Source organism: Sphingomonas yabuuchiae (genome assembly GCF_001477495.1).
Taxonomy (GTDB): Bacteria; Pseudomonadota; Alphaproteobacteria; order Sphingomonadales; family Sphingomonadaceae; genus Sphingomonas; species Sphingomonas yabuuchiae_A.
This window is the reverse complement of the sequence record NZ_LDTF01000029.1, coordinates 56931-112869: the sequence shown is the minus strand read 5'-3', so window position 1 is coordinate 112869 and position 55939 is coordinate 56931. Positions and strand designations below refer to the sequence as shown.

Below are 55939 nucleotides of genomic sequence, written 5' to 3'. Positions count from 1 at the left end.
GGCCCGACGCGGATCGGGCGCTGCTGTTCGGCGGAGAGGCGGGGGGCGCGGACATCGGCGCGGACCGGCAGCAGCCATTGCCGGGCGAGCAGCGTCTGCCCGGTGCGCGACAGCAGGAAGTCGAGGAACAACCGCGCCGCCGCCGGGTGACGGGCATCGCGGGCGATGAAGGCGACGCGCGAAGCGATGATCGTATAGTCGCGCGGGAAGACCACCCGGATATTCGGGTCGCGCATCGCGCGGGTCAGCGCATAGGGGCCGACGACATTATACGCGATGGCGACCCGCCCCGCCGACACCGCGTCGAGCATCGGCTCGGTGGTGCGCGACAGCATCGGCCGGGTCGCCGCGATCGCCTGCACCAGCGAGCGGGTGTCGCGGGTGATCGCATGATCCTCGGTCAGATAGAGATAGCCGACATTGGACCGGGCGGGGTCGTAGGTGGCGACCTTGCCCATCAGCTGGGCGCGACGGGCGCGGAGCAATCGCTCGAACGCTTCGTGCGTGCGCGGGACCTGTGCCGCGGGGATCAGGCGGCGATTGACGACGAAGGCGACCGGCTCGGCGGTGACGCCGTATCCCATGTTCTTCCACACCGCCGTATCGGGAAGCGCGGGCTTTTCGGGGCTGAGATAGGCTTGCGCATAGCCGTCGTTGATGAGCTTGGCCTGCAGGTCCATCGCCGAGGACCAGACCAGATCGGCCCCCGATGTCCTGCCCCGTGCCTCGGCCACGACGCGGTCGTAGATGGTGCTCGATTCCAGATCGTCATAGCGAACCTGGACGCCGGGATAGGTGCGGCGAAAGGCGGCGATCAACGGCTGCATCGCGGCGGTGTCGGCATTGCCATAGACCCGCACCATGCGCTCGCCGCGCGCATTGGCGACCAGCGCGTCGTAGGAGCGGGGATAGCCGGCCGGGCGCTGCGCATCGGCGCGAGCGGGTGCGACGGCACCCAGCATCAGCATCGATAGAATTACCATTCGCATCGTTCAGGTCCTCTCGCTTCCCGCCTCTGAGTTCGGGTAAGCTCAATGCCATGGATTATCCCGCCAAGCTGTCATCCGCCTTTCACGGAAAGCCTGCGTCATGCGGATTCTGATCGTCGAGGATGATGCGGCGCTGGCACGCGGGATCGTCGCGCTGCTCCGCGCGGCGGGTCATGCGGTCGATCATGTCGCGACCGGCCAGGACGCGCTGATGGTCGCGGCGGACGAGGCCTATGCGCTGGTCGTCCTCGACGTCGGGCTGCCGGACATCGACGGCTTCTCGGTGCTCCAGACGCTCAGGCGGCAGGGCAACCGGGTGCCGGTGATGATGCTGACTGCGCGCGATGCGCTGGACGACCGGGTGCGCGGGCTGGACCTGGGCGCGGACGATTATCTGCGCAAGCCCTTCGCGCCCGAGGAACTGGAGGCGCGCATCCGGGCGCTGGGGCGGCGGCGCGGCGGCGATCCCACGCCCGAACTGGTGGTGGGCGCGCTGGTTCTCGACCGTTCGCGCGCGGCGGCGCGGGTGGGGGAGCGGATGCTCGACCTGCGTCGCCGCGAATGGGCGGTGCTCGACGCGCTGGCCACCCGCGCCGGGCAGATCGTGCCTCGCGAGACGCTGCAGTCCGAGGTGTTCGGCTATGACGAGCCGGTCGGCCCCAACGCGATCGAGGTGAACATCACGCGGCTGCGTGGCAAGCTGGCCCCGGACGGCCCGACGATCCGCACCGTGCGCGGGGTCGGCTATATGCTTGATGCCCATTAACACGCCGCGCGGGCGTGCCGTCGCGCTGCGTACCCGGCTGCTTGCGGCGATGCTGGCGCCGATGCTGGCGATCGCGGTGCTGCTGGGACTGGCGGGCGCGACGCTGATCGCCGATGTGGTCCGCCGCACCAACGACCGGGTGCTCGGCGGCGCGCTGGGCGCGGTGGCCGAGACGGTGCAGGTCGAGCGCGGCGAGGTGACGCTAGACCTGCCCGCCGCCGCCTTCGGGATGCTGGAGAATAGCGAGCGCGACAATGTTTATTACCGGATCGCGGTGGGCGGGCGTCTGCTGACCGGCTATGCCGATCTGTCCGCGCCGAACATCGCCGAACTGGCGCTCGATACGCCGCGTTTCCGCTTCGCGCGCTACCGCGACCAGGATATCCGCATCGCCGAGGTGCGCCGCGCGCTGCCGCGGATCGATGCGCCGGTGATCGTGCAGGTGGCCGAGACGCTCGATGGTCGCCGCGCGCTGCAACGGCGGTTGGTGATCGCGCTGGTGCTGGGCGAGTTGCTGCTGGTGGGCGTCGCCATGCTGCTGATCCGCCCGGCGCTGGCCTGGAGCCTGCGGCCGCTGGCGGGCCTGCGCGGGGCGGTGGCGGCGCGGGATACGCGGGCAACGCCCGACCTGTCGCCACTCGACACCGGGCCGCTGCCGGTCGAGCTTCGCCCGCTGGCCGATGCATTCAACCATCTGCTCGCGCGGTTGGACAGCGCGACGGCGGGCATGCGGCGTTTTACCGCCGATGCCTCGCACCAGATGCGCACGCCGCTGGCCGTGTTGAAGGTGCAGGTGGCGTTGGCGCGGCGCGGCAGCCCGGCGGCGCTGGGCGAGATCGCCGATGCCGCCGACCGGCTGGAGCATCTGGTGAAGCAGTTGCTGGCGCTGGCGCGCGCCGAGGAGGCGGGCGTCGCGCCGCCGCGCGAGCGGGTCGAGCTGCGCGAGGTGGCGGTCGCGGTCATCAACCGGCGTATCGCGCAGGCGATCGAAGCGGGGGTGGACATCCATCTCGACGCGCCCGCCGACATCGCGATCGCCAGCCACCGCACCCTGTTGTTCGAAATCCTGTCCAACCTGCTCGACAATGCGATCCGCTATAATCGTCGCGGCGGTCAGGTGACGCTGACGGTGTCGGACGAAGCGGGGGAGGGGATCAGGATCGACGTGGCCGATGACGGCCCCGGCCTGCCCGATGCGGAACTGGCCCGACTGGGCGAGCGCTTCACCCGCCTGTCGACCGCCCGCGACAGCGAGGGCAGCGGGCTGGGCCTCGCCATCGTCCGCTCGGCCGCGTCACGCCTCGATGCGGCGGTTGAGATCGTGAATACCCGACCGGGCCTGCGCGTCACCTTGCGCTTCGATCCGCGTTCATGACCTTCGTCCAGGAGGCGACGAAGTCGTTCACGAACTTCTCCTTGGCGTCGGCGGCGGCATAAACTTGCGCGACGGCGCGCAGCTCGGAGTGCGATCCGAAGGTCAGGTCGACCGGCGCCTCGGGCACGCTGAACGCCATGCCCCCGGTGCACGCCGCCTGCTCGACCGCCGCATTCCCGCCCAGTACGATCAGGTCAGAGCCTCGGGCTGAGCCTCCTTCACCATATGGCTTGCAAACTCCGACAAATATGAATTACGATCGCGCTTATGACATAACGTTTTCACAGAAGAGAGTGAAAAGGGTGGCGCCAGCCCGAGCAGACAGTCTTGGGAAGCGCCGATGCGAACGACCGTATCGATGGCAGGAGAGCGATGGATGAAGGCGAATAGACGCGAAATGATCGGCGGGGCGATCGCGGCGGCGGCACTGGCGCCCGCAGCGGCCTCGGCGGTGCCGACGGTGCCACAGGCCATGGGGGCGGGGCGTGCGTTGAAAGTGCCGCCGCCCTCGCGCTTTACGCCGGACTGGGCGTCGTTGACCGCCGGGTATAGCGTGCCCGACTGGTTCCGCGATGCCAAGTTCGGCATGTGGGCGCATTGGACCGCGCAGTGCGTGCCCGAACAGGGCGACTGGTATGCCCGCGAGATGTATCTGCCCGGCAGCCGCGCCTATAACCATCACCTGAAGACCTATGGCCATCCGGCCGATGTCGGCTTCATGCAGATTCAGAACAAGTGGAAGGCGGATCGCTGGGACCCCGGCCGCTTGCTCGATCTCTATAAGAAGGCCGGCGCGAAATACTTCATGGCGCTGGCCAACCACCACGACAATTTCGACACATATGATTCCAAATACCATCCCTGGAATACGACGCGGGTGGGGCCGCGCCGGGATATCGTCGGCGAATGGGCAAAGGCCGCGCGCGCGCGGGGCCTGCGCTTCGCCGTGTCGAACCACTCGGCCCACGCCTGGCACTGGAACCAGCCCGCCTATGGCTATGACCCGACCGGCCCGCGCGCGGGCGAACGCTATGACGCCTATAAGCTGACCGCCGCTCAGGGACGCGGGCAATGGTGGGAAGGGCTCGATCCGCAGCAGCTTTATGCTGGCCGCCACATGCCGATGCCCGACGGCATCCGTACCGAGGCGGAGGCGTATGCGTGGCACGAAGCGACCGACCGTCTGTGGAACGAGGGGGTTCCGGCGAACTCGAACTTCGCGGCCAACTGGCTGCTCCGCACCAAGGACCTGGTCCAGAAATACCGGCCGGACATGGTCTATTTCGACAATTTTGACCTGCCGCTCGAGCAATATGGCCTGGATTTCACGTCCTGGTTCTACAACCAGTCGATGCAGTGGAACGGCGGCCGTCTGGAAGCCGTCGTCACCAGCAAGATGACGCCGCCGCAGCGGCGCACCGGCATCGTCGACGATGTCGAGCGTGGCGGCAAAAGCTATATCGAGCGCTTCCCGTGGCAGACCGACACCTGCATTGGCAGCTGGCACTACGATATCGATACCTATCGGAACGACGGTTACAAATCGGCGGCGACCGTGATCCACACCTTGTGTGACGTGGTGTCCAAGAACGGCAATCTGATGCTGTCGGTGCCGATGCGCGGGGACGGGACGATCGACGACAAGGAAGAGAAGATCGTCAACGATATCGCCGAATGGATGGGCCGCTATGGCGAAGCGATCTATGCCAGCCGCCCGTGGAAGCTGAACGGCGAAGGCCCGACGCGCGGCAATTCGGGCAACTTCTCCGAAGGCGGACCCAAGTCCGCCTATACCGCGCGCGACGTGCGGTATGTGACGCGCAACGGCAACCTCCATGCCCTGGTGCTGGGCTGGCCCGAGGACAATATCGCGCGCATGACCCTGCTGGCGCAGGGCAACCCGACCATGCCGGGCCAGATTCAGCGGGTGACGTTGCAGGGCGACAACACCCCGCTGCCGTTCAAGCGTACTGCCCAGGCGCTGGAGGTCACGCTGCCCCTGGGAGCACGGCACGAGATCGGCGTCCCGCTGATCATTTCGGGCAACGGCGTCACCGCATGAGGACGGGAGGGGTCGTTTGGGACGGCCCCTTTCCATGGCCCCTAAACGGCCCCTAATTGGTCAGGCAAATGACCTTTACAGCTTGAGCCGCCCGGTTAGACTGGTCCGATAACCATGGGGGTGGGCGGATGAAGCGGGCGGGGATCACGGTCATGGGCGTAGGCCTGGCATCGTTGCTGGGCCTCGCCGCTCCCGTCCAGGCCGCCCGGTTCGACCTGACACGAGCGACCCTGCTGGCGGCCCCGGACGGCGAGGGGACCACCCGTGTCGCGGCCGAGCTTCTCGCCCGCGATCTGACCGGGCTGGGCGGGCGGCCGGGCGCGATCGTCGAGGATGCGGCGAATTGCGCCACGATGTGCGTCGTGATCGGAACGACGGCTTCGCCGATCGTCCAGCGACTGGCGGCGCAGGGCGGTGTCGATCTGTCCCCGATTACGGGCGGCTGGGAACGCTATGTCCGGGCCGGGGTGCGGGTGGCGGGGCGACGCTATCTGCTGATCGTCGGATCGGACGCGCGCGGTGCCGCTTATGGCGTGACCGACCTGTCCCGTGCGCTGGGCGTATCGCCCTGGGAATGGTGGGCGGACGTCGCCCCGCGTCGTCGCGACCGGATTGCCATCGATGACACCCCCTTCGTCTCGCGCGAGCCGTCGGTGAAATATCGCGGCATCTTCTTGAACGATGAGGATTGGGGGCTGGAGCCCTGGGCGGCCAAGACCTTCGATCCGGAAAAGGGCAATATCGGCCCCAAGACCTATCAGCGTGTCTTCGAGCTGATGTGGCGGTTGAAGGCCAACACGCTGTGGCCTGCGATGCACTCGGTCTCGACACCGTTCTTCGGCGATCCGGGCAACGCGCCGCTCGCGAAACGCTATGCGATCGTCATCGGCAGTTCCCATGCCGAGCCGATGCTCCGCAACAATTTGCGCGAGTGGGACGAGGGTAAACGCGGCGGGTTCGATTTCACCCGGCGGCCTCAGGCGATCCTGGATTACTGGCGCGAGCGGGTGGGCGAGACCAAGGGGCAGGAGGCGTTCTATACGGTCGGCCTGCGCGGCCTGCATGACGGGCCGATGCAGGGGGTGACGACCACGGCGGCGCGGCGCAGCATCCTGGAGGATGTGGTCGGGCGACAGCGTGGGCTTCTGGCCGACACGCTGGGCAAACCGGCGGCGCAGGTGCCGCAGCTCTATGTCGCCTATCATGAATTGCAGGAGGCCTATGACGCCGGGCTGACCCTGCCCGGCGACGTCACGCTGATGTGGACCGACGACAATTACGGCTATCTGCGCCGCCTCAGCACGCCCGAGGAGCAGAAGCGGCCGGGCGGGGCGGGGGTCTATTATCATCTGTCCTATTGGGGGCGGCCGCACGACTATCTGTGGCTGGGGACGACGCACCCGGCGCTGATCCGCGAGGAGATGGGGCGCGCCTGGGCCACCGATGCGCGGCGCATCTGGATGGTCAATGTCGGCGACATCAAGCCGATCGAATATCTCTCGCAATATTTCCTCGACCTGGCATTCGACGCTAGGCTGCTGGACCAATCCCCGCGCGAGCATTTGCGCCGCTTCATGGAAGAGCAGTTCGGCGAGGCGGAGGCGGGCGCGATCGCCGATCTGATGATGCGCTTCTATGACCTGGCGTGGCCGCGAAAGCCGGAGTTCATGGGGTTCGGCCAGACCGAATGGGTCACGCCCAACCGGCCGAGCGCCTATGTCCAGTCGGACGGCGAGGAAGCGCAGGCCCGGCTGGCGGCGTACAGCGCGCTGATGGACCAGGGATCGGCGATACAGGCGCGGATGCCGAAGGACCGGCAGGACGCCTTTTACGAACTGGTGCTCTATCCCATACAGGGCGCGACGCTGCTCAACTGGCGTATCCTGTCGCTCGATCTCGGCGAACTCTACGCGCGCGATCACCGGGCAAGCGCGGAGACCTATGTCTTTGCCGCACGCACGGCCTATATGAGGCTCGCCGAGGCGACCGCCCAGTATAACGCGACCGCCGGGGGCAAGTGGCGCGAGATGATGGATGCCGCGCCCCGCCGCCTGCCGGTCTTCGACGAGCCTCTGTGGCCGAGTACGGGATGGGGGCTGCAAAGCGGTTGCGGCCTCGGCCTTTGGGGCTCCTGGATCGGGGACGAGAATGTCCTGACCTTCACCAAGGGGGTGCCCGCGACAAGACGGGTGACGCTCTATACCCGTCAGCCGAAATTTGCCGGTTGGGCCGTCACGAAGCGGCCGGACGGACTGACCCTGTCGGGGGAGCGGGGGCGGCTGAACGTCGACAATGGGTATGAGCAGCGGCTGACCCTGTCCTATGACGGCAAGGGCGAGGTCGCGCCGGTGACGCTTCGCTGCAACGACCAAGCGATGACGATCCACGCGACCGCCTTGACCCCGCCCAAGCTAAATCCCGGCGAGGCGCTGGAGGATGAGCGGCGCGTGACCATGCCAGCGCTGGCGGCGACGTTCGGCGCGGACTGGGAAGCGATACCCGACCTTGGCAGCCAGCGCGGCGCGCTCCGATCCACGCTGACCCTGCCGACCCGCCAAACGGCCGAGCGGGGCACACCCGCCACCTGGCACTTCGCCACCATGACCGAGGCGGGGGCCAATCTGCGCGTCGTCGCCTTGCCGACCCATCCGCGCGACCCGGCACACGGCTTGCGCGCGGCGGTGAAGCTGGATGACGGCGACTGGCAGACGGTCGATTTTGCAACCGCGGGGCGTAGCGACCAGTGGCGGCAGAATGTCCTGACCAACACCGCCGTCGCGACCCTGCCGCTGAAGAGCTTTGCCGTCGGGCATCACCGGGTGGCGATCGTGCCGCTCGATCCCGGCCTGATCCTGGATCGTGTCGAACTGGTGCTCGACGGTGCCCGTCCGCTTTACGCGCCGCTCCCCTCTGATTCTTCGCCGGAGACTGCCCGATGACCCTGACCCGCCGCACCTTGCTCGCCAGCGGGCTGGCCGCTCCGGCGCTGGGGACGCCCGTTCTGGCGGCGAACCGCCCCGTGATGCTCGACAGCGGCGATGCGCCCGCGCCTTTCGACGCGATGCCCGAACCGCCCTTCGTCTCCGACCCGAGTCTGCTCAGGCTCGATAGCGGCTGGCTGTTCCACAAGGGCGACATCGCCGTGCCGCCGATCCTCGGCCATGAGGAAAGCTACCAGAATGCCAAGGCCGGGATCGCGCAGGGGGCGGCGGCGGTCAGCTATGACGACAGCGACTGGCGTAGCGTCGAGCTGCCGCACGACTGGGCGATGGAGGAGGTGGTCGATCCCAAGGCCAATGTCGCGCAAGGATATCGGCGGCGTGGGATCGGCTGGTATCGCCGCACGCTGAAGCTGCCGGGTGAATGGCGTGGCCGCTATCTGGAGGTGCAGCTGGGCGCGGCGGCGACCAACGCGACGGTCTGGTTCAACGGTGTCCTCGTCGCGCACAGCTTCAGCGGCTATACCGCGATCCTGATCGACATCACCCCCTATGCCCGGTTCGGCGAGGAGGTGAACACGCTGGCCGTCCGCGTCGATGCCGAGACGATGGAGGGCTGGTGGTATGAGGGCGCGGGGCTGTACCGCCACAACTGGCTGGCGGTGCGCGACGGGGTGAGTATCGCCACCGATGGCCTCCACGCCGATCCGCGCCGTGAGGGGGCGGGATGGACCGTGCCGGTCGCGCTGACCGTCTCGAACATCCAGAAGACGGCGGCGACCATTCGCGCCGAGGCGGTGCTGATCGACCCGGCGGGCCGCACCATCGGCCGGGCGGAGACGGACGTGACCGTCGATCCGCTCAAGACCGCCGAAGCCCGGATGACCATCCCGGTCGCCGCGCCGCAGCTTTGGTCGGTCGACCAGCCGACCCTCTACCGGGTGGAGACGCGGCTGCTGCGCGACGGCAAGGCGATCGATGCCCGCGCCACCCGGATCGGTTTTCGCGAGATCCGCTTCGATGCAGGCACCGGCTTCTATCTCAACGGCGTGGCGACCAAGATCAAGGGTGTCTGTGTCCATCAGGACCATGCCGGGGTCGGCGTCGCCATGCCCGATGCGATGTGGGACTGGCGTATCCGGCGGCTGAAGGCGATGGGCTGCAACGCGCTGCGCTGCTCCCACCATGCGCCCGCGCCCGAACTGCTGGATGCGTGCGACCGGCTGGGAATGCTGGTCATGGACGAGAACCGCAACTTCAACCCCAGCCCGGATTATCTGCGGCAACTGGAGTGGTTGGTCCGCCGCGACCGCAATCACCCATCCGTCTTTCTCTGGTCGGTCTTCAACGAGGAACCGATGCAGGGCACCGAGCAGGGTTATGAGATGGTCCGCCGCATGGCCGAGGCGGTCAAGGAACTCGACACCTCGCGCCCCGTGACGGCGGCGATGAACGACGGGATGTTCTCGCCGCTCAACGTCTCGGATGCGGTCGATGTGATGGGGTTCAATTACCAGCATCGCCGTTATGACAGCTTCCACGCCGCCCACCCGACCAAGCCGATGACCAGCTCGGAGGATACCAGCGCCTTCATGACGCGCGGGGTGTGGAAGACCGACATGGCCGCGCATGAGGTCAGTTCCTACGACACCGACGCTGCCGAATGGGGCCTGACCCATCATGAAAGCTGGAAGGTGATCGACACACGGCCCTTCGTCGCGGGGACGTTCGTCTGGACCGGCTTCGACTATCATGGCGAGCCTACGCCCTTTGAGTGGCCGACGACCAGCAGCGTCTTCGGCATCATGGATTTGTGCGGTTTTGCCAAGATGGCCTTCCACCTGCGCCGCGCGCAATGGGTGGACGATGCGCCTGCACTCGCCATCTCGCCGCACTGGACTTGGCCGGGTCGCGAGGGGCAGGCGATCCGGGTGCTGGCGCTGACCAATGCCGAGACGGTTGAGCTGCGCCTGAACGGGAAGAGTCTGGGCACCAAGACGGTCGACCGGTTGGCGATGCCCGAATGGCAGGTGCCCTATAGCCCCGGACAGCTGGAGGCGGTCGGCTATCGCGGCGGGCGCGAAGTCTCGCGCACTTCGGTCGAGACGGCGGGCAAGCCGGTTGCCCTGAAACTGATCGCGGACCGGCGGGGGATGCTGGGCACGGGCAGCGACGTGCAGCCCTTCACCGTGATGGCGGTGGATGCGCGCGGGCGGATCGTGCCCGATGCCGATGCGCCGGTGACGTTCCGCGTGACGAAGGGCGCGGTGATCGGGGTCGGCAATGGCGATCCCAACGATCATGATTCCGAGGTCGTTCCTATGCGTCGCCTGTTCCACGGCCTTGCCCAAGCGCTGGTTCGTGCCGAGACGGGGGCGGGGACGCTGACCGTCGAGGCGACTGCGCCGGGGTTGAAAACCGCGCGCGCCACGGTGCGGGTGATCGCCGCCCAGCCTCTGCCTGCGCTGCCTTCGATCCGGCCGGTGGCGATGCTGACCGACTGGAAGCGCAGCGACTTCACCGCGACCCGGCCCGATCCGCTGCGGCGTTACGCGGGCAACGACATGAACAGCCTGGTCTATGCGCGGCCCGGACGGCTGGAGGGGCCGGGCGAGGGGGCTTGGTCGACCTATCGCACCGGCTTCACCCCCCGCCGCCGGGTGGCGGAGCAGGGCGGCGCAGTGGTCTTCGCCGAGGTTGTCGGCCGGGCCGAGGTCTGGGTGGACGGGGTGAAGCGGGCAGAGAAGACCGACTTCGCGGGCGTGCCGCTCTTAGTGCCGTTCCCGGCCGGAGCGGGCGAGCGGCAGGTGGTGCTGATCGTCGAGGCGGAACCGGGCAAGGCTTCGGGCCTGGGGCGGACGATTTCGGTACGGGAGCGGTGACCCGGGGATGCCTCAGACCTTGAGGATGATCCCCTTGCGATCCAGCACCCACCCGAACGCGCAACAGATCAGCGCGTAGGCCAGCGCGCAGAGCAGCGACCCCACCGGCCCCGGCGCGATAGGCTGGAACGCGTTGAGGCCGACCCAGGTGTACAGTCCCTCGCCATCGATATGGGCCAGCTCCAGCACGACGACGAGCAGCTCGGAGAACAGATAGATGGCGAGCGGATTGCGCCCCAGCATCTGGAGGAAGGACCGCCCGACCCTCACGCCGCGTATCTCGACCAGCCACAGCACCGCGGCCAGCAGGATCAGGTCGAGGCCGACCGTCAGCGTGACGAACGAGCCGGTCCACAATTTCTTGCCGATCGGCAGTACCGACGACAGCAGCAGCGCCACGACGACCAGCCCGGCCCCGATCGCTGCCAGCCGCCCGACGGTCGCCGCGTGCTTGCCCCAACGCTGGATGGCCAACCCCGTCAGATAGCCCGCGATGACATTGGCAGTGGCGGGCAGGGTGCCGAGCAGCCCCTCGGGATCGAAGCCATGGTCCTTTTTATACAGATGCTCCGGTCCGATCAGCCACAGGTCGAACAGCGTACCTGCATTCTTGTACCGCCCGAACGCCTCGCCCGCCGGGCTGAGGCCGACCAGGATCGCCCAGTGCGCGACGACCAGACCGATCGCGACCATCACCAACTGGCTGGGCTTCAGATAGCGCGCGCACAGCGCCCCCAGCAGATAGCAGAGCGCAATGCGTTGCAGCACGCCGGTCAACCGGGTGTCGGCAAAGGGCTTGGCGACCCAGCTGCCGTCCGCCTGATGCGTAACGAAGGGGAACCAGTACATCAGCACGCCGAGCAGGAAGATCAGCGCGGCGCGCTTGAACACCCGGCGCAGGAAGACATGCTCGGGCATCGGCCGGGTCAGCGCGAAACTCATCGCATTGCCGACCGCGAACAGGAAGCTGGGATAAATCAGGTCGGCCAGCGTGAAGCCGAACCACGGCGCGTGCTGCAACTGGGTGAAGGCTCCGCCCGCGCCTGCCGTGTTGACCACGATCATCAGAAAGATCGTCGCGCCCCGAAACATGTCGAGCGAAGCGAAGCGTTCCTGCCTGGCCGTGGTCATCGGGCGGTCTCCTGCATCAGGGCGCTGGCCTCGGCCACCGGATCGGCGGGGGCGCTCGCCTTGTAGGGGCGGGGATCGGCGACCCAGGCCTTTTCCCAATCGAGCAGTTTGGCCGTGAACGCGGCATCGTCGACCGGCCGCTTGGCGAGCGCGGCGGCGCGAGCCTCGGCCAGATAGGAAGTCCAACGCGGCAGGTAATAATCGGCATACATGCCCGCCCAGGCCTTGGACGCATAATCGCCCAGATGGCCGCGCCCGCCCCAGATCGTCACCTGAGCCTTGGCATTCTGTTCGTACGCGGTCTTTTCGGCGGGCGTGTCGCCATAGGCCCGCGCATCGGCGATCCAGCTGGCCAGGCTTTCCTGCTGCCCGCCGATTAGATGATCGATGGCCAGCGCCAGCGCCTTCACCCGTGCCGTCTCGCGGTCGCCGGTCGCGACATTGCCCTTCTGATAGGCGGCGACGGCGGCCTTCACGCTGTCGTCCAGCGACAGGCTGGCGGCGTGACGGGTCAGATCGACCAGATCATGGCGGTAGAGCGGGCTCTTTCCATAGGCAGGTGCGAGTTTCAGCATCGCCGCGATCCCGGCGCGCAGCTTCGCGCGGTCGCCCGGTTCGGCGGGATAGGTCGGCGCATCGGCGGCGGGGCGCTTGAAGAAGAGATATGCGCCCGCCCGCTCGTTCCACCAGCGCGGCGTCCAGTAGCGTACGTCATAGGCACCCGCGACCACGTCCTGCCACGCGGCGACCATCGCCGGGTCGCTCGGACCATAGCGCGCGGCGGTGTACCGGCTCAGCCAGGGCCCCAGACCCATGTCGCCGCCCGGCCAGGCCACGTCATAGGCATAGTCGTAGATCAGGCTGTTGCTGTGCAGCCCTTCCGGGAACATGCCGAAGCCGCGGACATTCCCCCGGCCCTGGTCGGCGAACATCGCGGCGACGTCGCGGCGGTAGAAGTCCGGCGCCCCATAGACCGGGTTGCTGCCGCCATAATTATGGACACAGCCGTACACCCAGCGCTTGCCGTCGAAGCCGTTCGTCGTCTTCCAAATGCCGGGATAGCGGTCATTGCCGATGTCGAGGATCAGCATCCTCTCGTCCGGCACGTCGCGCAGGAAGGCGGCGATGGCGTCGGGCGTCCAGAATTTCTTGTCCGCTCCGAACAGCCAGCCCTGCATCACCCAGGTCGCGCCCGGCGCGGCGGCGGCGATCGAGGCGTAGAGCCGCTGGCCATAGGCCGCCAGCCGTGCGTCGCGGACCTCACTGGGCAGGGCCGCCGCCTTGGTCGCCGCGTCCAACGCGGGCGTGTTGGCCGTCGCATCGCCATAAGCGGCGTTGGCGGTATCGCTGCCATCCCCGGCGATGGGCGGCACCATCTCGTTGAAGGCGTCGGCGAGATAGTATTTTCCGGGCCCGTATTCGGCGGTGTAGAGTTGCAGGAAACGCCTGGCGAGCGGCGCGAAGAGCGGATCGGACGGGTCGAGCCAATAAGTGCCTTCAAACCCCTCCCAAGACCTCATCTTGTAAATGCGCGCCTTCGGGTGCGCCTCGGCAAAGGCCTTGGGCACATAGCCGGCAAAAGCGGGCAGGATCGGCGTCATGCCCAGGTCGCGCATCCGGGCGAGGATACGCTTTTGCAGGTCGCGCTTCTTGTCGATCCAACCGGTCGGCAGGGGGGCGCGATAGCCCTCGATGTTGCCCATGCGCTGCCACGGCAGGAAGGCGGGGCCGGAGAAATGCTGCGCCAGTTGCGCCTCGCTCAGACCCTGTTCGCGCCACAGCTTGCGCCACACATAATCCTGGCCCTCCATGGCCAGCGGCATGTCGACGCCGTGCACCGCCATCGCGTCGATCTCGCGCTCCCAGCGGGACCAGCTCCACCAGGGCGTCGTGTAGCCATAGGTGCAGGTGTTCAGATAGGCGCGGAACGAGAAGGGCGAGGACACCCAGCCGGTGTCGCCGGGCGTCAGGCGGGTCATCGGACCGACGCGTTTTCCCTCCCAGCTGACCGAAAGCCGTCCTTGCCCATTCAGCATCGCCGCCGCCCCGCGCACCGCCGCGACCGGCGAGGTAGCTTCGACGGTCAGCCGGTCATGATCGACCCGGACCCGGTAGCGGGGGTCGGGGGCGGGGCGGATGGTCACCGAAACTTGCCGCTCGGGTACGCCCAGCCGCTCTAGCGCGGCCCGCGCCGCCTGCCCGCCATCGCTCTGGGCATGCACCGCCGGGGCGGCAAACAACAGGGTGCCGATCAGGCCGAGCGCTTTGGAAGAGGTCATCACGGACGGCATAGTCCCCGGCAAAATGACAAAAGGGAAGGGCGGATCGGCCCGCACGGCCGTCCGCCCTTCAGGGGGGAGGTTTAAAAGCGCGTCGACGCCGAGAGATAGATGGTGCGACCCGTCCGGCTGGCGAGCTGGAAGGTGTTCGCGTTGGTCTGATAGGCGTCTTCGTGCGTGTTGTTCAGGTTGATGATGCCCGCCGTGAAGCTGAGATAGCTGGCCGGATTGAAGCCCAGCGCCAGGTCCATCTGGGTGCGCGGGCGCACCACATGGGTCAGGCCGCCATTGACGAAGAAGCTCGACGCCGCGTCCTGCACGTACGAACTGCGGTGGTTGACCGACAGCCGCACGCTGAACATCTCGTTTTCCCAGTACGGCGTCAGGTTCCAGGTCAGCTTCGACAGGTCGCGCAGGTTGAAGCCGGTGCCGATCGCGCTGGCATCGGTGTCGACCACGGTGACGTTGCCGACCGCGCCGAAGCCCTTGACGGGCAGGATCGCATCGAAATTCTGCGACGCGCCGAGTTCCAGGCCCTTGATATGGATGACCCGGTCGTCGTTCAGCACCCGGCTGAAGCTATAGTCGGTCTTCAGGTCGGCCGACTGGCAATCGCTGACCACGCCGTTCAGCGCCACGCCGTCGAACGAGCCGGGGCAATAGAATTGGGTGAAGGTGCCGTTTTTCACCGCCTTGTAGAAACCGGCCAGTGTGATCGAGTTACCCTTGCCGTGGTAATATTCCAGGCTGACGTCCAACTGATTGGCGGTCAGGGGCTTCAGGCGGCTCTCGCCCTGCGCCACCGAGACGCTGGGGCGCAGGCTGGTGGTGACGCGGCTGATCGTGTCGGCCATCTGCGTCTGGCTGTTGAGCAGCGGGCGGACCAGCACCTTGGCCGCGGCGATACGCGCGACGAGGTGCGGGGTCACGTCCAGCGCGAAGCTGGCGCTGGGCAGGACGTTGCCATAATCCTGCACGACATGCTGCTGGCCCAGAAGGGTGGCGTCGCTGCCGGTGCCATTGGTCAGGCTGCTGGTGACGTTCTGGTGCGTGTGCTCGTAACGGACGCCGACATTGCCGCGCACCGGCAGGTTGAACAGCGTGCCGTCGATATTGGCCATCGCATAGACCGCCGGGATATAGCGGTCGACCTTGTAGGTGTTGGGCCAGTCGGGCGTGTCGGGCACCGAAATGCCCTTGTCGCGCAGGATCTGCTGCCACAGCGGGGCATTGACCGACAGGAAGCTGTGCGGGATCGCCATCGATCCGCCCAGGAAGTCGTTCACCAGCACGCCGGTTTTCGAAAGATCAGGGATCCAGGCGAATTCGGGATAGGTGACGGGATCGCTGACATCGGCGTCGCGGTCGTGGCGATAGGCCTTGGTGTCGAAGCTTTCGTGATGATATTTCGCGCCGAAGACCAGCGCCTTGATCCCGTGCCAGTCGAGGTCTTGCGTCAGGTCGGCCTGGACCGCGCGGTCGCGGGCCGACTGGATATGCGTCGCGCCGTCGACAAAGGCGTACCATGTGCGGTTCGCCATATTGTAGATCGACCCGTCGGTCAGGCTGGCGGTGTTCCACTTGACGTTGAACGGATCGGAAATGTCGAGCTGGCCGCCGTTCGCGAAGCGCACCTCGTCGATCGTCGCCCATTCGTAGAGCTTGGCGTCGCCCTGGGTATAATGGCCGACCGCATGGACATGGGTGGTGTCGGTCGGGCTCCAGTTGACGGTGCCGGTATAGGCCTGGGTCTGGAGGTTGCGCAGTTCGGGCTGGTCGTTGTTGTCGACGTTGAAGTTGCTGATGCCGATATTGTTCGCGACGCCGTTGGCCTTGCCGTTCACCGTCACGGCCGAGGCGGCCCAGCGGCCGAACACCATCTGGCGCGTGTCGTAGCGCGTATGGTCGCGTGAATATTCGCCCTGCAGCAGGACCTCGAAATTGTCCTGCGGCTTCCACTGGACCGCGCCGCTGCCCATCAGCTGTTCGGTGTCGCGGTCGATCCGCCGATAGCGCAGGTTGCCCGGCACCTGCACGTCCGATGCACCCGCCACCGCGCCCGGCTGATACCAGTTCTTGATGAACAGATAGTCGCCTCGATCCTTCAGCTTCTGATAGCCGACATCCAGCATGACACCGATCGTGTCGTTCGCGAACCGCTTGATATAGGCCGCATTGACCTTGGGCGTCGCGTCCTTGCGATAGTCGGAATAATAGCCCTTGATGCCCGCAATGAAGCTGGGGCCCTTATAGGCGAGCGGCTTGACCGTATCGATGTTGACCGTGCCCGCCAGGCCGCCCGTGTCCATGTCGGCGGTCGGCGACTTGATGACCTGGATCGCGCTCGCCAGATCGGTCTGGATGATGTCGTAGCGGAAGCCGTCCTTGAAGTCGGCGCTGGCGAAGGTCTGGCCGTTGATCGTGGTGCGCGCATATTGCGGGCCAAGGCCCCGGATGCTGATCGTCGAGCCGCGCCCGTTGATGTTGGACATCTGGACGCCCGCGATACGCTGGATCGCTTCGGTGATGTTCTGGGCGGGGAACTTGCCGATATCCTCCGACGAGATGCCGTCGGTGATGCGGATGTCGTTGCGCTTGGCGGCGAGGGCGGAGGCGATGCTCTGGCGATAGCCGGTGACGGTGATCTCATTCTGCGCATCGGCCCCGGCGGTGTCGGCCTGCGGCGTCGCCTGGGCGGCATCCGAGGCGGCGGCGATGCTGGTGGTGGAGGTGGCGGCGGGGCCGCCAGTCTGCGCCATGGCGGGCGCGGCGATCATCGCCGAGGCGACCCAGGCCGCGGTAAAGGCCGTCGTGTGAAGCAGGCGTTTGCGCCGGAGACGCGACGCGTCGTGGCACGGTGACATGGTCATGCTCTTTCCCTCCCTCTGATCCCCGCGCGGGCACATCGCGCCGGGCTTCCCCGAGACTCTGCCGGAAAGGACCCTCGTGACCGGCGGGAAGCAGGGGGCGTCAGCGGCCGGAACGGGGTAAGCGCTCACGGACCGGGATCGGCCGTTTCCTCTGCTGCGTCGGGACGCGGAGCCTGTCCGAAGTCCGCCGTCGTAAGGGCCACCCGATCCTTTGGGTCGTGTGCGACCATCACGCCGAAAGACCGAATGTTTCTTCCTGCATCACGGTGTTGTAATCTTATGGTCTTATCGGTGACATGGAATGGTCATGCCTGTCAACGGGGCGAAAAGTGGTTTCGTTCAAAAATTGGTAAGAACGATTCATGGGAACAAATAATCGTTATTTTACAAATCTATAGTATTGATGAAGTTTTTGTCATGATTGGCCGTCGTCTCAAGTTTCATGCGCTTGAGCGCGCGCGTTGCGCGGCAAAAGCAACCGCGTCCGGCGTGAGTCTGAATTGGTATCGGCGATATTGGTTCGGCCAATTGGCCTATCGGGTCTTGGGCGCTCGTGACACATGGATGGTCCGTCCGTCATCCCGGACAGACAGGTAGAACAGCGCCCCGATCAGCGTCAGGCTTTCGACCGGTGTATCCAGCCGGAAGCGGCCGTTGAATGTCTCGTTCGCCAGCGCCGGATCGGCCAACCGGATGGGCCGCGCGCTGTAACGCCCGAGCCGGGCGACCGCGTCGCCCAGCCGGATCCGGTCGCCGCCCAACCAGTGATCCTGCCAACCCTGATAGCGGGCGACGTCGAAGTCGTGCACGACGATGGGTCCCGCACCTGCCTCCGCCCAGTGGCCGCCGGTCACGACGACCGCCGTCTGACCGGGCACGGTCAGCCGCACGCGCCCGCGATAGACGCGAAGCTCGCTACGCCCCGCGCCGCGATCCACGCTGAAATTGGTGCCCAGCGCGACCATCTGCCCCTCGGGCGTGGTTACGGCAAAGGGGCGCGCGGCGTCGTGGCGGACCTCGAACCGTGCCGCGCCGCTTTCCAGCTTCAGGTCGCGGCCGCCGCCCGAAAAGGCGATGGCGACGCGCGAGTCAGCGTCCAGTGTCATGTCCGATCCATCGGGCAGCAGCACCTGACGCTGCTTTCCAATGGTCGAGGCGTAGACCTGCTCGATCGACGCCGCGTCCGGGGTTGCGACATGCCAGACAACCGGCGCGGCGATGATGGCGGCCAGCCCGGCGGCGAGGCCGACCATCATCCGGCGGCGGTGCCATGTCCCCGATGCCACCCAATGACGCGGACGTGCGCGGGGCGGGGGGATGGCGGCGTCGCGCGAGGCTTGCTCGACCCCATCGAACAGCGCCGGATCGCCCAGCAGCTGCACCATCCGTGACAATGCCGCGCGGTGTTCGGGTGCCGCGTTCAGCCACGCGCCCAACTCGGCTCGTTCCGCAAGCGACAGCGCGTCGAGCCGATCGGCCCAGTCTGCGGCCTGCTCCAGCATGGTTTCGCGATCCGTCATGCGAGGCGACCTCCCCGCACGGGCAGGTCGTCGATACAGCCGTCCAGATCGATCATCGCGCGGACCAGATGCTTCTTCACCGCTTCGATGCTCAGGCCCATGTCCTCGGCGATCTGCTGGCGCGACTTGCCCTCCAGATGCCGTTCGACAAACACCGCGCGGCGCTGTGCGGGCAGGCGTGCCAGCGCGGCCTGAAACCGGTCGTAGCGCTGGCGATAGTCCAGGATCTCATCCGCCAGCGGCAGGGCGCAGGCCAGTTCCGGGTCGACGGGCGCATGATGCTCACCGCCGCGCCGCCCGCGATTGTAGATGACCGAATCCGCCACGCGAAAGCCATAGGCGAGCGGCTGGTCGATGACCTGCTTCCGCTCCTGCTCGATGACCCGCATGATCGCCTCCTGCACGATATCTTCCGCCTGTTCGGGTTCGCGAATTCGTCTGCGCACATAGGTCAGCAAACGCTCGCGCCCCTCCGCGATCCAGGCGTTCGCGGCGGTCATTCGGTCCCGTTCAGGAAGAGCCGGTTGCATCGCATCCGGGGACAATCCTCGTCGAAAAAACACCGCGCCGGCCCTTGGACGGGCCGACGCGGCACAGGGGCCCTTGATATCCCGCAGGGACAGGACATCAAGGGCGTTGGGGATCAGAAGGTGACGCGGATGCCGCCCAGCAGCGTCGAGCCCGAACGGGTCACGACGTACAGGCGCCGGGTGCTGTTCGAATATTGCCGCTCGCGCTGGTTGGTCAGGTTGATGCCGTTCAGCGTCAGCTGGACGTTCTTCGTGACCGAATAGTGCGCCGACATGTCGACATAGACCGTGCCCTCGAACCCGGTCACGTCCTGGTCCGGCCCCAGCGCCGTCAGCACCGGCGAGGCGCTGAAGATATAGCCGCTGCGGTAATTGGCCGAGACGCGGGCGTCGAACGCCTTGTCCTGATAATATAGCGTGGCGTTGGCGTTATATTTGCTCAGGCCCTCCAGCGTGGTCGGGATGCTGCCCTGATAGATCTTGGAATAATCCAGCCGCGAGTCGACATAGGTGAAGTTCACCGCCGTCCCCAGCCGGTCGAAGGGGGCGGGCAGGAATTTGAAGTCGGTCTGGCCGGACAGCTCGATACCGAACAGGTTGGTCTTGGCCAGATTGACGGGGCGCGAATAGCTGTCGACCACCGTCGATCCGGTCACGCCCGGATAGAGATTGTCGGGCAAGCCCGTCTGCGAATAGGGCACGTTGTTGACCGTCTGGGTCGAGATATAGCCGTCGAGATTCTTGTAGAACAGCGCGGCGGCGACGTAACCGACCGAGCCGAAATAATATTCGGTCGAGATGTTATAGTCGTTCGACTTGTACGGGCGCAGGTTCGGGTTGCCGATCGACACGGTGACATTGCCATTGTCGTTCGTCACTGATCCGTTGACCGCCAGCGCGCCGAGTGCCGGACGGTTGATGTTCTTCGACGCGGCGAAGCGCAGCATCAGGCCGGGGTTCAGCTCGAAGATCAGGTTGGCGGCGGGCAGCACGCCCTCATATTCGCCGCGCACCGTGACGGGGCCGACATTGGCCGTGCCGTTCGAGGTGACGGTGGTGCGATAATAGCGCGCACCGATATTGCCGCGGAAGGGAATGCCGCCCAATATGTGGTTCCAGTTATACTGGACGAAGCCCGCCACCGTCCGCTCCTCGACCGCATAGACGCCGATCTTGTTGGTCAGATATTGCGCGCGATTGATGCCCAGCGTCTGAAGCATTTTGGGGAAGTCGACGATCGTCCAGTCCTGCCCCGAATAGCCGGTATAGGTCTGGGCATAGGCGCTGGGATTGGCGTTGACCTTCCCAGACACAAAGCCGCTGGTCCCGATATTGTCGGCTTCCGCATAATAGCCGCCATTGGCGAAGCGCCGCCACTCGCCGCCGCCGCTGATCGTGTCGTCGGGGCTGAACTTGTAGTCGAAGCGGCCCTTGATATTGTCGAAGGCCGAATCCTGGAACGTGTTGTTCACGTACAGGCGCTTGGCGTGCCAGAAATTGGAGTCGGTGGTGTTGAACTTGTAGGTGTTGACCAGCGAATAGGTGCCGCCGCGATAGTCGGAGGTGACGCCGCCGAAGCCCTCCAGCGTGAACTTGTCGTTGACCGGCATGTCATAGCGCGACCGCTCGACCCCGCCCAGCCAGGTGAAGGTCAGGCCGTCGACCAGCTCCGCGTCACCGCTGAGGACGACCTGCTTGAAGACGTTCTTGGTGTTCTGGACGCGGGTCTCGGTCGACGCCTTGCCGCCCGACACGTCGAGATAGGTCACCTCGTTACGGTCGTTCCACTGGATCGCGTTGACGCGCGAGTTCGGATAGACGGTGCCTGCAAAGGTCTCGCCGCCGCCCAGCCAGGTCGAGCTGCCGCCGCCGCGCGAGGCGAGGTGGGTCTCGAACCGGTCGCCCTTGAACTGGCCGTACAGGCCGTCGAGCGTGACATGGACCTTGTCGGTCGGGGCCCACTGGATCGACGAGGTCAGGCCGATCCGCTCCTGCTTGCTGTCCCACACCGACAGGCGGTTGCCGCGCGCGAACAGCAGGTCGCCCGAGTTGATCTTGGCCTGTTCGGCGGCGGTCAGGCCGCTGATGTTGCTGCCGTTCGCCTTGTTGCGGCGCCAGCGATAGGTGTCGAAGCCCTCTTCGCGGGTGTTGCGGCGGCTGTATGCGCCCGACACCAAGATGCCGAAATTGCCCCAGTTCTTGGAAATCAGGCCGGTCAGGCGCGGCTGGAAATCGCGGGTCAGCGTGTTGCTGCCCCCTTGCGCCGACAGCGCGATCTTGCTGCCCTTATAGTCGAAGGGGCGCGCGGTGAAGAGGCCGACGGTGCCCGCCAGACCGCCCTCGGTCTGCTGGGCCTGGTACGACTTTTCGACATCGACATGGTTGAACAGTTCGGCGGCGAACAGGTTGAAGTCGAACGCACGATCGCGCGTCGTCTGGCCGCGGCTGTCCTGCGGCGAGTCGACATTGCCCAGCACTTCCATGCCGTTCAGCTGGACGCGGGTGAAGTCGGGGCCGAGGCCGCGCAGGGAGATGCGGCGACCTTCGCCCGCTTCCCGGTTGATCGCGACGCCCGGCAGGCGCTGCAGCGCTTCGGCCAGGTTCAGGTCGGGAAAGGCGGCGATGTCGGAGGCGGAGATCGAGTCCTTGATGATCGTCGCATCGCGCTTGGAGTTGCGCGCCTGGGCCAGGCTGGTGCGGTATCCGGTGACCACGACTTCGCCATCCGGCGCCGTGCCGTCCGCCCCCTGCACGGCCTGATCCTGCGCCAGTACCGGCTGCGCGACAAACAGCGCGCTCGACGCCAGCAACAGCGTCCGCTTCGTTCCCATCACTTCAAACCCCCAAAAGACAAATGGCTCGTCCAGCCATAAGGACGATCGCGGGGAAGACGGGGGGCGCCGCCAAACGGGGACAAGGATTTTTGTAAAAGTTTTAAGACATTTATGGCGTTTTTGTTACACGCCCGATCGGGCTTGTCTTGCGCATCGAAAGTTTTGAAAGCCCCTGTCCCCAATCGGCGGCCGACAGGCTCTTGGGGGCATTGGTCCAAGTCTTGGTAAGGGATGGGTAACATGGCGAAGCGGACAAGGCGGTGGGGGCTGGTGGCCGCGATGGCACTGGTCGCGATGGCACCGGCGGCAGCGCCCGCACGGGATACGGCGGGGTATCTGGCGGCGGGCGAGGGACTGGATCTGGCGGCGGTGCTGCCCGGACCGCCGACCCCGGGGTCGCCGCGCGCGCTTGCCGATGCCCGGGCCTTTCGTGACAGCCGTGCCCTGAACGGCACGGAACGGTGGAAGCAGGCGACCGCCGATGTCTCCAGCGACATGGGCGAGCGTTTCGCCACCGCGCTGGGTTTCCGGCCCGACTGGACCAAGCTGCCCGTGACCGCTGCGCTGTTGGCGAAGTTCGACGCGGATCGCTCGGCGGCGATCGGATCGGCCAAGGCGCACTGGCAGTCGAAGCGCCCCTTTATCGGCGGCGACCTGCCGATCTGCGAACCGCGCAGGCCGGGGCTGATCGCCAATGGCGACTATCCTTCGGGCCATACCGCGCATGGCTGGGGCTTTGCATTGCTGATGGCCGAGTTGCTGCCCGACAGGGCGCAGCCGATCCTGGCGCGCGGGCGTGACTATGGCGACAGCCGCTGGATCTGCGGCTCGCACAGCCAGAGCGCGGTCGAGGGCGGCTATATGGCGGCCAGTGCGGTGGTGGCACGCGAACATGGCAATGCGGCATTCCGGCGCGACATGGCGGCGGCGGCCGAGGAACTGGCGCGCTACCGCGCTAAAATCGCCAGTTTGCGCTGAGCGAGACGACCCGGCCCTGCTGCGCGCGGACGGTGACGACACCGCTATTGTCCCCGGCCCGGACTTCGCCGCCCAGCGCGTCGCCCTGCATGATCGCGATCCGGTCGAACAGGTTCGTCGCGCGCAGGCGGAGCGTCAGGGCCTCGGTCGCGTCGAAACGCGCGCCCATGTTCACCAGCGCGAAGCCGGGCAGCGCCAGGGTATTGGCGTCATCGGCATAGCGTCGCCCCATCGCCGACAGGTCGCCGTCCAGCGTGACGCCGGTTCCGGGGAGCGCGGCGCTGGCCGACAGGCTGGCCATGATGCGCGGCACCCGGCGGGGGATGCGGCCGCTCAGGTCCGTGACCGTCACCGCACCGTCGATCAGGCTGGCGATGCGATAGGATTGCAGGCGCGGGTCCTGCCACGTCACCGTGGCGCGCAGCGACAGGCCGGGCAGGGGCGCGGCGCCGGCCCCGACTTCCAGCCCGATGGTGCGCGCCGCCGCCTGATACTCGCCGACCCGTACCGCGCCGGTCGCCGGGTCGAGCGACAGGTCGGGCAGGGCGATGTCGGGAAAGCGGCTGGCGAACAGCGTCGCGTCCAGGCCGGTGGTTCCACGTCGCCAGACGAGGCCGATCTCGGCCTGCTCGATGGTCAGCGCGCGGGGCTGGTCGCTGCCGCCGATGCGGAACACACCGGGGTCGGGCAGTCGCATCGCACGGGTGGCGCGGGCAAAGGCGCCCAGACGGTCGCTCGCGCGCCAGTGCAAGGCCAGCGTCGCGGCGGTGCGGGCGATACGCTTTGCCCGCGCATCCGACAGCCCCGATCCGAGCGCTATGCGATCGTCGGCCAGGGTCGTGGGATCGCCGCCGTCTATGACCTTCGGACGCTCGACCGTAGCCGCCAGCGCCGCCCGCTCATGCCGCAGCCCCCAGTCGAGCCGCCAGCGCGGGCCCAGCTGCCATTCGTCGGCGGCATAGAGCGCGACCATATGCTGGCGCCCCTGCACGGCCTCATAGGTCGAACCCGTGCTGAGGAGCCCGTCATCGGTCGCCCGTCCCAGCACCCGCCCGCTGCCGTCCAGGGCGACCAGATCGAGCCGTCGTCCCTGATCGCGCGCCTCCAGCAGCACACGAGCGACGGCCCGCCGAAAATCCCAGCGATAACCGACGACATAGAGTCCCAGCGTCAGGTCGTGATGCCCCGCCGCCTCCAGCGTATGGGCGTAGGAGAGGTCGGCGATCCCTTCGTCCAGCCGTGTATCCGCCGCCACCGGGTTCAGCACGATGACGCGGTCGTTGCCGGGCAGGGGGACGAAATCGCTGCCGTCGCTGGCGTGGCGCAGGTCGACCCGCATGGTCGTGGGGAAGGCGGCGATCACGCGTGGCAGCGCGTCGGCGATGGCCTGCGCCGCCGGGATCGCGTTCCCCGAAGAGGAGAGGGCATAACGCTCGGTTCGCGACATTCGGTAATGGGCGCGAAGGGTCAGCAGGCCATCCGCGACCGGCTGGGTCCAAGACAGCGAGGGCGTTACCATGCGATTGCGATTGTTGCGTCCCAGCGGCCGGTCGCCCAGTGCCGCAAAGCGCAGCCGGGACAGCTCTGGTCCCAGGAAACTCCCCCGCCGGGGATCGAAACCGGGTAGCGGCGTGATCCGTCCGCCGTCATACAGCATTGGGAAAGACGATATGTTGAGCGTGTCGTCGTCCAGCCCATGCACCGCCAGCGACACTTGCCCTCCGCTGCCCAGCTCATGGTCAGCGCGCACCCGGAACTGACCGCCGCCCAGAGTCGAGGCGATGCGTCGGACCGTCGGATCGCGCGCCACCGAGCCGCCCGCGATCACCCGCCATCCGCCGCCGACCGGCCCGGTCGCATAGGCTTCCCAGCGGATCAGGCCATAATCGGTCATGGTCGCGCGCATTTCGCCGCCCGGCCGGTCGCGCGGCGCACGGGTGCGCAGGTTCAGCACGCCGCCCGGTGCATTGCTGGCAAAGATCGCGGAGGGGCCGCCGCGCACATAGTCGCTGCTCTCGATCATCAGGTCGGGGCGGACGAACTGGTCGATATCGGTCCAGGGCAGCGTGTCGTGCTGCACCGGCAGGCCGTCTTCCTGCACCGCGATCGCCTGATATCCATCGAGCGGAATGCCGCGTACCCGGATGGTATTGGCCGCGACCCCGGCCGAGCTGTCGACCCACAGGCCGGGCAGGCCGGACAGAAGTTCGGCCAGACTCTGCGGCGCCCGTCGCGCCAGCTCGACCGCGTCGAGGTGCGAGGCGGAATAGCTGCGCTCCAACTCGCCCTGCACCGTCATCCCGCGACGGCCGCTGACGATTACGTCGGGGCCGGTCATCGGGTCTTCCGGCGATGGCGCGGGGCGAGCGCGCGGCGGGATCGCGCGCGGCCCTGGCCCCAGCGCGCGCACGACGATCCCGCCCGCGATCCGGCGGCAGGAAAGTCCCGCGGGGGCACACCAGCGGGCGAGCGCGGCCGCAAGACGCATCCGTCCGCGCAAGGCGGGCGAACGCCGTCCGGCCAGATCGCCGGGCCGCGCCACCAGCGCTTCGCCTGCCTGACGGGCCAGCCGGTCGAGCCCGGCCCCCACCGGCTGGGCGGGAAGGTCGATGGAGAGCAGGGGATCACCTTGCGCGGCGACCAGCGCCAGCGCGACGAGCATCGTCATGGCCGCCCCCCTGGCGGACCGGAATTCATTCGTCCCCTGCCGTTCCTGTCGTTAACCCATGGGATTCGTGCCGCCGGGCGGATAGGCGGCGATTGTGTAGCGCGCATGTCACTGACAGAAGCGGGATCAAATGACACGCGATGTGTCGGCGGAGGATGACATGCAGGATGCGATGGCGCCGTGGCAGTTCTGGATCGATCGCGGCGGCACCTTCACCGACGTGGTGGCCCGTCGCCCCGACGGCCGCGTCGTCACGACCAAGCTGCTGTCCGAAGATCCCGACCGCCGCTATGACGCTGCCGAGGCCGCGATCCGGCAGTTGACCGGGATAGGCGAAGGACCCCTCCCGCCCTGCGGCGTCCGTATCGGTACGACCATCGCGACCAATGCCCTGCTGGAGCGCGAAGGCGAGCCGGTGCTGCTGGCGATCACGCGCGGCTTCGGCGATGCGCTGGCGATCGGCTATCAGGACCGGCCCGATATTTTTGCGCGCTACATCCGCCGTGCCCCGCCGCTGTTCGCCGAGGTCGTCGAGATCGACGAACGGGTCACGGAGGAGGGACAGGTCCTGACCCCGCTGGATCGCGACGCGGCGGCGGCTTCCTTCGCGCAGGCCTATGCGCGGGGGCTGCGGTCGATCGCCATCGTGCTGATGCATGGCTGGAAGCATCAGGCGCACGAGCTGGCGCTGGCCGAACTGGCCGAGGCGGCGGGATTTACCCAGATTTCGGTCAGCCACCGCACCGCGCCGCTGATCCGGCTGGTCGCGCGCGGCGACACGACGCTGGCCGATGCCTATCTGTCGCCGGTCCTGGGCCGCTATGTCCGGGGATTGGAAGCGAGGCTGGGCGAGGCGGCGGCGGGCGGTCTGCTGTTCATGCAATCGAGCGGTGGGCTGGTCGCGGGCAAACATTTCCATGGCAAAGATGCACTGTTGTCGGGCCCGGCCGGGGGCATCGTCGGCATGGCGCGCACGGCGAAGGGCGCGGGTTTCGATCGGGTGATCGGCTTCGACATGGGCGGCACCTCGACCGACGTGTCGCTTTTCGCGGGAAGCTATGACCGCCGCTCGGACGCGGTGCTGGCGGGGGTGCGCGTGGCGGTGCCGATGATGCGGATCGACACGGTCGCGGCGGGCGGCGGGTCCATCTGTCATTTCGATGGCGGGCGGCTGCTGGTCGGCCCGACCTCTGCGGGGGCGGAGCCGGGACCGGCCTGTTACCGGCGCGGCGGCCCGCTGACCGTCACCGACTGCAACATGATCCTGGGCAAGATCCAGCCGGGACATTTCCCCGCGCTGTTCGGCCCCGACCGCAACCTGCCGCCCGACCGTGAGGCCGCCGAGGGTGCGTTGGCCGCGCTACTCGATCAGGTCGAGGCGGCAACCGGCGAGCGGCTTGACCCCATGGCGGCGGCCGAGGGACTGGTTGCGATCGCGGTGGCCAGCATGGCGCGGGCGATCCGCGCCGTCTCGGTCGCGCGCGGCGAGGACCCCGCCTCCTATGCGCTCGCCTGTTTCGGTGGTGCAGGCGGGCAGCATGCCTGTCTGGTCGCCGATGCGCTGGGCATGGCACAGGTGCTGATCCATCCGCTGGCAGGCGTTTTGTCGGCGGTCGGCATCGGCCTGGCCGACCGCAGCGTGGTGCGTGAGGCGACGGTCGGCCTGCCACTGGGTCACGAAGCGCTGGAGGCGGCGCTGGCCGAGCTGTCCGCCGCCGCCACGGCGGGGCTGGCCGAGCAGGGCGTCGACCCGGCATCGGTGCGGCTGACCATGCTGGCGCAGCTTCGTTATGTCCGCAACGATCAGACGATCGGTGTGCCCTGGGCCAACCCGGACGCGATGGCCGCCTCCTTTGCCAACGCGCATCGCCAGCGTTTCGGCTTTGTCGGCGAGGATGCCCTGGTCGTCGAGCAGCTGCGGGTCGAGGCGATTACGGGCGGCGAGGCGCAGGACTTGCCCTTACCCGCGCTGGCCGAACGGACCGCCGATCCGATCGATCGCGTCGCCATGTATTTGGCGGGTGCGCGCCATGACGTACCGGTTCACGCCCGCGAACGGCTGGCGGCGGGGGCGGTCCTGTCGGGGCCGATCCTGATCATCGATCCGGTGTCGACCGTGGTGGTCGAGCCCGGCTGGCAGGCACGGGTGCTGGCCGAGGGCACGCTGCTGCTGGAACGCGTGGCGGCCCGGCGAGAGGTGGCAGCGGAGGACAGCGTCGATCCAGTCCGGCTGGAAATCTTTGCCGGACTGTTCATGGGCATCGCCGAGGAAATGGGCGCGGCGCTTCAGCGCAGCGCGGCATCGGTCAATATCCGCGAGCGGCTGGATTTCTCCTGCGCGATCTTCGACGCCGAGGGCGGGCTGGTCGCCAATGCACCGCATATCCCCGTCCATCTCGGTTCGATGGGCGAGAGCATCCGCACCGTCATCCAGGCGCGCGGCGGCACCATGCGCGAGGGGCAGGTCTATGCGCTGAACGACCCCTATCGCGGCGGCACGCACCTGCCCGATATCACGGTCGTCATGCCGGTCTTTGCGGGTGGCGAGGCGCCTGCCTTCTTCGTCGCGGCGCGGGGCCATCATGCCGATGTCGGGGGGACGACGCCGGGTTCGATGCCGCCCGACAGCCGGACGCTGGCGGACGAAGGCGTGGTCTTCGACGATGTACTGATCGTCGAGGATGGCGCGATGCGCGAGCAGGCGATCCGCGACCTGCTGGCCAGCGGTCCGTTCCCGGCGCGCAATATCGACCAGAATATCGCCGATCTCGCCGCGCAGGTCGCGGCCTGCGCGCGCGGGGCCGACGGGCTTCGTCAGCTGGCGGCGCAACAGGGGCAGGGCGTCGTCACCCGATACATGGCCTATGTGCAGGCCCATGCCGAGGCGATGGCACGACGGATGATCGCCACGCTGTCCGATGGCGATTTTCGCTATGAACTGGACGACGGTGCGGTTGTCGCGGTGCGCGTCACGATCGATGCCGAACAGGGCCGCGCGACGATCGACTTCACCGGCACCAGCGAACAGCGGACGACCAACTTCAACGCCCCTTTGGCGGTGACGCGCGCCGCCGTCCTCTATGTCCTGCGCCTGCTGGTCGATGAGGCGGTGCCGCTGAACGAAGGGTTCCTGCGGCCCGTCACGCTGATCGTGCCGGAAGGGTCGATGCTCAACCCGCGTTTCCCCGCCGCCGTGGTGGCGGGCAATGTCGAGGTCAGCCAGGTCGTGACCGACGCGCTGCTCGGCGCGCTGGGGGCGATGGCGGGTAGCCAAGGCACCATGAACAACCTGACCTTCGGCGACGACAGCTATCAATATTATGAGACGATCGCGGGCGGTGCGGGCGCGGGGCCGGGACATGACGGCGCCGATGCGATCCAGACGCATATGACCAACAGCCGCCTGACCGACCCGGAGGTGCTGGAGACACGCTATCCGGTGCTGCTCGAACAATTCGCCATCCGGCGCGGGTCGGGCGGGGCGGGTGCGTGGCATGGCGGCGGCGGCACCGTCCGCCGCCTGCGTTTCCGCCAGCCCCTGCGCGCCGCGATCCTCAGCAACCGGCGCGTCGTCCCGCCCTTCGGCCTGAACGGCGGCGGCGCGGGGCAGCCGGGCCGCAACCGTGTCGAGCGGGTCGGTGGCCGTGTGCAGGACCTAGCCTCGACCGCCGGGATCGATATGGGCGAGGGCGATGTGCTGGTCATCGAGACGCCCGGCGGCGGCGGCTATGGGCGGAGGACGCACTGATGTGGGTGCTGGCCGGAATCGTCGTCATCGCGGGCGGCTTCCTGCTGCGCTTCCATCCGCTGCTGGTCATCATCGTCTCGGCGTTCGTCACCGGCCTTGCCGCGGGGCTGGACCCCGTGCGGATCGTCGCGACCTTCGGCCATGCCTTTAATGAAACGCGTTATGTGACCGCGATCTATATGGTGCTGCCCGTGATCGGCCTGCTGGAGCGGCGGGGGCTTCAGGCACGCGCACGCGCATTGGTCGCGGGGCTGCGCGGCGCGACGGCGGGGCGGTTGCTGACCGGCTATCTGCTGTTCCGACAGGTGACGGCGGCGCTGGGGCTGACCTCGGTCGCCGGACCGGCCCAGACCGTCCGTCCGCTGGTCGCACCGATGGCGGAGGCCGCCGCCGAGCGTCAGGGCGGGACGGCGGATGATGCGGAACGGGTCAAGGCGATGGCGGCGGCGACCGATACGGTCGGGCTGTTCTTCGGCGAGGACATCTTCCTGGCGGTCGGATCGATCCTGCTGATGAAGGGTGTGCTGGAGGGCTATGGCATCCTGCTGGAGCCGTTCCAGCTCTCGATCTGGGCGATCCCGACGGCGATCGCGGCGTTCGTGATCCACGGGACGCGATTATGGTGGCTCGACCGGCGTCTGTCGCGGGGCGGTGCGCGATGATCGGGCTGAACCTGGTCTATGCGGTGGCGGGGATCGTCTTTGCCGTCTTCTCGCTTCTATCGGCGCGTGACCGGCGCTTCGCCAATGCCGCCTTTTATGCGCTGATCACCGCATCGTTCCTGTTCGGCAACCGGCTGGGCGATGTCGCCAACGGCGTGCTGGTGCTGGCGCTGATCGGCATTGCGGCATCGGGGCGGATGCGTCGCGCCGAAGCGGTGGAGCCTGCCGAGGATCGCCATCGTGCGAAGGTCTTCGTTCCCGCGCTCATCATTCCGGCGGTCGCACTGATGGGAACGCTGGCGTTCAAGCATGCGACTACGCTCATCGATCCCAAGCAGGCGACGCTGGTCGCGCTGACATTGGGCACGTTGATCGCGCTGATCCTGTGCGGAGTGCTGCTGCGCGCACAGCCTGCCGAGCCGTTCGTCGCCGGGCGCGGGCTGATCGACGATATCGGCTGGGTCGCGGTGATGCCGCAGATGCTCGCCAGCCTGGGCGCGGTCTTCGCGCTGGCCGGGGTAGGGGGCGTCGTCGGCGAGCTGGTCGGCGCGGTGATCCCGGCAGGCAGCGTGATCGGCGCGGTGCTGGCCTATGCGCTGGGGATGGCGCTTTTCACCATCGTCATGGGCAATGCCTTTGCCGCCTTTCCGGTGATGGCGGCGGCAGTCGGCGTGCCGATCCTGATCCGCCAGATGGGCGCAGACCCCGCCATCGTCGCGGCGGTGGGCATGCTGGCGGGCTTTTGCGGGACGCTGATGACGCCGATGGCGGCGAACTTCAACCTTCTGCCCGCCGCGCTGCTGGGGCTGAGGGACAAATATGCCGTCATCCGCGCGCAGGTGCCGACCGCGTTGCCGCTGCTCGTCTTCAACATCCTCCTTCTTTACGGAATGATCGCATGACCCGGTTGGACCGATCCGTCGCCGAACGCTTTGCCGCCATGACGCTGGGCCATGTCGGGCGCGAATATCCCAATGTGCTGATCCATGTCCTGAACGGACCCGAGGATGCGCGCACGCCCTCCGACCTGCATCCGATCTTCTATGGCAGTTACGACTGGCACAGCTGCGTCCATGGCTGGTGGCAGCTGCTGCGGCTGATCCGCCATTATCCCGATCTGGACGCCGCCCCGGCCATCCGCGCGCGCGCCGATGCGATGTTCGTCGCTGACAAGGTGGCGGGCGAACTGGCCTATCTGGAGCGGCCGGGTGCGGCGGGGTTCGAGCGGCCCTATGGCTGGGCGTGGATGCTGGCGCTGCATGACGAGGCGAGCCGTCATGATGCGGGCTGGGCCGAGGTGCAGGAGCCGCTCGCCCTGTTCTTCGCCCGGCGTTTCGCCGACTTCCTGCCGCGCCTGACCTATCCCTTGCGGGTCGGTACGCATTTCAACAGCGGCTTTGCCCTGACGCTGGCATGGGACTGGGCGGGCGAGCGCGACCCTGTATTGCGCGAGCGGATCGCGGCGGCGGCGCAGGGCTGGTTCGGGCAGGATCGCGGCTGTCAGGCCTGGGAACCCGGCGGCGACGAGTTCCTGTCGCCCGCCCTGTGCGAGGCGTTGTTGATGAGCCGGGTGCTCGACGAGGCCTCTTTCCGAACATGGTTCGACGCCTTCCTGCCGCATGTCGGGGCGGGCGAGCCCGCGACCTTGTTCACCCCCGCCATCGTGTCCGACCGCAGCGATGGCAAGATCGCGCATCTCGACGGGCTGAACCTGACCCGCGCCTGGTGCTGGCGGGTCATCGCCACGAAGCTGGGGCCGTCGCATCCGGTCGCGGCCCGTGCAGGCGCCACGGCAGATGCGCATCTGGCGGCCAGCCTGCCGCATCTGGGCGACGATTATATGGGCGAACACTGGCTCGCCACCTTTGCCCTGCTGGCGCTGGAAGCCGGATGAACATGATCGTTAGCTTCTGTAAGTTGTATGACAGCCGAATAATCTTAATTTAAGCAATCGTCTGTATCCCTCTTTTTCGTGCAAGGAGGGGAGTAAGAATGATAATATGTGTTCCGCGCCTGTTGTGCGGCGTGGCTCTGTGTGTGTTGTCGGTGACGCAGGCTCAGGCGGAGACGGCACCATCCGCGTCCACGACCGACGCGACGAAACCGGGCGAGGGGGAAGACGCCGCCAAGAAGGACGGCATCGTCGTCACCACGACGGCACAGAAGCGTTTCGAGAATATCCAGAACGTGCCGCTGGCCGTTCAGGTCATCTCCCCCGCCGAGCTGGACGCGCATGGCGTGCGCCACTTCCAGGAATTGGGCAAGGTCAGCCCCTCGCTGGTCATCCGTCCCGCCGAGCAGCCGGTCAACGGCACCGTCTCGCTGCGGGGTGTTGGCACGCTCGCCTTCGGCATCGGCGTCGAGACCGCCGTGGCGATCACCGTCGACGGCGCGGCTTTGCCCTTCATGGCGCGGGTCTACACCGACCTGCCCGATATCGCCCAGATCGAGGTGCTGCGCGGGCCGCAGAGCACGCTGTACGGCAAGGCGGCCTCGGCCGGTCTGGTCAAGATCATGACGGTGCAGCCGACCGACGATTTCCATGTCCGCGCCAATGCCACGGTCACCGGCGACCGCGAATATGGCACCAATGTCAGCGTGACCGGGCCGATCAGCGATACGCTCGGCTATGTCCTGTCGACCGGCTATTCCCATTGGGACGGCAATGTCCGTAACGTCTTCAACGGCAAGCGGACCAATGGCCGCGAGACCTTCAACACGCGCGGCAAGCTACGCTGGAAGGCGTCGCCCGACGTCACCTTCACCCTGTCGGGCAATTATGTCGATGGCAATGCGACGATCGCCCGGCCCTTCGTGGCGGTCGCGTCGAATGCGCTGCTGCGCGGCGTCGCGGGGCAGACGCCGTCGGTCGTCTTCCCGGGCGTGACGCCGGGCCCGGACAATCAGAATGTCAGCAACAATTACTGGTCGCACAACAAGTTCTCGGGCGGCGGCGCGCTGCTCAGGAGCGAGGCCAATATTGGCCGGATGAATATCCTGTCGCTGACCTCCTATGATCGTTTCCGGCTGGACGATTATCTCGATCAGGACGACACCGCGTCCCCGGCCGCGATCGGCAGCAATACCCAGGTCGGCGCGTTCAAATCGCGGATGTTCACGCAGGAACTGCGCCTGTTGTCACCGGGTGAGGACGCATTCCGTTATGCACTGGGCGTCTATTACGCCAATACCGGCTTCGACCGGCCGTTCCAGCGCGGTCCGGCCTTCTCGCTCGCCAACTGGTATGCCACCACCGGATCGCGGCAGGTCGCCGCCTTCGGCCAGATCGACTGGGAGTTCGTGTCGAAATTGACCGGCACCATCGGCGGTCGTATCCAGAACGAGCGCGTCAAATACACCTTCGCCGACAATCTGGCGCGGACCAGCTATGCGGGGAATGCCGACGACACCGCCGCCACCTATCACCTCGGCCTGACCTATCAGGCGACGCCCGATGTCATGACCTTCGCCAGCTACTCGACCGGCTATAAGGGTCAGACCTACGACCTGACGACCGGGTTCAACCAGAACCGGGCGGCAGCGGGGCCGGTCAAGCCGGAGCGGTCGCGCGACAAGGAACTGGGCATCCGCACCCAGTTCTTCGACCGTCACCTGACGCTGAACGCCACGCTGTTCGACACCGACTATACCAATCTCCAGGCGCAGACGATCGAGACGCTGGCGGACGGCACCAGCAATTTCCGCCTGACCAATGTCGGCAAGTTCAAGACGCGCGGGATCGAGATCGAAACGGCGGCACGGCTGGGCCGCGACATCGCGCTGCGCGGGGCGATCACCTATCTCGACGCCAAGTACACCTCCTTCCCCTCGGCGCAATGCTATCCGATGCAGACGGCGGCGCAGGGGTGCAGCGGCTCGCCCGCCCGCCGCGACCTGACCGGGGTGCGCGCGCCGCAGGCTCCGGTATGGAAGGGCAATTGGTCGGTCGATTATACGCCGCCGCTGACCGACACGCTGGACGGCTTCGCCCAGGTCGCCGGGGAATATCAGTCGAGCCTCTATTATGTCGCGGCCGATCCCCAGACCTTCCAGCCGGGCTTCGCCATCTTCGACCTGCGGCTGGGCGTCCGCTCGCATGACAAACGCTGGGACGTGACGGCGTTCGTCAACAATCTGTTCGACCAGCAATATTATGCGTCGCTGGTCAACACGGCGGGCAATTTCGCTGGCCGTACGGCGACGCAGGCGGTCCTGCCACGCGACTTCCGCCGCTATGCCGGCGTGCGGTTCGGCGTGAATTTCTGAGTCAGATCACCCCCTCCCCTTCAGGGGAGGGGCCTGATTATTGTTTCAAATCTTCAGATGCGCCGTCCGGTCGCGCTTCGCCGCCAGTGCCTGGCGCACCTCGGCCACCGCTCGGGCCTCGCTGGCGATCAGCAGGCCTTCGAGCGCGGCGGTCAGGTGTCGCTGCATCGCGATCCGCGACGCGACGGGATCGCGCGAGCGCAGCGCCTCCAGGATCGCAGCGTGGTGCTCGACGATCGGGCGGACATCGATCTCGCGGACCTTGGCGTCGAGCAGGACGCTCTCGGCCGAGCGGAGCCGCTGTTCCCAGAGCCGGTCGATCGTCTCCAGGATCGCGCTGTTCCGCGTCGAACGGGCGATCAGCGTGTGGAAAGCGCGGTCGGCATGGAAGGCGCCGCCGACCGTGTTATTCTCCTCCTCGATCGCATCGACCAAAGTCGCCAGTTCGTCGAGTTCGCTATCGGTGATCTGCGAGGCCGCCAGCGCCGCCGCTTCCGGCTCGAACAGCAGGCGCGCTTCGGCGACTTCCATCGCGGAGACGCCGAAATCGGGCGTCTCGCCCTGGCCCGGCAACGCCACGACATGCGCGCCCGACCCGATCCGCACCTCGATAAACCCCTGGACTTCCAGCGCGATCAGCGCCTCGCGGATGACCGGGCGGCTGACGTCGAACCGCGTCGCCAGCTCGCGTTCGGCGGGCATGCGCGTACCGATCGGGTAGCGGCCCTCCTGCAACTCGGTGATCAGCGTGCGGGCGAGTTCCCGGTAGAGCCGGTCCTGGGTCGTGTTGTTGTCCATCACGACCCTTATAGGGGCCGAGGCGGGAGGCTGGTCAAGCGCCAGTCTCAGACCAAATTGTGTCAGGCCAATTGCGACATTTTACCGCGGTCGGTCTCGACGACGACCGTCCCGGCGATGCGCGCGGCCTCCGCCAACCGGGCATCCGCGGTGTCGGTCACGAGGAAATCGACATCGCGCATGTCGCCGACCCGCACGGGTGCTGCGCGTTCCAGCTTGGACCCGTCAAGGGCCAGCAGCACCTGCCGCGCCTGGGCGATGATGGTCTGCGACACCCGCACCTCGTCCACGTCGAAGTCGAGGAAGCTGCCGTCCGGATCGATGGCCGATGCGCCGATCAGCGCCATGTCGACCTTGAACCCCCGGATGAAGTCCATCGCCAGAGCGCCCACCACCGCCCGGTCGCTGGCGCGGACACGGCCTCCCGCGGCGATGACCTCGATCGAGGGACGGCCACCCAATATGTCGACGACGTTGAGGTTGTTGGTGATGACCATCAGGTCGCGGTGATCGACCAGGGCGCGGGCGATCGCCTCGGTGGTCGAGCCGATATTGATGAACAGGCTGGCCCCGTTGGGCACCAGCGCCGCGGCCGCCGATCCGATCGCAGCCTTGGCGGGGGCCGCGACGCTGCGCCGTTCGGCATAGGCGAGATTGTCGGTGCCCGAGGTCACGACCGCGCCGCCATGGACCCGCGCCAGCATCGACTGGCCCGCCAAAATGTTGAGGTCCTTGCGGATCGTCTGCGGCGTCACGCCCAGCTTTTCGGCCAGTTCGTCCACGCCGACGCTGCCCGTCCGCCGCGCCACGTCGAGGATCGCGGCATGACGCGCCGCGACGATCTCCGCCGATCCGGGGGCGGGAGGCTTCACGCGATGCCCTGCTCAGCGAGATAGGCGGCCAGCCGCTCGGGCGTTCCGGAGGGTACGTGCAGGCCCAGCTTGCTGCGGCGATAGAGGATGTCCTCCACCGTGCGCGCCCATTCGGTCTTCACCAGATAATCGACCTCGGCGGTATGCAGCCCGCCGCCCAGATCGGGGCCAAGATCGCCTAGCCCGATCACCGCATCGACGCGCGTGCCATAGGCGCGGGCCAGACGGCGGAGCAGGGCGGGGGGCAGATCAGGTTGGCGTGTGGCCAATTCGCGCAGGAACGCCTCGAAATCGGCGTCGGCGATATCCCCGCCGGGCAGCGCCGCTCCGGCTGTCCACGCCTCCCCGGCGGCAGGGAAGAACCGCGCCAGTTCGCGCATCGCGTGTTCGGCGAGCTTGCGATAGGTGGTGATCTTGCCGCCGAAGATGTTGAGCATCGGCGCGCGCTCCTCGCCGTCCGCGCCCGTATCGAGGTCGAGCACATAGTCGCGCGTCACCGCCGAGGCATTGGCCGAGTGATCGTCATAGAGCGGCCGGATACCGGCATAGCTCCACACGATATCGGCCTCCCCGGTCTTCCGCGCGAAATAACGGTTCACCGTGTCGAGCAGATAGCTGGTTTCCGCCGCACCGATCTGCGCCTTGGCGGGCGCGTCGGTCCAGGGTTCGTCGGTGGTGCCGACCAGCGTGAACTTGCCCTCATAGGGAATGGCGAAGACGATCCGCCGGTCGTCATTCTGGAGCATGAAGGCATGGTCGCCCTCATAGAGGCGCGGCACGACGATATGGCTGCCCTTGACCAGCCGGACCCCGCGATCGCGCCGCGCCCCATGGGTACGGCCGATGACGTCGGCGACCCAGGGGCCCGCCGCATTCACCAGTGCGCGGGCGCGGACGGTGCGCGTCCGGCCCGCCGCCTCGATCGTCGCGACCCAGCCATCGCCCTCGCGCTGTGCATCGATCAGCCTCGTGCGCGTCGCGATCGTCGCGCCCCGCTCCGCCGCGTCGATCGCGTTGAGCACGACGAGGCGGCTGTCCTCGACCCAGCAGTCCGAATAAACGAAAGCCTTGCCCTTTCGCGGCGAAAGCCCGTCGCCGAGCGCCGAACGCTCCAGCGAGACCGTGCGCGTGCCCGGCAACTTCTCGCGACCGCCCAAATGGTCATAGAGGAACAGGCCCAACCGCACCATCCAGGCGGGCCGCGGCGACTGGGTCTGGGGCAGGACGAAGGACAGCGGCCAGATGATGTGCGGCGCCATGTTCAACAGCCGCTCGCGCTCGATCAGCGCCTCTCGCACCAGCCGGAACTCGCCATATTCCAGATAGCGCAGACCGCCATGGATCAGCTTGGTCGAGGATGAGGAGGTGTGGCTCGCCAGATCGTCCTGCTCGACCAGCAGCACCGACAGGCCGCGCCCGGCGGCGTCGCGCGCGATCCCCGCACCATTGATCCCGCCGCCGACGATCAGCAGGTCGATCCTCTCCATCGCATGGTCCGTCATGCCGCTTGTCCCTGTTCTTGAGCGCCGTCCTTGCTATACCATCCGGACCGAAAACGAAAGCATTGACGTTCATATGAAAGCGTGTGACGTTTCAAAACGAAAACAGGGAGAGGGGTGAGCGATGGCGTCGCACATTCTGGTGATCGATCAGGGCACGACCTCGACGCGCAGCATCGTGTTCGACGGGCAGGCCCGCCGGGTCGCCATTGCACAGGCCGAGTTCGCGCAGCACTACCCCGCGCTCGGCTGGGTCGAGCATGACCCGGAGGATATCTGGCGCGATGCGCTCGCCACCGCGCGCAAGGCGATCGACGAAAGCGGCGTCGCCCCGGCGCAGATCGCCGCGATCGGCATCACCAACCAGCGCGAGACGGCGGTCGTCTGGGACCGCGCCACAGGCGAGCCGATCCACCGCGCCATCGTCTGGCAGGACCGGCGCGGCACCGACCTGTGCCAGACGCTGAAGGCCGATGGTGCCGAGGATCTGGTGCGCGAGCGGACCGGATTGCTGATCGACCCCTATTTTTCGGCGACCAAGCTCGCCTGGCTGCTCGACCATGTCGAGGGCGCCCGGGCACGGGCGGAACGCGGCGAATTGGCGTTCGGCACGATTGACAGCTTCCTGCTCTGGCGGCTGACCGGCGGGGCGGTCCACGCGACCGATATCACCAATGCCAGCCGCACGATGCTGTTCGACATTCATCGGGGCATGTGGGACGAGGAATTGTGCCGTCTGCTGCGCGTGCCGATGGCGATGCTGCCAGAGGTGCACGACAATGCGCATGTCTTCGGCACCACCGCCCCCGATCTGCTCGGTGCGGCAATTCCAATCGCAGGCATGGCGGGCGACCAGCAGGCGGCCTTGTTCGGGCAGGCCTGTTTCCGCCACGGCATGGCCAAGTCGACCTATGGCACCGGCTGCTTCATGCTGCTCAACACCGGCGATACGGCGGTCGCGTCGAAGCACCGGCTGCTGACCACACCCGCCTACCGGCTGAACGGCCGGACGACCTATGCGCTGGAGGGATCGATCTTCGTCGCGGGGGCGGCGGTGAAGTGGCTGCGCGACGGGCTGGGCGTCATTACCCATGCCAGCCAGACCGACGATCTGGCTACGCAGGTGCCCGATAGCCACGGCGTCTATATGGTCCCCGCCTTTGTCGGCATGGGCGCGCCCTATTGGGAGCCGGATGCGCGCGGCGCCATTTATGGTCTGACGCTGGGCGCCAGTGCGGCGCATCTGGCGCGCGCGGCGCTGGAGTCGGTCGCCTATCAGACGATGGACCTGGCCGAGGCGATGAAAGCCGATGCAGGCGAAGGCCCCGCCATCCTGCGCGTCGATGGCGGCATGGCGGCGAATGACTGGCTGTGCCGCTTCCTTGCCAATATGATCCGGACGCCGGTCGAGCGGCCCGCCGACTTGGAGACGACGGCGCGCGGCGCGGCCTTCCATGCCGGGCTGGCGACGGGGGTGTGGTCGGGCCTCGATGCGCTGGAGAAGCTCTGGTCGCGGGAGGAATGTTTCGAGCCTTCCATGGCCGAGGACGCCCGCGCGCCGCTGGTCACCGGGTGGCGCGACGCGGTGGCCCGGACGTTGGCCAAGCCGGGCGCGTGACGATGGCGAAGCGGCCGCTGCTGGTCGGTAACTGGAAGATGCATGGCGATGGCGGCGATTTGCCGACCGTCATCGCGATCGGTGAGGCGGCGCGGCGGCATCCCGCCGTCGATGTCGCGCTGTGCTTGCCTGCGACGCTGATCGAGCGGGCGGGGCGCGTTTGCCTGGGCCTCGCCATCGGGGGGCAGGATTGCCATGCCGAGCCGAACGGCGCGCATACCGGCGACATTTCCGCCGCGATGCTGCGCGAGGCGGGCGCGTCGCTGGTCCTGCTGGGCCATAGCGAGCGGCGGCACGACCATCACGAGAATGATGTGTTGATCGCGGCCAAGTTGCGGGCGGCGCGGGCGGCGGGGCTGGATGTGATGCTGTGCGTCGGCGAGACGGCGGAGGATCATGCCGCCGGTCGATCGGCGGAGGTGGTCCGGCAGCAACTGACGCGTTCGCTTGCGGGGATGGGCGGGCAGGGGATCGCCATCGCCTATGAACCCGTCTGGGCGATCGGCGGTGACCGTACGCCCGATCCGGCGGAGGTCGCGGCCATGGCCGGGCTGATCCGCGATACGGTTTCGGGGGTGCGCATCGTGTATGGCGGCTCGGTGACGCCCGATAACGGTGCGGCGCTGTTCGTCGATGGCGGGGTCGACGGTTTTCTGGTCGGTCGCCAGAGTTTGGATGCCGAGGCGTTCATCGCGATTCTAAAATCGATCGACTTGGCAACACGCCAAATTTCGTCCCCATCGTAGGGGACCGTTGCGAAGCACCCCGAGGTTATCCGGTGAAGGCGGGGGAGTGAGCTCTTTTTGCCAGGACCCAAGACGGCCCCCGATCCTGCTTCTCGGCGTCTGGCAGGGTGGAACGGTGCTGGTAACGGACGGGTCTCAGACAGGCTGGAATGATCGGGTCATCTTGCCAGCAGCCGGTGGCGGCTATTGCGCGCCAGGCCGCGACAGCGGACGCAGGTCAGTCCCGTCCAGCAATGCAGCGTCGCGAACGCACTGTCGATGGCGGCCCGGCGCAGGGCAATGAGGCAGTTGTGCCTCCACTGCCAGCGGGTCAACGGTGGGCCGCCGCCCTGGCTTTTATGCCTGACTCTCGCCACGATCCCATGAAGGGGGGACTTGTGTCGGTTCAAGGTCTTGTCATCAGGCTTAAGCGGCAACCTTCAAGTCACGATGGATCGGCGCCAAAGCGGCCAGGAACTGTTCGGCACTGGCGCGCCACGAGAAGCCCTGGCCAAAGGCCGCGCAGGTCGTGCGATCAAGCGTCAGCGCACCCGCGATGGCCCGGTTCAGCGCCTCGTTCATCACCCCGACCGCTGGGCTGAGCACATCTAGCGGCCCCTGGACCGGCAGGGCGGCAACCGGTGTTCCGCAAGCCAGGGCCTCTATCATCACCAGCCCGAACGTGTCGGTCCGGCTGGGGAAGACGAAGACGTCCGCCGTACGATAGACGGCGGCCAGATCCTCGCCGAACTTGGCGCCCAGGAAGCGCACCTCGGGATATTGCTCGGCCAGCGCCGCACGGGCGGGGCCGTCGCCGACCACGACCTTGGTGCCCGGTGTCCGTGTTTCGAGAAACGCCGCGATGTTCTTCTCCACCGCGACGCGGCCTGCATAGAGCTGCACCGGGCCGGGCAGTCGCGCAACCATCGCGTCACGCCGCCCTTCGGCGCGGAACAACGTGGTGTCGACGCCGCGTCCCCAATGCCGGTTCTGCGGCAAGCCATGCGCGGCCAGCGTCGCGGCTACACTGGGCGTCGAGGCCAGGATCGCGGTCGACGGCGTATGGAACCAGCGGACATAGCGCCAGACCAATTCCGGGCTGACCGCCTTCACCCGTGCCGCGACATATTCGGGGAATTGCGTATGATAGGCGGTGGTGAAGGGCAGTCCGTGCGACAGGCACCAGCGTCGTGCGAGCAGCCCCAGCGGTCCTTCCGTCGCGATGTGCACGGCATCGGGTCGAAAGCCGCCAAGCGCCCGCCCGACCGCGCCGGGGGCGGGCAGCGCCAGCCGGATTTCGGGGTAGGTAGGGCAGGGGACCGAGGCGAAAAGGTCGGGGGAAACCACGTTGACCTCATGGCCCATCGCGCGGAGTTCGGCCGTGACCGATTGCAGGGTGCGGACCACGCCATTGACCTGGGGCGCCCAGGCGTCGGTGACGATCGCGATCCGCATCCGGCCTTGTCCTTTCCGATCAGGCAGCGATGGCGGCGACGGTCGGCTTGGTCCGCCGGGCCTCCATCTCGTCGCCCCAGTGCAGGATCTCCATCGTGCCGTCGAAATGCTCGACCAGCGCGGTGCAGCCTTCCACCCAGTCGCCATCATTATAATAGGTGACGCCGTTGATGTCGCGGATTTCCGCCGTGTGGATATGGCCGCATACCACCCCGTCGACGCCGCGTGCGCCTGCGGCATGGGCGACAACTTCCTCGAAATGCGAGATGAAGGCGACGGCGTTCTTCACCTTGGCCTTGGCGTGCTTGGACAGCGACCAGTAAGGGCGCTTCATCCACCGCCGGACGATGTTCACCCAGCGGTTCACCTCCATCAGCGCGGTGTAGGCGAAGTCGCCGACATGGGCGAGCCAGCGATGCGCCAGCGTGATCGCGTCGAACTCGTCGCCGTGCAGGATCAGCAGGCGGCGGCCGTCCGCCGTCTCGTGGATCGCCTTGCGACAGATGGCGATGCCGCCGAAATCCATGCCGGTGAACTGGCGGAAAATCTCGTCGTGATTGCCGGGGATATAGACGACGCGGGTGCCGCGCTTGGCGCGCTTCAGCAGCCGCCAGACCACGTCGTTGTGCGCGGCGGGCCAATAGAATTTCTTCTTCAGCCGCCAGCCGTCGATCATGTCGCCGACCAGATACATGATCTCGCTGTCGACATGGTCCAGAAAGTCGATCAGCATCTCGGCATTGCAGCCGCGCGTGCCGAGATGCACGTCCGAGATCCAGATGGTGCGGTAACGGCGGCGCTCATGGCCCTCGGGCTCGGGCGTCACCGGCGCGCGGGGGATGAAGTCGAGGATGGCGGCGTCTTCGTGCAGCGAGCCATCGATCGGAATGCTGGTCATCGGCATCGTCGGAACCCCACGCTTGGCGTTCCGTATGTCATAGGCGTCATCTGTTACGCCCGCGTCGCAGATCGGTGACAGGCGCGCAGCAGTTTCATGACTCGGGGAAGTCACCGCATAAGAAAAACCCGCCGATCCCGAAGGACCGACGGCTTGTTTTCTTTCACGCCCCTCTCGCAAGCGAGTTTCAGGTCGGTCTTGCCCCCGGCATGACCTAAAAGATGCGGGGCATCGATTACCTGAAACCGGGATGGGGGAGGGCAAGGCCACAGGCGACAGGCTCTGTGAGACTTCAATACCTCCCCTCGGTCCCCTCCCGCCTGCGGGAGCGGATGCAGAAAGGGGCTTAGATGTCTGATCCCACGGTGTGATGGTACGTTTGACCATTGCGCATGGCGGGAGGAGCAATGGGGCAGGTTCTACACGGGAGCGCCCGCACGACTGAGGCAGTCCCCCGGCCTTCGCCGGGGCGGGCTGGCGATACAGCGGAGCAAAGAGAGCGTAAGGGCGCTGGCCCGACGACACGGCATCAGCCCGACCACCGTCCAGAAGTGGCGCAAGCGGGCGAGCGTCAGCGATGCCCCAATGGGGCCGGAGGCCAATCATTCCACCGTGCCAACGTTGGACGAGGAAGCGATGATTGTGGCGTTCCGGCGTCACACGCTGCTGCCGCTAGCCTGCTCCCGCGTAGGCGGGGACTGCCTCTACGGCCTCCAGCCGACGATCCCACATTTAACCCGTTCCGCGCTAGACCGCTGCCTGCAGCGGCTTGGAATCGGCCGGTTGCCCGAGGTGGACGGTGACAAGCCAGCCAGCCAGAAATTCAAGTCATAGGCGATCGGCTACTTCCACGTCGACATTGCCGAGGTCCGCACCGGGGAAGGCAAGCTCTACTTCTTCGTCGCGATCGACCGGACATTAAAGATTGCTTTTGCCAGGCTCCGAGACAAGGCCAACGTTACCAGTGCCGTCGCCTTCCTCGACGAGCTGGTCGAGGCGGTGCCCTATGACATACACACCATGCTGACCGACAACGGCATCCAGTTCGCACACCTGCCGAAGAACCGGGACGGACCCACGGCACGCCTGCGCGGTCACCCCTTCAATCGCGCCTGCTGGCGGCATGGGATCGAGCGCCGGCTTACCAAGCCGAACCACCCCTGGACCAACAGCCAGAGTCTGCCCCGGCGAAGGCCGGGATCGAACGAATGAACCGGACAATCAAGGACGCGATGGTCAAACGCTATCAATACGACAGCCATGACCAGCTTCAACAGCACCTTGAGCTATTTATCGAGGCTTACAACCATGCCCGCCGGTTGAAGACGCGCCACGGCATCACACCCTAGGAATATGTCGCACGCACCTGGACAGGAAACCCGAGCCGATCCAAAATCGATCCGTACCGCCACTCCTCGGGACTACCCACCTAGCCCATGTCCTCGGCGGTGATGACGTCGGCGATGGCGTTGGCCTCGCGCTTGACGTTGATCGCGATGCGCAGGCCGAAACTACCAACTTGTAACCAAACTGACATTGGTCCGTAAACGGAAAAAATGTGACGTTCTCGTCATGAGACCATTGGGCTGGCGCATTGTCCGGCGTGCTGCTTAAATGACGCATCTGTGAAAGGTTCGCGCGGCGGTGGTCCGGGTGCGCGAGGCGAATGGACCGGGGGGGAGTTCAAGATGGTCATGTCACCAGTCCGCGCCGGAGTGCCGCTGCTGGAGATCTGCGTCGATGACGCGGAGGGTGTGGCGGCGGTCGTGGCCGCGGGGGCGGACCGGATCGAGCTTTGCGGCGCGCTGGGCCTGGGCGGGTTGACCCCCTCGGCGGCGCTGGTGGCTCATGCGGTGGAATCCGGCGTTCCGGTGCATGCGATGGCGCGGCCGCGCGATGGCGACTTCCGTTATGACCGTGCCGATATGAGACTGGTATTGAAAGAAATTCGCCACATGGTGGCGATGGGTGTCGCGGGCGTCGTCGTCGGGGCGATGGCAGACGACCAGCGGCTCGACCTGGAGGCGCTGGCGCGCTGGCGGGAGGCGTCGGCCGGGGTGGCTATCGTGTTGCACCGGGCGATCGATCTGGTGGCGGACCCGGTCGAGGCGGTCGGGCAGGCGGCGGAGCTGGGCTATGACCATATTCTGACCTCGGGCGGGGCGGCGACGGCCGAACGGGGCGCCGACGTCATTGCGAAGATGGTCGAGGCTGCGGATGGGCGGCTGTCGATCATCGCGGGATCGGGCGTCTCGGCGGAGAATGTCAGGGCGCTGATCGCCCGGACCGGGGTCGATGCGATTCATGCTTCGGCGAGTGTGCGGGAGGATTGGGGGGATTCGCGCGTGCTCGACATGGGCTTTGCGATAGGGCCCAGGCGTCGGACGAGCGCCGATCGCATCGCGGCGATACGGCAGAAAATAGGGGAAGGATAAAAGCCAATGTATGCCAAATATAATACCTATTGCTCACTTGGTTTGGCTGGGATAAGCCCGTTGTCGAAGCGGGGCGTGGCATGAGCGACGCCCGGGCAAAGGGGGATGGCGCGGCCATGACATTCTCGGCGCAGGTCGGCTCCTTCCGAAAGGGGAACCCCGCGCCGTTATACCTCCAGCTCCAGCAGCTGCTGCGCGATGCGATCACGAACAATGTCCTGGCCGAGGATGACGCGATCCCCGCCGAGCGCGATCTGGCAATCGAATATGACGTGTCGCGGATCACGGTGCGCAAGGCGATCGGTGGTCTGGTCGAGGAAGGGTTGCTGACGCGCCGTCGCGGTGCGGGGACCTTCGTCGCGGGGCGTGTGGAGAAGAGCTTCTCCAAGCTGTCCTCCTTCTCCGAGGACATGATCGCGCGCGGCCGCACGCCGAGCAGCCAGTGGGTCAGCCGTGCCCCTGGCACGGTGACGCCGGAAGAGGCGATGTCGCTGGGCCTGTCGCCGGGTGCGCCGGTCTATCGTTTCCAGCGCGTACGCTATGCCGATGAGGTGCCGATGGCGATCGAGGTGTCGACCATCGCGGGCTTTGCGCTGCCCTCGATCGAGGCGGTCGACCGGTCGCTCTATGCTGCGCTGGAGCGGACCGGCAACCGGCCGGTGCGCGCGCTGCAGCGGTTGCGCGCGGTGCCGTTCGGGCCCGATCATGCCAAGATGTTGGATGTCGATCCGGGCCATGCGGGCCTGTTGATCGAACGGCGCGGATTTCTACGCGATGGACGGGCGGTGGAATATACCCAGTCCTTCTATCGCGGCGATGCCTATGATTTCGTCGCGGAGTTAACCGATGTCTGATGTGATGACCGCCGGTAGTGCGGGGACCAGCACCCTGATGGGAGCGGAAGCGGGGGAGGCGCCGGAAGCGATCGCCCGGCTGCTCGCGCGCAATGCGCCGACCGTCCGGGCGCTGGCCGAGCGGCTGCGTGCCGCCCCGCCGCCGGTGATCGTCACCATCGCCCGTGGCTCGTCGGATCATGCCGCGACCTACGGCAAATATATCCTGGAGACCAAGACCGGCGTGCCGGTCTCGTCGGCCGCGCCTTCGGTGGCGTCGATCTTCGAAACGCCGATGAAGGTCCAGGGTGCGCTGGTTATCGCCATCTCCCAGTCGGGGCGTAGCCCGGACCTGCTGGCGACGGTCGAGGCGTATCGCGCGGGCGGTGCGCATATCGTGGCGCTCGTCAACGATGAGGAGTCGCCGCTGGCGACCGGCGCGGATACCTTCCTGCCGCTGTCGGCCGGTCCCGAAAAGGCCGTCGCCGCCACCAAGTCTTGCCTGACCGCGCTGGCGGGGCTGGCGCAGCTCGCCGCCGCCTGGGCAGGCGACGAGACGCTGGAGGCCGCCCTCAATGACCTGCCCGGTCAGGTCGAACAGGCGCTGGGCCTCGACTGGTCGTCGGCCGTGGAGGGCCTGCGCGAAGTCAGCCAGATGTTCGTACTGGGTCGCGGCTACGGCTACGGCGTGGCGCAGGAAGCGGCACTGAAGCTGAAGGAAACCTGCTCGATCCAGGCAGAGCCGTTCAGCGCCGCCGAGGTGCGTCACGGTCCGATGCGGATCGTCGAGCCCGGCTATTCGGTACTGGGTTTCGCCACCTCCGACGTGGCGGGCGAGGATGTGAAGGCGGTCGCCGACCAGTTCGAGGCGCGCGGCGCCAAGCCGTTCGTCGCGGGGCAGGCGGGTAGCCTGCCGATGGTCGCGGGCCATCCCGCGCTTGAGCCGATTTCGATGCTCGCCAGCTTCTACCGCATGGTCGAGGCGCTGGCACTCGCCCGTGGCATGGACCCCGACTCGCCGCCGCACCTGCAGAAAGTGACCCGCACGCTATGACCCGTTTCCGTTTCGTCAACGGCCATGTCGCGACCCAGGGCGGCGTCCTGCCGGGCGCGGAAATCACTGTCGAGGGCGACCGTATCGCATCGATCGGCGCCGTGGATGGCTCCACTGACACGATCGACCTGAACGGCGGCTGGGTCGTGCCCGGCTATATCGACACGCAGGTCAATGGCGGCGGTGGCGTGCTGTTCAACGATCGGCTGGACGTGGACGGCATCGCGACCATGGCGGCGGCGCATGCCGTCTATGGCACCACCGCGATGCTGCCGACCCTGGTCAGCGAGACCCCCGATAAGATCGCCCGCGCGCTCGACGCGATCGACGAGGCGATTGAGGCGAGGGTGCCCGGCATCGTCGGCATCCATGTCGAGGGGCCGGTGCTGAACCCGGCGCGCAAGGGCATCCACGATCCGACGCGCTTCCGCGATCTGGACGAGGAAATGATCGCCGTGCTGACCCGCCCGCGCAAGGGCAAAGTCATGCTGACCGTCGCGCCCGAGCGGGTGCCGGTCGAGACGATCAAGCGCCTGGTCGCGGCGGGCGTGCTGGTCAGCGCCGGGCATAGCGAAGCGAGCTACGAACAGGCGATGGCCGCGTTCGATGTCGGCCTGTCGGGCATCACGCATCTCTATAATGCGATGCCCGCGATGCAGCAGCGGGTGCCGGGTCTGGCGGGCGCGACGCTCGACGATCCGCGGCCCTATGCCGGGCTGATCATCGACGGCTTCCACGTCTCCGCGCCGATGCTCCGGCTGGCGATGAAGGCGCGGCCGTTCGACAAGCTGATGCTCGTCACCGATGCCATGTCGTCGGTCGGCGCGGTGGAGAAGGACTTCGTCCTGCACGGCCGTCATATCGACGTCTCGGGCGGCAAGTGCACCTATACCGACGGCACGCTAGCGGGCTCGGACCTCGATATGGGGTCGGCGGTCGCCAATGCGGTCGAGCAGCTGCGCATCACCGTCGATCAGGCGGCGGCCATGGCGGCGACGCATCCGGCGGCCTTCCTGGGCCTGTCGCATGAGCGCGGGGCGCTGGCGCAAGGGCTGCGCGCCGACTGGGTGGTGCTCGACGCCGCGCTGAAGCCTGTCGAGACGCGCGTCGCTTCGGCGGAGCCGGTCGCGGCATGACGGTCGCGCGCCGCGACCTTCTGCTGGGCAGCGCGGTGGTGGGGCTGGCGGGCGGCATTGCGTCGGTCCCGGCCTTCGCCGCCAGCCGCCGCCCGGCGGACGGCGCGGGCGCGTTACCCATGCCCGAGCCCGTCGACCAGCTTCCGCCCGCGCTGCCCGTGCAGGATGCCGCCCGCGTCCTGATGGATCGCGGCTGGCTGTTCCACGAAGGCGATGTCGAGCCTGCGCCGCTCGACACGCACAATGCCACGTACCTGTCGGTCAAGGCCGGGAATGCGCGCGGCGCGGCGGCGGTCGATTATGACGACAGCGACTGGCAGGCGGTTGACCTGCCGCATGACTGGGCTTCGTTCCAGCCCTTCGTGAAGACCGCCAATGTCGCGCAAGGCTATCGCCCGCGCGGCATCGGCTGGTATCGGCGTAGCTTTCGCCTCGACCCCGCTTTGCGCGGACGGCGGATTGAGCTGGAATTCGGCGGCATCGCGACCTTCGCCACCATCTGGGTCAATGGCAGCGTCGTTTCGCACAATTTCTCGGGCTATAATGCCGTCCGCATCGACCTGACCCCATTCGCGCGGTTCGGGGACGAGGCCAATGTCGTCGCGGTGCGCGTGGATGCCGAGGCGATGGAGGGCTGGTGGTACGAAGGCGCCGGGCTCTATCGCCATGTCTGGCTGGGCGATTATGCGCCGGTGTCGATCGTGGCCGATGGCGTGCATGGCGATCCGCGCAAGCGGGCGGACGGCTGGCACGTCCCCGTCACCGCGACTCTGACCAGCATCGTCGACACCGACAGCCCGGTCACGGTCGAAGCGCGCCTGCTCGATCCGCAGGGCAAAATGGTCGCGCAGGGACAGGCGCAAACGACGGTCCCCGCGCTGGACGAGGGCAAGGCGGTGCTGGACCTGCCGGTCGCCGACCCCATGCTCTGGTCGGTCGAGCGCCCGACCCTCTACACGCTCGACGTGCGGCTGCTGCGCGATGGCAAGGTGGCGGACGAGCGGCGGGTGCCGATCGGATTCCGCACGCTGCGCTTCGACGCGGCCAACGGCTTTTTCCTCAACGACCGCCCCGTCAAGCTGAAGGGCGTCTGCCTGCATCAGGATCATGCGGGCGTCGGCACCGCGATCCCCGATGCGCTGCTCGGCTGGCGGCTCGAGCGGCTGAAGGCGATGGGCTGCAACGCCATCCGCTCCAGCCACAATGCGCCGACGCCCGAACTGCTCGACTGGTGCGACCGGCTCGGCTTCCTCGTGATGAACGAGAATCGGCAGTTCAATCCGGCGCCCGAATATCGTGCGCAGCTGGAATGGCTGGTCCGGCGCGACCGCAACCACCCGAGCGTCATCCTGTGGTCGGTCTTCAACGAGGAACCGATGCAGGGCACGCCCGCGGGCGTCGAGATGGTCAAGCGCATGGCGCATTGGGTCCGGGCGCTGGACGACAGCCGTCCGGTGACGGCGGCGATGAACGGGGCCTTCTTCAATCCGATCAACGTCGCGCAGGTCGTCGATGTTACCGGGTTCAATTATTATCAGGGCGACTACGACCGCTACCATCAGCTGAACCCGGCCAAGCCGATGACGAGCTCCGAGGACACCAGCGCCTTCATGACGCGCGGTGCGTTCGAGAGCGATCCGGCCCGCCACATCGCGTCGAGCTATGACGTCGAGGCGGCGAGCTGGGGCGACACGCATCGTGGTGCGTGGAAGAAGATTGCCGAGCGGGCCTTTGTGGCGGGCGGCTTCGTGTGGACCGGCTTCGACTATCATGGCGAGCCGACGCCCTATGAATGGCCGACCATCGCCAGCTTCTTCGGGATCATGGATTTGTGCGGCTTTCCCAAGACCGCCTTCGACATCCACCGCGCCGCCTGGGTCGATGACCAGCCGGTGGTCGCCATCGCGCCGCACTGGAGCTGGCCGGGGCGCGAAGGCAAGCCGACCAAGGTCATGGTCCTGTCCAATGCCGAGCGTGTCGTCCTGCGGCTGAACGGCAAGACGGTGGGCGAGGCGGCGGTCGACCGGCTGATGGGCAATGAGTGGACCGTGCCGTACGCGCCGGGCCGGATCGAGGCGATCGCCTATCGCGGCGGTCGCGAAGTCGCGCGCGCCGCGCATGAGACGGTCGGAGTGCCGGTCGCCCTTCGGCTGACCCCGGCGCGGACCGTGATGGCGGGCGATACCGAGGACGCGCAGGCGATCACGATCGATGCCGTGGATGCGAAGGGGCGCCACGTCCCGACCGCCAATCTGATGACCCGCTTCGCCATCGAGGGCGGCGCGATCATCGGGGTCGGCAATGGCGATCCCAACAGCCATGAGCCTGAAAAAGGCAACCAGCGATCGCTTTTCAATGGCCTCGCGCAGATGATCGTGCGGCCCGATATCGGGCGCGGGCGGATCACCATTCGTGCGACGGCGGACGGGCTGAAGTCCGCGACGCTGAAGCTCGACCGGCTGGGCGTGACGCCGCGTGCGCAGGTCGCGGTGATGAACGGCGACATGGACGTGCGCGAATGGCGGCGCTCGCCGCTGCTTCCGACCAGGCCGTCGCCCGATCTCGCGCCCGCCGCCAGCGACAATAATGGCTGGGCCTTCGTCCAGGCCGGGACTCCCACCCCGGCGGAGGCAGCGGGCTGGCGCGTCTATCGCGCGGTCGTCACGCCCCGGCGGGCGGTCGCGGCACGGGGCGGCGAACTGCGGCTGGCCTCGGTCGGCGGCATGGCGAGCCTGTGGGTCGATGGGCAGCTGGTCGCGGAGAAACGCGATCCCAAGCCCGGCCCGATGACGGCCACCCTGCCTTCGGGTGCGGGCAAGCGGACCATCGCGCTGATCGTCGCGGGGATGGGCAATATCGATAGCGGCCTGCTGGGCCGGGTGACGATCCGCTCGCGCTGAAGGCGCGCGTAGGGACGCTCACGGGGAAGGAATGCAGTTTGGCGAAAGTGACGTGCGATGAGTGACCTGACCGTTTATGCCCCGCTGGCCGGCTGGGTGACGCCGCTCCCCCAGGTGCCGGACCCGGTCTTTGCCGAAAAGATGCTGGGCGACGGTGTTGCGATCGATCCGGTCAACGACGCGCTTTGCGCCCCCTGCGACGCGACCGTGCTGACCGTGCATGAGGCTGGCCATGCGGTCACGCTGCGCAGCACCGACGGCTATGAACTGATCTGCCATATCGGCATCGACACGGTGTCGCTGGGCGGCAAGGGGCTGACCCCGCAGGTGAAGGCGGGCGCGAAGGTGTTGGCGGGTCAGCCGCTGATCCGCTTCAACCTCGATTATCTGGTCCAGAACGCCCCCGCCGTCGTCACGCCGATCATCGTCGCCGATGCCACCCGCTATGCCGTCGAGCCCATCGCCAAGGGGCTGGTTGTGGTCGGCGATCCGCTGCTGCGCGTCGTGCCGCTGGGCGTCGAGGCCGCCGAAGCCGACACCGATGGCGTGATGCTGATCGAGGAAACGGTCGTCGCGCTGTCGCACGGCCTGCACGCCCGTCCCGCCGCCCGGCTGGTCGAGGCAGTCCGCAAGCATGATGCGCGCGTCACCCTGTATCACGGCGACCGCCATGCCTCGGCGCTGAGCGCAGTCGGTCTGCTCGGGCTGGGTCTGGGCCATGGCACGACTGTCCGGATCCAGGCGAGCGGGGCGCAGGCCGCCGCTGCCCTGGCCGAGGTCATCGCTTTCCTGAACGACGCCACGCCGGAGGAAACGCCGGTCGATGTGCCCGAGCCTGTACGCGGCGAGGGGCCGGGGCTGGGCGGTGTGCCCGCCGCGCCGGGGCTCGCGGTCGGGCCGATCCACCGGCTGACCCGTGCCGCCATTCCGGTCGAGACGCAGGCGGGTACGGAGGAGGAAGAGCGCACCCGACTGAACGAAGCGCTCGACACCGTGCGCGAGGGGCTGGCGCGGGCCGCCGCCGCCGGTGGCGCACGCGGCGGGGTGATGGCCGCGCATGGCGCGATGCTGGCCGATCCGACGCTGACCGACGCCGCTTTGGCCGCGATCGGCCGGGGCATGAGCGCGGGCGTGGCGTGGCAGGAAGCGATCACCGAACAGGTCGCCGTCCTGCTGTCGAGCGGCGACCGCCGCATCGCCGAGCGCGCCGACGATCTGCGCGATCTGGAACGCCATGTGCTCGCCGCTCTTGCGGGCCTGCCGATCGAAGGGCCGAGCGTGCCGAGCGGTGCGATCCTGGTCGCCGAGGATCTGCTGCCCAGCCAGGTCGCGGCACTCGACGCCGCCGTCGTGGCGGGCATCGCGCTGGTCAAGGGCGGGCCAACCTCGCACGCCGCGATCCTGGCGGCGGGCATGGGGCTGCCCATGGCGGTGGCTTTCGGTGAGCCGCTGGCCGCGTTGGAGGATGGCCGGGTCATCGTGCTCGATGCCGATCGCGGCCTGATCGATCCCGAACCCGATGCCGAGGCCCAAGATCAGGTGCGCGACACCATCGCCCGCCGCAAGGCCGAGATGCAGGCCGCGCGCGTCGCGCAAGGGCCCTGCCGCATGGCGGACGGCACCCGGATCGAGATGTTCGCCAATCTCGGCTCGGTCGCCGATGCTGAGGCGGCGGTGGCCGAGGGTGCCGAGGGCTGCGGCCTGTTGCGCACCGAATTCCTGTTCCTGGAGCGCGCGACCGCGCCGACCCGCGACGAACAGGCCCGCGACTATCAGGCGATCGCCGATGCGCTGGGTGACCGGCCGATGATCGTCCGCCTGCTTGACGTGGGCGGTGACAAGCCTGCGCCCTATATGGACCTGCCCGTCGAGGAGAATCCGGCGCTGGGCCTGCGCGGCATCCGCGTGTCGCTCGCCGATCCGCAACTGCTGGAAGATCAGGTCGGCGCGATCCTGGCGGTGCGCCAGCCGTGCCGGATCATGGCGCCGATGATCGCCAGCCTGTCCGAGCTGGAGGCGGTTCGCGCCGTCGTCGAGCGGCAGGGCGGAAAGGCCGAGGTCGGTGTCATGATCGAAACTCCAGCCGCCGCAATTTCCGCTGATATTCTCGCGCGTAAGGCGGACTTCTTCTCGATCGGTACGAACGACCTGACCCAATATACGCTTGCCATGGATCGCGGCAACGCGGCGGTGGCGGCGGGCGTCGACGGGCTCCATCCGGCCGTGCTGCGGCTGATCGGCACGACCTGCGACGGCGCGGCCAAGCATGACACGCCGGTCGGCGTATGCGGCTCGCTGGCCGCTGACCGTCTGGCGGTTCCGATCCTATTGGGTCTCGGCGTCACCGAATTGTCGGTGCCCCCGGCACGGGTCGCGGCGATCAAGGCGCTGGTCGGCAAGCTCGACATGGTAAAATGCCGTGCCGCCGCGATTGCCGCGCTGGCGCTCCCCTCGGCGGCGGCGGTCCGCGCGCACATCACGAACATGCTTCAGGAGATCGGCGCATGAGCTCGCCCATGGCCACCATCCAATCGCTCGGGCGGGCGCTCATGCTGCCCATCGCGGTGCTGCCGGTCGCGGGCCTGTTGCTCCGGCTGGGCCAGCCCGACCTGCTCAACATCGCCTTCATGGCGAATGCGGGCAATGCGATCTTCGACAATCTTGGCCTGTTGTTCGCGGTCGGCGTCGCCACCGCCTTTGCCCGCGACGGCAATGGCGCGGCGGCGCTGGCGGGCGTCACCTGCTACCTCGTCACCATCAAGGGCGCAGAGACGCTGATCGTGCCGCCCGCCGGGACGGGAGCCGGATTGGCCAAGGATATCGCCGCGACCGTAGAGGCGGCGTGGCGGACCAAGTCGGTCCACCGGTTCGACGTGCCGGTCGGCATCGTCGCGGGGCTCATCGGCGGCAATTTCTATAACCGCTTCGCCACCATCAAGATGCCCGAATATCTGGCCTTTTTCGGCGGCCGTCGCTTCGTGCCGATCATCTCGGGCATTGCTGGCCTGGGTCTCGCGGCGCTGCTGGGCGTGGCCTTCGGCCCGGTCAATGCGGGCATCGACGCCATGAGCCAGGGCATCGTCCAGGCGGGCGGGCTGGGGCTGTTCGCCTTTGGCGTGCTCAACCGCCTGCTGGTCGTGACCGGCCTGCATCACATCCTGAACACCGTCGCCTATTTCGTGGTCGGCGATTATCAGGGCAAGACCGGCGACCTGACCCGCTTCTTCGCGGGCGATCCGACGGCTGGCGCGTTCATGAGCGGCTTCTTCCCCGTCATGATGTTCGGCCTGCCCGCCGCCTGTCTGGCCATGTATCATGAAGCCCTCCCCGAACGGAAAAAGGCGGTTGGGGGCATGCTGTTCAGCCTGGCGCTGATGTCGTTCCTGACCGGCGTGACCGAGCCGATCGAGTTCAGCTTCATGTTCCTCGCGCCGGTCCTCTATGCCTTCCACGCGGTCCTGACCGGCCTGTCGGAAGCGTTGATGAACGCGCTGGGCGTGCGGCTGGGCTATACCTTCTCGGCCGGTCTGTTCGATTACGTCATCAATTTCGGCAAGGCGACCAAGCCGCTGATGCTGTTGCCGATCGGCGCGGTCTATGCGCTGATCTATTACGCCGTGTTCCGCTTCGCGATCCGCCGTTGGAACCTGCAGACGCCGGGCCGTGAGGTCGAGGCGGCGGCGGAGGGCGAGGCCACCGAGATCGCCGGCGGGCGCGGGGCTTCCTTTGTCGCGGCGATGGGCGGCAGCACCAACCTCAGCGAGATCGCGGCCTGCACCACCCGCCTGCGCCTGATCGTGGTCGATCCCGCCCAGGTCGACGAACCCGCGCTCAAGCGGCTCGGCGCGCGGGGTATCCTGCGTCCTTCGCCCAGCGGCGTTCAGGTCGTGCTGGGTCCGATCGCCGACGCGGTGGCGATGGAAATGCGTGCCGCCGTCGAGTCCGGGCCGATCGCCGCCACCCTCCGCGCGGCGGCTCCGGTGACGGCCGCGCCGGTCCGGGAAGCAGCCGCTACCGCGCAGATCAGTCTGCCGGATACGCTGGTCCGGGCGATGGGCGGCGCCGACAATATCGTCTCGGCCAGCCACCATGCCGGACGGTGGCGTATCGTGCTCGCCGACCCGGCCCGAAAGGCCGGAACGAGTCCGGACGAGGCTCGGGCGGTGGCGATGGTAGCGCCCGACATCGTCCACATTCTGATTGATTAAATCACTGTCATTCTGACGTTAATCATATTGCCGCCCGATATGTAGACGATATAGGCCGGATTCTCGGACCATGAGAGTTGATGACGGTCGCATTCGACGGTGACCGGGACGGAGGGAATTTTTGGCCAGCGAACCGCCAGCCGTTTTGGACGATAAGCGGCTCTACCGCGCTCCGGCGTTGGAAAAAGGGCTCGACATCTTGGAGCTGCTGGCCGCCGAGGACCTTCCCTTGACGATGAGCGCGATCGTCAACCGTCTCGGGCGGTCGACCGGCGAGCTGTTCCGGATGATCCAGGTGCTGGAACATCGCGGCTATGTCTCGCAGGGGTCGGACGGCTATGTCATGACCTCGCGTCTGTTCCATCTGGGGTTGAAGCGTCCGCCGGTGCGCAGTCTGATGGAGCAGGCGCTGCCCGAAATGCGGATGCTCTCCGACCGGATCGGCCAGTCCTGCTATCTCGCCATTCCCTCCGGTGGGGCATCCTCGGTCATCGCGCGGATGGAGGCCAACACCTCGGTCGGCTTTTCGGTGCGTGTCGGCTATCGCCGCCCGATCCATGAAACCGCGTCGGGGCAGGTGCTATATGCCTTTCAGCCGGATCAGACCCGGGCCGAATGGGACAGCCTGTTCGATCCGCCGCTGTCGGACCAGCGCCGTGAATGCCTGCTCGTTACCGTCGAGCGGTTTCGGGCACAGGGTTATGCGCAGATGGACAGCGCAGAATTGCCCGGCATGGTCGAACTCGCCGTGCCGATCATGCGCGGGGGTCGCGCCGTCGCCGTGCTGACCGTGCCCTTTATCCGCATCACCGATGCGACGGTGGACGTCGACCAGGCGCTGGCGGCGCTGCGCGCGACCGCGACGTGTATCTCCGAACAGCTGATCGGCAACGACGCCCGTATCTGATGCCCGCGCCCTGGGCGGCCTGATCCCGACTTGTCCCGCCGCCTCTTCGACGCGATAGGGCCTGAGCCCGATTGAACAAATCCGACGAGCCGGACTTTAGAC

Annotated in this window: 35 protein-coding genes and 1 pseudogene; 22 read left to right on the top strand and 14 right to left on the bottom strand. The window is 67.2% G+C overall.

Going from position 1 to position 55939, the window contains the following annotated elements:
- Window positions 1–989, bottom strand: a 989-nt coding sequence (locus tag NS355_RS07550) for an ABC transporter substrate-binding protein (RefSeq protein ID WP_084787677.1), incomplete at its 3' end; no start/stop codon positions are given.
- A gap of 100 nt (window positions 990–1089) precedes the next feature.
- Between NS355_RS07550 and NS355_RS07545 the strand changes: the two genes are divergently transcribed.
- Window positions 1090–1755 carry a response regulator gene (locus tag NS355_RS07545; protein WP_058745127.1) on the top strand — a complete coding sequence of 222 codons (666 nt, stop codon included), beginning with the start codon at window positions 1090–1092 and terminating at the stop codon, window positions 1753–1755.
- Window positions 1745–3130, top strand: a complete 1386-nt coding sequence (locus tag NS355_RS07540) for a sensor histidine kinase (protein WP_058745126.1) — start codon at window positions 1745–1747, stop codon at window positions 3128–3130. The genes NS355_RS07545 and NS355_RS07540 overlap by 11 nt, the downstream gene beginning before the upstream one ends.
- On the opposite strand, the gene NS355_RS18645 is transcribed toward NS355_RS07540, so the two are convergent.
- Entirely contained in the window at window positions 3102–3269 is a 168-nt protein-coding gene (locus tag NS355_RS18645; RefSeq protein ID WP_209445038.1) for a hypothetical protein, read from the bottom strand. The genes NS355_RS07540 and NS355_RS18645 overlap by 29 nt on opposite strands.
- Before the next feature lie 237 nt (window positions 3270–3506).
- Here NS355_RS18645 and NS355_RS07535 point away from each other — a divergent pair, with 237 nt between their 5' ends.
- The 3 genes from NS355_RS07535 to galA (NS355_RS07525) all read left to right on the top strand — a co-directional run bounded on the left by NS355_RS07535 (window position 3507) and on the right by galA (NS355_RS07525) (window position 11013).
- Window positions 3507–5192, top strand: coding sequence for an alpha-L-fucosidase (locus tag NS355_RS07535; protein ID WP_058745125.1), 1686 nt, complete (start codon window positions 3507–3509; stop codon window positions 5190–5192).
- A 128-nt stretch (window positions 5193–5320) separates the two neighbouring features.
- Entirely contained in the window at window positions 5321–8131 is a 2811-nt protein-coding gene (locus NS355_RS07530; protein WP_209445037.1) for a glycosyl hydrolase 115 family protein, read from the top strand.
- Complete coding sequence (galA, locus tag NS355_RS07525; protein ID WP_209445036.1) at window positions 8128–11013, top strand: beta-galactosidase GalA; 2886 nt, start codon at window positions 8128–8130, stop codon at window positions 11011–11013. The genes NS355_RS07530 and galA (NS355_RS07525) overlap by 4 nt, the downstream gene beginning before the upstream one ends.
- A gap of 12 nt (window positions 11014–11025) precedes the next feature.
- On the opposite strand, the gene NS355_RS07520 is transcribed toward galA (NS355_RS07525), so the two are convergent.
- The 6 genes from NS355_RS07520 to NS355_RS07495 form a co-directional block, all read right to left on the bottom strand.
- The gene (locus tag NS355_RS07520; protein WP_058745124.1) at window positions 11026–12144 is read right to left on the bottom strand and encodes an acyltransferase family protein; all 1119 of its coding nucleotides are present in this window, start codon (window positions 12142–12144) and stop codon (window positions 11026–11028) included.
- The gene (locus NS355_RS07515) at window positions 12141–14423 is read right to left on the bottom strand and encodes an alpha-N-acetylglucosaminidase (protein ID WP_244489591.1); all 2283 of its coding nucleotides are present in this window, start codon (window positions 14421–14423) and stop codon (window positions 12141–12143) included. Before NS355_RS07515 ends, NS355_RS07520 begins: the two co-directional genes overlap by 4 nt.
- Window positions 14424–14506: 83 nt before the next feature.
- A complete protein-coding gene (locus NS355_RS07510; RefSeq protein WP_058745122.1) occupies window positions 14507–17293 on the bottom strand; it encodes a TonB-dependent receptor in 2787 nt (928 codons plus the stop codon).
- A 533-nt stretch (window positions 17294–17826) separates the two neighbouring features.
- On the bottom strand, window positions 17827–18813 hold the full coding sequence (locus tag NS355_RS07505) for a FecR family protein (RefSeq protein WP_058745121.1): 987 nt from the start codon (window positions 18811–18813) through the stop codon (window positions 17827–17829).
- Window positions 18810–19313 carry an RNA polymerase sigma factor gene (locus NS355_RS07500; protein WP_058745120.1) on the bottom strand — a complete coding sequence of 168 codons (504 nt, stop codon included), beginning with the start codon at window positions 19311–19313 and terminating at the stop codon, window positions 18810–18812. Before NS355_RS07500 ends, NS355_RS07505 begins: the two co-directional genes overlap by 4 nt.
- Window positions 19314–19456: 143 nt before the next feature.
- Window positions 19457–22174, bottom strand: a complete 2718-nt coding sequence (locus tag NS355_RS07495; RefSeq protein WP_058745119.1) for a TonB-dependent receptor — start codon at window positions 22172–22174, stop codon at window positions 19457–19459.
- 243 nt (window positions 22175–22417) lie between these two features.
- Between NS355_RS07495 and NS355_RS07490 the strand changes: the two genes are divergently transcribed.
- Entirely contained in the window at window positions 22418–23155 is a 738-nt protein-coding gene (locus NS355_RS07490) for an acid phosphatase (protein ID WP_058745118.1), read from the top strand.
- On the opposite strand, the gene NS355_RS07485 is transcribed toward NS355_RS07490, so the two are convergent.
- Window positions 23133–25823, bottom strand: coding sequence for a TonB-dependent receptor domain-containing protein (locus tag NS355_RS07485; protein ID WP_084787666.1), 2691 nt, complete (start codon window positions 25821–25823; stop codon window positions 23133–23135). The genes NS355_RS07490 and NS355_RS07485 overlap by 23 nt on opposite strands.
- Window positions 25824–25953: 130 nt before the next feature.
- Here NS355_RS07485 and NS355_RS07480 point away from each other — a divergent pair, with 130 nt between their 5' ends.
- The 5 genes from NS355_RS07480 (at window position 25954) to NS355_RS07460 (ending at window position 34499) form a co-directional block, all read left to right on the top strand.
- Complete coding sequence (locus tag NS355_RS07480; protein WP_244489590.1) at window positions 25954–29571, top strand: hydantoinase B/oxoprolinase family protein; 3618 nt, start codon at window positions 25954–25956, stop codon at window positions 29569–29571.
- Window positions 29571–30233 (top strand): DUF969 domain-containing protein, encoded by a 663-nt coding sequence (locus NS355_RS07475; RefSeq protein ID WP_058745116.1) that lies wholly within the window; start codon window positions 29571–29573, stop codon window positions 30231–30233. Before NS355_RS07480 ends, NS355_RS07475 begins: the two co-directional genes overlap by 1 nt.
- Entirely contained in the window at window positions 30230–31135 is a 906-nt protein-coding gene (locus NS355_RS07470) for a DUF979 domain-containing protein (RefSeq protein WP_058745142.1), read from the top strand. The genes NS355_RS07475 and NS355_RS07470 overlap by 4 nt, the downstream gene beginning before the upstream one ends.
- Entirely contained in the window at window positions 31132–32127 is a 996-nt protein-coding gene (locus tag NS355_RS07465; protein ID WP_058745115.1) for a DUF2891 domain-containing protein, read from the top strand. Before NS355_RS07470 ends, NS355_RS07465 begins: the two co-directional genes overlap by 4 nt.
- Window positions 32128–32225: 98 nt before the next feature.
- Window positions 32226–34499 carry a TonB-dependent receptor gene (locus NS355_RS07460; RefSeq protein ID WP_244489589.1) on the top strand — a complete coding sequence of 758 codons (2274 nt, stop codon included), beginning with the start codon at window positions 32226–32228 and terminating at the stop codon, window positions 34497–34499.
- 45 nt (window positions 34500–34544) lie between these two features.
- On the opposite strand, the gene NS355_RS07455 is transcribed toward NS355_RS07460, so the two are convergent.
- The 3 genes from NS355_RS07455 to NS355_RS07445 form a co-directional block, all read right to left on the bottom strand.
- Window positions 34545–35297 carry a FadR/GntR family transcriptional regulator gene (locus NS355_RS07455; protein WP_058745114.1) on the bottom strand — a complete coding sequence of 251 codons (753 nt, stop codon included), beginning with the start codon at window positions 35295–35297 and terminating at the stop codon, window positions 34545–34547.
- Window positions 35298–35359: 62 nt separating this feature from the next.
- Window positions 35360–36169 carry a DeoR/GlpR family DNA-binding transcription regulator gene (locus NS355_RS07450; RefSeq protein WP_058745113.1) on the bottom strand — a complete coding sequence of 270 codons (810 nt, stop codon included), beginning with the start codon at window positions 36167–36169 and terminating at the stop codon, window positions 35360–35362.
- Window positions 36166–37671, bottom strand: coding sequence for a glycerol-3-phosphate dehydrogenase (locus tag NS355_RS07445; protein ID WP_058745112.1), 1506 nt, complete (start codon window positions 37669–37671; stop codon window positions 36166–36168). Before NS355_RS07445 ends, NS355_RS07450 begins: the two co-directional genes overlap by 4 nt.
- 121 nt (window positions 37672–37792) lie before the next feature.
- On the opposite strand from NS355_RS07445, the gene glpK reads away from it, so the two are divergent.
- Window positions 37793–39286, top strand: coding sequence for a glycerol kinase GlpK (glpK, locus tag NS355_RS07440; protein WP_058745111.1), 1494 nt, complete (start codon window positions 37793–37795; stop codon window positions 39284–39286).
- Between the two features lie 2 nt (window positions 39287–39288).
- Window positions 39289–40032 carry a triose-phosphate isomerase gene (gene tpiA, locus NS355_RS07435; protein WP_058745110.1) on the top strand — a complete coding sequence of 248 codons (744 nt, stop codon included), beginning with the start codon at window positions 39289–39291 and terminating at the stop codon, window positions 40030–40032.
- 405 nt (window positions 40033–40437) lie between these two features.
- Here the strand turns inward: tpiA and NS355_RS07430 are convergent, their stop codons facing one another.
- Together NS355_RS07430 and NS355_RS07425 are read right to left on the bottom strand one after the other, a co-directional pair.
- Window positions 40438–41466: a glycosyltransferase family 4 protein gene (locus tag NS355_RS07430; RefSeq protein ID WP_058745109.1), complete on the bottom strand. Its 1029-nt coding sequence runs from the start codon at window positions 41464–41466 to the stop codon at window positions 40438–40440.
- Between the two features lie 19 nt (window positions 41467–41485).
- Window positions 41486–42370, bottom strand: coding sequence for a UDP-2,3-diacylglucosamine diphosphatase (locus NS355_RS07425; RefSeq protein WP_153008106.1), 885 nt, complete (start codon window positions 42368–42370; stop codon window positions 41486–41488).
- A 401-nt stretch (window positions 42371–42771) separates the two neighbouring features.
- On the opposite strand from NS355_RS07425, the pseudogene NS355_RS18180 reads away from it, so the two are divergent.
- The 9 genes and pseudogenes from NS355_RS18180 to NS355_RS07380 all read left to right on the top strand — a co-directional run bounded on the left by NS355_RS18180 (window position 42772) and on the right by NS355_RS07380 (window position 55837).
- Window positions 42772–43797 (top strand): annotated as a pseudogene (locus NS355_RS18180) (DDE-type integrase/transposase/recombinase).
- A gap of 255 nt (window positions 43798–44052) precedes the next feature.
- On the top strand, window positions 44053–44799 hold the full coding sequence (locus NS355_RS07415; protein ID WP_153008105.1) for a copper homeostasis protein CutC: 747 nt from the start codon (window positions 44053–44055) through the stop codon (window positions 44797–44799).
- A gap of 116 nt (window positions 44800–44915) precedes the next feature.
- A complete protein-coding gene (locus NS355_RS07410; RefSeq protein WP_058745138.1) occupies window positions 44916–45653 on the top strand; it encodes a GntR family transcriptional regulator in 738 nt (245 codons plus the stop codon).
- Window positions 45646–46686, top strand: a complete 1041-nt coding sequence (locus tag NS355_RS07405) for an SIS domain-containing protein (protein WP_058745108.1) — start codon at window positions 45646–45648, stop codon at window positions 46684–46686. Before NS355_RS07410 ends, NS355_RS07405 begins: the two co-directional genes overlap by 8 nt.
- Window positions 46683–47822: an N-acetylglucosamine-6-phosphate deacetylase gene (gene nagA / locus NS355_RS07400; protein ID WP_058745107.1), complete on the top strand. Its 1140-nt coding sequence runs from the start codon at window positions 46683–46685 to the stop codon at window positions 47820–47822. The genes NS355_RS07405 and nagA overlap by 4 nt, the downstream gene beginning before the upstream one ends.
- Window positions 47819–50722 (top strand): beta-galactosidase GalA, encoded by a 2904-nt coding sequence (galA, locus tag NS355_RS07395; RefSeq protein ID WP_058745106.1) that lies wholly within the window; start codon window positions 47819–47821, stop codon window positions 50720–50722. The genes nagA and galA (NS355_RS07395) overlap by 4 nt, the downstream gene beginning before the upstream one ends.
- 57 nt (window positions 50723–50779) lie before the next feature.
- Window positions 50780–53230: a phosphoenolpyruvate--protein phosphotransferase gene (gene ptsP, locus NS355_RS07390; RefSeq protein ID WP_058745105.1), complete on the top strand. Its 2451-nt coding sequence runs from the start codon at window positions 50780–50782 to the stop codon at window positions 53228–53230.
- A complete protein-coding gene (gene nagE / locus NS355_RS07385) occupies window positions 53227–54930 on the top strand; it encodes an N-acetylglucosamine-specific PTS transporter subunit IIBC (protein WP_209445035.1) in 1704 nt (567 codons plus the stop codon). The genes ptsP and nagE overlap by 4 nt, the downstream gene beginning before the upstream one ends.
- 145 nt (window positions 54931–55075) lie before the next feature.
- Window positions 55076–55837, top strand: a complete 762-nt coding sequence (locus tag NS355_RS07380) for an IclR family transcriptional regulator (protein WP_084787664.1) — start codon at window positions 55076–55078, stop codon at window positions 55835–55837.
- Window positions 55838–55939 lie beyond the last annotated feature (102 nt).

Coding starts and splice junctions, on each gene's coding strand:
- NS355_RS07490 (WP_058745118.1), top strand. CDS start 22,418: ATGGCGAAGCGGACAAGGCGGTGGGGGCTGGTGGCCGCGATGGCACTG.
- NS355_RS07465 (WP_058745115.1), top strand. CDS start 31,132: ATGACCCGGTTGGACCGATCCGTCGCCGAACGCTTTGCCGCCATGACG.
- nagE (WP_209445035.1), top strand. CDS start 53,227: ATGAGCTCGCCCATGGCCACCATCCAATCGCTCGGGCGGGCGCTCATG.
- NS355_RS07455 (WP_058745114.1), bottom strand. CDS start 35,297: ATGGACAACAACACGACCCAGGACCGGCTCTACCGGGAACTCGCCCGC.
- NS355_RS07410 (WP_058745138.1), top strand. CDS start 44,916: ATGACATTCTCGGCGCAGGTCGGCTCCTTCCGAAAGGGGAACCCCGCG.
- NS355_RS07510 (WP_058745122.1), bottom strand. CDS start 17,293: ATGACCATGTCACCGTGCCACGACGCGTCGCGTCTCCGGCGCAAACGC.
- galA (WP_209445036.1), top strand. CDS start 8,128: ATGACCCTGACCCGCCGCACCTTGCTCGCCAGCGGGCTGGCCGCTCCG.
- NS355_RS07480 (WP_244489590.1), top strand. CDS start 25,954: ATGACACGCGATGTGTCGGCGGAGGATGACATGCAGGATGCGATGGCG.
- NS355_RS07430 (WP_058745109.1), bottom strand. CDS start 41,466: ATGCGGATCGCGATCGTCACCGACGCCTGGGCGCCCCAGGTCAATGGC.
- NS355_RS07475 (WP_058745116.1), top strand. CDS start 29,571: ATGTGGGTGCTGGCCGGAATCGTCGTCATCGCGGGCGGCTTCCTGCTG.
- NS355_RS07535 (WP_058745125.1), top strand. CDS start 3,507: ATGAAGGCGAATAGACGCGAAATGATCGGCGGGGCGATCGCGGCGGCG.
- NS355_RS07405 (WP_058745108.1), top strand. CDS start 45,646: ATGTCTGATGTGATGACCGCCGGTAGTGCGGGGACCAGCACCCTGATG.
- NS355_RS07500 (WP_058745120.1), bottom strand. CDS start 19,313: ATGACCGCCGCGAACGCCTGGATCGCGGAGGGGCGCGAGCGTTTGCTG.
- galA (WP_058745106.1), top strand. CDS start 47,819: ATGACGGTCGCGCGCCGCGACCTTCTGCTGGGCAGCGCGGTGGTGGGG.
- nagA (WP_058745107.1), top strand. CDS start 46,683: ATGACCCGTTTCCGTTTCGTCAACGGCCATGTCGCGACCCAGGGCGGC.
- ptsP (WP_058745105.1), top strand. CDS start 50,780: ATGAGTGACCTGACCGTTTATGCCCCGCTGGCCGGCTGGGTGACGCCG.
- NS355_RS07485 (WP_084787666.1), bottom strand. CDS start 25,823: ATGACGATGCTCGTCGCGCTGGCGCTGGTCGCCGCGCAAGGTGATCCC.
- NS355_RS07540 (WP_058745126.1), top strand. CDS start 1,745: ATGCCCATTAACACGCCGCGCGGGCGTGCCGTCGCGCTGCGTACCCGG.
- glpK (WP_058745111.1), top strand. CDS start 37,793: ATGGCGTCGCACATTCTGGTGATCGATCAGGGCACGACCTCGACGCGC.
- NS355_RS07495 (WP_058745119.1), bottom strand. CDS start 22,174: ATGGGAACGAAGCGGACGCTGTTGCTGGCGTCGAGCGCGCTGTTTGTC.
- NS355_RS07530 (WP_209445037.1), top strand. CDS start 5,321: ATGAAGCGGGCGGGGATCACGGTCATGGGCGTAGGCCTGGCATCGTTG.
- NS355_RS18645 (WP_209445038.1), bottom strand. CDS start 3,269: ATGGCGTTCAGCGTGCCCGAGGCGCCGGTCGACCTGACCTTCGGATCG.
- NS355_RS07545 (WP_058745127.1), top strand. CDS start 1,090: ATGCGGATTCTGATCGTCGAGGATGATGCGGCGCTGGCACGCGGGATC.
- NS355_RS07520 (WP_058745124.1), bottom strand. CDS start 12,144: ATGACCACGGCCAGGCAGGAACGCTTCGCTTCGCTCGACATGTTTCGG.
- NS355_RS07415 (WP_153008105.1), top strand. CDS start 44,053: ATGGTCATGTCACCAGTCCGCGCCGGAGTGCCGCTGCTGGAGATCTGC.
- NS355_RS07425 (WP_153008106.1), bottom strand. CDS start 42,370: ATGCCGATGACCAGCATTCCGATCGATGGCTCGCTGCACGAAGACGCC.
- NS355_RS07515 (WP_244489591.1), bottom strand. CDS start 14,423: ATGACCTCTTCCAAAGCGCTCGGCCTGATCGGCACCCTGTTGTTTGCC.
- NS355_RS07445 (WP_058745112.1), bottom strand. CDS start 37,671: ATGACGGACCATGCGATGGAGAGGATCGACCTGCTGATCGTCGGCGGC.
- NS355_RS07470 (WP_058745142.1), top strand. CDS start 30,230: ATGATCGGGCTGAACCTGGTCTATGCGGTGGCGGGGATCGTCTTTGCC.
- tpiA (WP_058745110.1), top strand. CDS start 39,289: ATGGCGAAGCGGCCGCTGCTGGTCGGTAACTGGAAGATGCATGGCGAT.
- NS355_RS07460 (WP_244489589.1), top strand. CDS start 32,226: ATGATAATATGTGTTCCGCGCCTGTTGTGCGGCGTGGCTCTGTGTGTG.
- NS355_RS07505 (WP_058745121.1), bottom strand. CDS start 18,813: ATGACGGATCGCGAAACCATGCTGGAGCAGGCCGCAGACTGGGCCGAT.